Annotated in this window: 52 protein-coding genes and 2 pseudogenes (2 of these 54 running past the window's edge); 28 read left to right on the top strand and 26 right to left on the bottom strand. The window is 62.1% G+C overall.

Annotation, left to right across the window (positions count from 1 at the left end):
• Both JG739_RS12705 and JG739_RS12700 read left to right on the top strand, forming a co-directional pair.
• Positions 1-199 carry the end of a histidine phosphatase family protein gene (locus JG739_RS12705; protein ID WP_244749858.1) on the top strand. The gene continues 257 nt to the left of window position 1, outside the view, so only the last 199 of its 456 coding nucleotides appear in the window; its start codon lies beyond the left edge, outside the window; the stop codon is at positions 197-199.
• An 85-nt stretch (positions 200-284) separates the two neighbouring features.
• Positions 285-677: a VOC family protein gene (locus JG739_RS12700; protein ID WP_202366753.1), complete on the top strand. Its 393-nt coding sequence runs from the start codon at positions 285-287 to the stop codon at positions 675-677.
• A gap of 45 nt (positions 678-722) precedes the next feature.
• Here JG739_RS12700 and JG739_RS12695 read toward each other — a convergent pair whose 3' ends face one another.
• Both JG739_RS12695 and JG739_RS12690 read right to left on the bottom strand, forming a co-directional pair.
• A complete protein-coding gene (locus JG739_RS12695; RefSeq protein ID WP_202366752.1) occupies positions 723-956 on the bottom strand; it encodes a c-type cytochrome in 234 nt (77 codons plus the stop codon).
• A 158-nt stretch (positions 957-1,114) separates the two neighbouring features.
• Positions 1,115-2,340, bottom strand: a pseudogene (locus JG739_RS12690) (PQQ-dependent sugar dehydrogenase).
• Between the two features lie 561 nt (positions 2,341-2,901).
• On the opposite strand from JG739_RS12690, the gene JG739_RS12685 reads away from it, so the two are divergent.
• Complete coding sequence (locus tag JG739_RS12685; protein ID WP_202366751.1) at positions 2,902-3,756, top strand: aldo/keto reductase; 855 nt, start codon at positions 2,902-2,904, stop codon at positions 3,754-3,756.
• Between the two features lie 118 nt (positions 3,757-3,874).
• Here the strand turns inward: JG739_RS12685 and JG739_RS12680 are convergent, their stop codons facing one another.
• The 4 genes from JG739_RS12680 to JG739_RS12665 form a co-directional block, all read right to left on the bottom strand.
• On the bottom strand, positions 3,875-5,818 hold the full coding sequence (locus JG739_RS12680) for an alpha/beta fold hydrolase (RefSeq protein ID WP_244749856.1): 1,944 nt from the start codon (positions 5,816-5,818) through the stop codon (positions 3,875-3,877).
• 831 nt (positions 5,819-6,649) lie between these two features.
• A complete protein-coding gene (locus JG739_RS12675) occupies positions 6,650-6,955 on the bottom strand; it encodes a hypothetical protein (protein ID WP_202366749.1) in 306 nt (101 codons plus the stop codon).
• Positions 6,956-7,110: 155 nt separating this feature from the next.
• On the bottom strand, positions 7,111-7,917 hold the full coding sequence (locus JG739_RS12670; RefSeq protein WP_202366748.1) for a class I SAM-dependent methyltransferase: 807 nt from the start codon (positions 7,915-7,917) through the stop codon (positions 7,111-7,113).
• Between the two features lie 212 nt (positions 7,918-8,129).
• On the bottom strand, positions 8,130-9,182 hold the full coding sequence (locus JG739_RS12665) for an acyltransferase family protein (protein ID WP_202366747.1): 1,053 nt from the start codon (positions 9,180-9,182) through the stop codon (positions 8,130-8,132).
• Between the two features lie 367 nt (positions 9,183-9,549).
• Here JG739_RS12665 and JG739_RS12660 point away from each other — a divergent pair, with 367 nt between their 5' ends.
• Positions 9,550-9,738 carry a hypothetical protein gene (locus JG739_RS12660; protein ID WP_202366746.1) on the top strand — a complete coding sequence of 63 codons (189 nt, stop codon included), beginning with the start codon at positions 9,550-9,552 and terminating at the stop codon, positions 9,736-9,738.
• Entirely contained in the window at positions 9,735-10,136 is a 402-nt protein-coding gene (locus JG739_RS12655) for a DCC1-like thiol-disulfide oxidoreductase family protein (protein WP_202366745.1), read from the top strand. The genes JG739_RS12660 and JG739_RS12655 overlap by 4 nt, the downstream gene beginning before the upstream one ends.
• Before the next feature lie 119 nt (positions 10,137-10,255).
• On the opposite strand, the gene JG739_RS12650 is transcribed toward JG739_RS12655, so the two are convergent.
• Entirely contained in the window at positions 10,256-11,626 is a 1,371-nt protein-coding gene (locus tag JG739_RS12650) for a thiol-disulfide oxidoreductase (protein WP_202366744.1), read from the bottom strand.
• A gap of 424 nt (positions 11,627-12,050) precedes the next feature.
• Between JG739_RS12650 and JG739_RS36190 the strand changes: the two genes are divergently transcribed.
• Positions 12,051-12,443 carry a hypothetical protein gene (locus JG739_RS36190; RefSeq protein ID WP_202366743.1) on the top strand — a complete coding sequence of 131 codons (393 nt, stop codon included), beginning with the start codon at positions 12,051-12,053 and terminating at the stop codon, positions 12,441-12,443.
• Between the two features lie 110 nt (positions 12,444-12,553).
• Here the strand turns inward: JG739_RS36190 and JG739_RS12640 are convergent, their stop codons facing one another.
• The gene (locus JG739_RS12640; protein ID WP_202367443.1) at positions 12,554-13,804 is read right to left on the bottom strand and encodes an NAD(P)/FAD-dependent oxidoreductase; all 1,251 of its coding nucleotides are present in this window, start codon (positions 13,802-13,804) and stop codon (positions 12,554-12,556) included.
• A 65-nt stretch (positions 13,805-13,869) separates the two neighbouring features.
• On the bottom strand, positions 13,870-15,258 hold the full coding sequence (locus JG739_RS12635) for an aminotransferase-like domain-containing protein (protein WP_202366742.1): 1,389 nt from the start codon (positions 15,256-15,258) through the stop codon (positions 13,870-13,872).
• A 314-nt stretch (positions 15,259-15,572) separates the two neighbouring features.
• On the opposite strand from JG739_RS12635, the gene JG739_RS12630 reads away from it, so the two are divergent.
• From JG739_RS12630 to JG739_RS12615, 4 genes are read left to right on the top strand one after another with little or no spacing between them, the layout of a single operon-like run.
• Positions 15,573-16,775 carry an ABC transporter ATP-binding protein gene (locus tag JG739_RS12630; RefSeq protein WP_244749853.1) on the top strand — a complete coding sequence of 401 codons (1,203 nt, stop codon included), beginning with the start codon at positions 15,573-15,575 and terminating at the stop codon, positions 16,773-16,775.
• A 5-nt stretch (positions 16,776-16,780) separates the two neighbouring features.
• On the top strand, positions 16,781-17,830 hold the full coding sequence (locus JG739_RS12625) for an ABC transporter substrate-binding protein (protein WP_202366741.1): 1,050 nt from the start codon (positions 16,781-16,783) through the stop codon (positions 17,828-17,830).
• 5 nt (positions 17,831-17,835) lie between these two features.
• The gene (locus JG739_RS12620) at positions 17,836-19,116 is read left to right on the top strand and encodes an ABC transporter permease (protein ID WP_202366740.1); all 1,281 of its coding nucleotides are present in this window, start codon (positions 17,836-17,838) and stop codon (positions 19,114-19,116) included.
• 2 nt (positions 19,117-19,118) lie between these two features.
• Entirely contained in the window at positions 19,119-19,943 is an 825-nt protein-coding gene (locus tag JG739_RS12615) for an ABC transporter permease (RefSeq protein ID WP_202366739.1), read from the top strand.
• Positions 19,944-20,003: 60 nt separating this feature from the next.
• Here the strand turns inward: JG739_RS12615 and JG739_RS12610 are convergent, their stop codons facing one another.
• A complete protein-coding gene (locus JG739_RS12610; protein ID WP_244749944.1) occupies positions 20,004-20,255 on the bottom strand; it encodes a winged helix-turn-helix transcriptional regulator in 252 nt (83 codons plus the stop codon).
• A gap of 498 nt (positions 20,256-20,753) precedes the next feature.
• Between JG739_RS12610 and ftsH the strand changes: the two genes are divergently transcribed.
• Positions 20,754-22,667 carry an ATP-dependent zinc metalloprotease FtsH gene (gene ftsH, locus JG739_RS12605; RefSeq protein ID WP_202366737.1) on the top strand — a complete coding sequence of 638 codons (1,914 nt, stop codon included), beginning with the start codon at positions 20,754-20,756 and terminating at the stop codon, positions 22,665-22,667.
• Positions 22,668-23,315: 648 nt separating this feature from the next.
• Here ftsH and JG739_RS12600 read toward each other — a convergent pair.
• Entirely contained in the window at positions 23,316-24,596 is a 1,281-nt protein-coding gene (locus JG739_RS12600) for a polysaccharide pyruvyl transferase family protein (RefSeq protein ID WP_202366736.1), read from the bottom strand.
• An 843-nt stretch (positions 24,597-25,439) separates the two neighbouring features.
• On the opposite strand from JG739_RS12600, the gene JG739_RS12595 reads away from it, so the two are divergent.
• The 6 genes from JG739_RS12595 (at position 25,440) to JG739_RS12570 (ending at position 31,317) form a co-directional block, all read left to right on the top strand.
• On the top strand, positions 25,440-26,432 hold the full coding sequence (locus JG739_RS12595; protein ID WP_202366735.1) for a glycosyltransferase family 2 protein: 993 nt from the start codon (positions 25,440-25,442) through the stop codon (positions 26,430-26,432).
• Between the two features lie 14 nt (positions 26,433-26,446).
• Entirely contained in the window at positions 26,447-26,812 is a 366-nt protein-coding gene (locus JG739_RS12590) for a hypothetical protein (RefSeq protein ID WP_244749851.1), read from the top strand.
• A 3-nt stretch (positions 26,813-26,815) separates the two neighbouring features.
• Positions 26,816-28,042 (top strand): glycosyltransferase family 2 protein, encoded by a 1,227-nt coding sequence (locus tag JG739_RS12585; protein ID WP_202366734.1) that lies wholly within the window; start codon positions 26,816-26,818, stop codon positions 28,040-28,042.
• The gene (locus tag JG739_RS12580) at positions 27,961-29,349 is read left to right on the top strand and encodes a glycosyltransferase (RefSeq protein WP_202366733.1); all 1,389 of its coding nucleotides are present in this window, start codon (positions 27,961-27,963) and stop codon (positions 29,347-29,349) included. The genes JG739_RS12585 and JG739_RS12580 overlap by 82 nt, the downstream gene beginning before the upstream one ends.
• The gene (locus JG739_RS12575) at positions 29,346-30,080 is read left to right on the top strand and encodes a class I SAM-dependent methyltransferase (protein ID WP_202366732.1); all 735 of its coding nucleotides are present in this window, start codon (positions 29,346-29,348) and stop codon (positions 30,078-30,080) included. The genes JG739_RS12580 and JG739_RS12575 overlap by 4 nt, the downstream gene beginning before the upstream one ends.
• A 67-nt stretch (positions 30,081-30,147) precedes the next feature.
• Positions 30,148-31,317, top strand: coding sequence for a glycosyltransferase family 4 protein (locus tag JG739_RS12570; protein ID WP_244749849.1), 1,170 nt, complete (start codon positions 30,148-30,150; stop codon positions 31,315-31,317).
• Between the two features lie 22 nt (positions 31,318-31,339).
• Here JG739_RS12570 and galE read toward each other — a convergent pair whose 3' ends face one another.
• The 3 genes from galE to JG739_RS12555 all read right to left on the bottom strand — a co-directional run bounded on the left by galE (position 31,340) and on the right by JG739_RS12555 (position 34,834).
• Positions 31,340-32,314 carry a UDP-glucose 4-epimerase GalE gene (galE, locus tag JG739_RS12565; protein ID WP_202366731.1) on the bottom strand — a complete coding sequence of 325 codons (975 nt, stop codon included), beginning with the start codon at positions 32,312-32,314 and terminating at the stop codon, positions 31,340-31,342.
• Complete coding sequence (locus JG739_RS12560) at positions 32,311-33,285, bottom strand: UDP-glucuronic acid decarboxylase family protein (protein WP_202366730.1); 975 nt, start codon at positions 33,283-33,285, stop codon at positions 32,311-32,313. Before JG739_RS12560 ends, galE begins: the two co-directional genes overlap by 4 nt.
• A 346-nt stretch (positions 33,286-33,631) precedes the next feature.
• Positions 33,632-34,834 (bottom strand): MFS transporter, encoded by a 1,203-nt coding sequence (locus tag JG739_RS12555; protein ID WP_202366729.1) that lies wholly within the window; start codon positions 34,832-34,834, stop codon positions 33,632-33,634.
• 232 nt (positions 34,835-35,066) lie between these two features.
• Here JG739_RS12555 and JG739_RS12550 point away from each other — a divergent pair, with 232 nt between their 5' ends.
• The gene (locus JG739_RS12550; RefSeq protein ID WP_202366728.1) at positions 35,067-35,489 is read left to right on the top strand and encodes a VOC family protein; all 423 of its coding nucleotides are present in this window, start codon (positions 35,067-35,069) and stop codon (positions 35,487-35,489) included.
• 64 nt (positions 35,490-35,553) lie between these two features.
• On the opposite strand, the gene JG739_RS12545 is transcribed toward JG739_RS12550, so the two are convergent.
• Positions 35,554-36,447 (bottom strand): LysR family transcriptional regulator, encoded by an 894-nt coding sequence (locus JG739_RS12545; RefSeq protein WP_202366727.1) that lies wholly within the window; start codon positions 36,445-36,447, stop codon positions 35,554-35,556.
• A gap of 97 nt (positions 36,448-36,544) precedes the next feature.
• On the opposite strand from JG739_RS12545, the gene JG739_RS12540 reads away from it, so the two are divergent.
• The 3 genes from JG739_RS12540 (at position 36,545) to JG739_RS12530 (ending at position 39,405) form a co-directional block, all read left to right on the top strand.
• Positions 36,545-37,294: an SDR family NAD(P)-dependent oxidoreductase gene (locus JG739_RS12540; RefSeq protein WP_202366726.1), complete on the top strand. Its 750-nt coding sequence runs from the start codon at positions 36,545-36,547 to the stop codon at positions 37,292-37,294.
• A gap of 205 nt (positions 37,295-37,499) precedes the next feature.
• Complete coding sequence (locus tag JG739_RS12535) at positions 37,500-37,778, top strand: nuclear transport factor 2 family protein (RefSeq protein WP_202366725.1); 279 nt, start codon at positions 37,500-37,502, stop codon at positions 37,776-37,778.
• A 121-nt stretch (positions 37,779-37,899) separates the two neighbouring features.
• A complete protein-coding gene (locus JG739_RS12530; protein ID WP_202366724.1) occupies positions 37,900-39,405 on the top strand; it encodes a glycosyltransferase family 2 protein in 1,506 nt (501 codons plus the stop codon).
• Positions 39,406-39,449: 44 nt separating this feature from the next.
• On the opposite strand, the gene JG739_RS12525 is transcribed toward JG739_RS12530, so the two are convergent.
• Entirely contained in the window at positions 39,450-40,442 is a 993-nt protein-coding gene (locus JG739_RS12525; protein ID WP_202366723.1) for a polysaccharide deacetylase family protein, read from the bottom strand.
• Positions 40,443-40,446: 4 nt separating this feature from the next.
• Complete coding sequence (locus JG739_RS12520) at positions 40,447-41,211, bottom strand: class I SAM-dependent methyltransferase (protein ID WP_202366722.1); 765 nt, start codon at positions 41,209-41,211, stop codon at positions 40,447-40,449.
• Positions 41,212-41,653: 442 nt separating this feature from the next.
• Here JG739_RS12520 and JG739_RS12515 point away from each other — a divergent pair, with 442 nt between their 5' ends.
• On the top strand, positions 41,654-42,646 hold the full coding sequence (locus JG739_RS12515) for a glycosyltransferase (RefSeq protein WP_202366721.1): 993 nt from the start codon (positions 41,654-41,656) through the stop codon (positions 42,644-42,646).
• Here the strand turns inward: JG739_RS12515 and JG739_RS12510 are convergent.
• The 4 genes from JG739_RS12510 to JG739_RS12495 form a co-directional block, all read right to left on the bottom strand.
• Positions 42,622-43,869, bottom strand: a complete 1,248-nt coding sequence (locus JG739_RS12510) for an ABC transporter ATP-binding protein (RefSeq protein WP_202366720.1) — start codon at positions 43,867-43,869, stop codon at positions 42,622-42,624. The genes JG739_RS12515 and JG739_RS12510 overlap by 25 nt on opposite strands.
• An 11-nt stretch (positions 43,870-43,880) precedes the next feature.
• Positions 43,881-44,714, bottom strand: coding sequence for an ABC transporter permease (locus JG739_RS12505; protein WP_202366719.1), 834 nt, complete (start codon positions 44,712-44,714; stop codon positions 43,881-43,883).
• Positions 44,715-45,125: 411 nt separating this feature from the next.
• Positions 45,126-46,058 (bottom strand): dimethylarginine dimethylaminohydrolase family protein, encoded by a 933-nt coding sequence (locus tag JG739_RS12500; protein WP_202366718.1) that lies wholly within the window; start codon positions 46,056-46,058, stop codon positions 45,126-45,128.
• Between the two features lie 24 nt (positions 46,059-46,082).
• On the bottom strand, positions 46,083-47,678 hold the full coding sequence (locus tag JG739_RS12495) for an amidohydrolase (RefSeq protein WP_202366717.1): 1,596 nt from the start codon (positions 47,676-47,678) through the stop codon (positions 46,083-46,085).
• A gap of 75 nt (positions 47,679-47,753) precedes the next feature.
• On the opposite strand from JG739_RS12495, the gene JG739_RS12490 reads away from it, so the two are divergent.
• The 5 genes from JG739_RS12490 to JG739_RS12470 all read left to right on the top strand — a co-directional run bounded on the left by JG739_RS12490 (position 47,754) and on the right by JG739_RS12470 (position 52,855).
• A complete protein-coding gene (locus JG739_RS12490; protein ID WP_202366716.1) occupies positions 47,754-48,638 on the top strand; it encodes a LysR substrate-binding domain-containing protein in 885 nt (294 codons plus the stop codon).
• Between the two features lie 253 nt (positions 48,639-48,891).
• Complete coding sequence (locus tag JG739_RS12485; RefSeq protein WP_202366715.1) at positions 48,892-49,986, top strand: ABC transporter ATP-binding protein; 1,095 nt, start codon at positions 48,892-48,894, stop codon at positions 49,984-49,986.
• Between the two features lie 92 nt (positions 49,987-50,078).
• A complete protein-coding gene (locus JG739_RS12480) occupies positions 50,079-51,191 on the top strand; it encodes an ABC transporter substrate-binding protein (protein WP_202367441.1) in 1,113 nt (370 codons plus the stop codon).
• A gap of 24 nt (positions 51,192-51,215) precedes the next feature.
• Positions 51,216-52,049, top strand: coding sequence for an ABC transporter permease (locus JG739_RS12475; RefSeq protein ID WP_202366714.1), 834 nt, complete (start codon positions 51,216-51,218; stop codon positions 52,047-52,049).
• Complete coding sequence (locus tag JG739_RS12470; protein ID WP_202366713.1) at positions 52,049-52,855, top strand: ABC transporter permease; 807 nt, start codon at positions 52,049-52,051, stop codon at positions 52,853-52,855. The genes JG739_RS12475 and JG739_RS12470 overlap by 1 nt, the downstream gene beginning before the upstream one ends.
• 62 nt (positions 52,856-52,917) lie before the next feature.
• Here the strand turns inward: JG739_RS12470 and JG739_RS12465 are convergent, their stop codons facing one another.
• The 5 genes and pseudogenes from JG739_RS12465 to JG739_RS12445 form a co-directional block, all read right to left on the bottom strand.
• The gene (locus JG739_RS12465) at positions 52,918-53,226 is read right to left on the bottom strand and encodes a HigA family addiction module antitoxin (protein WP_202366712.1); all 309 of its coding nucleotides are present in this window, start codon (positions 53,224-53,226) and stop codon (positions 52,918-52,920) included.
• Positions 53,227-53,251: 25 nt separating this feature from the next.
• Entirely contained in the window at positions 53,252-53,530 is a 279-nt protein-coding gene (locus JG739_RS12460) for a type II toxin-antitoxin system RelE/ParE family toxin (RefSeq protein WP_202366711.1), read from the bottom strand.
• A 198-nt stretch (positions 53,531-53,728) separates the two neighbouring features.
• Positions 53,729-54,792: pseudogene (locus tag JG739_RS12455) on the bottom strand (glycosyltransferase family 2 protein).
• A gap of 120 nt (positions 54,793-54,912) precedes the next feature.
• Positions 54,913-55,140: a hypothetical protein gene (locus tag JG739_RS12450; protein WP_202366710.1), complete on the bottom strand. Its 228-nt coding sequence runs from the start codon at positions 55,138-55,140 to the stop codon at positions 54,913-54,915.
• Positions 55,141-55,298: 158 nt separating this feature from the next.
• Positions 55,299-56,630, bottom strand: a complete 1,332-nt coding sequence (locus tag JG739_RS12445) for a dicarboxylate/amino acid:cation symporter (RefSeq protein ID WP_244749848.1) — start codon at positions 56,628-56,630, stop codon at positions 55,299-55,301.
• A 225-nt stretch (positions 56,631-56,855) separates the two neighbouring features.
• Here JG739_RS12445 and JG739_RS12440 point away from each other — a divergent pair, with 225 nt between their 5' ends.
• Positions 56,856-57,100: the start of a sensor histidine kinase gene (locus tag JG739_RS12440; RefSeq protein ID WP_244749846.1), read on the top strand. The gene runs 1,630 nt beyond the window's last position; the window shows 245 of its 1,875 coding nt (coding positions 1-245); it begins with the start codon at positions 56,856-56,858; its stop codon lies beyond the right edge, outside the window.

The raw sequence follows: 57,100 nt of genomic DNA, 5'->3' as shown, positions 1-57,100 counted from the left end.
GGCCGCAGAAGTGCGCACCGCTGCCCTTTTGGCCTGGCTTCGCGGGCAGCGTTTTGGCGGACCTACCGTGCTAGTCACGCATCAGGTCAACATCACCGGCTTGACCGGCGAGGTGCCGGACAGCGGCGAAATAATCGTCGTCCGTATTCATGATGCTGACCCCGTGCAGGTCATCGGGCAGGTTGCCACGCCGGCTTGAGCATCGTGGCCTTCAGCCCCATCTCGTCAGCATCGCTTCAGTCGCGGAGCAACGACGTGCGAGGAGAGATCAAAGGAGTGATGGCATGGCTATCGATTTCAACCATACAATACTGCCGGCCCGCGACAGCGAGGCGTCGGCAAAGTTCCTGGCCGAAATGCTTGGCCTTCCCGCGCCCAGGCGCTGGGGGCCTTTCCAGATGGTCACCACCGAAAACGGTGCCAACCTCGACTACATGGATACCGGCGGCGAAATCAGGCCGCAGCACTACGCCTTCCTGGTCAGCGAAGCCGAGTTCGACGAGATCTTTGCCAGGATTCGTGAACGGAACCTCCCGTACTGGGCTGACCCCAGCCGGACGCTGCTGGGCGAGATCAACCACCACGACGGCGGCCGCGGCGTCTATTTCGAGGACCCGAACGGTCATCTTCTCGAGGTCATTACCCGTCAGTACGGCAGCGGCGGATGGAACCCGTGATCGCTCGGTGGCGTAGCCAGGCGGCGGACGCTCTGCGAGCTGGTCTCATGGCGGAACCTGAACGGTGACCCTGATCGACGCATAATAGGCGGCGACATCGGCTATATCCTGATCGCTCAAGCCCTTGATCACGACAGTCATCTGCTCGTTCTTGCGCTCGCCTGCCTTGAAGGCCATCAGCGCCTTGACAAGATAGGCCTCCTTTTGCCCTGCTATATTCGGCGCGTCGGGCAGCTTAGCGATGCCATCCTTGCCGTGGCAGACCTGGCACTTCAGCATGATTTTTTTGCCCCCGCGGCGGCATCACCTCCGGCCTGCGCCAGAGACGAACAGGCAAAGAGCGCAGCTAGACTTACAATCAAACTCCGCACCCCGAACTCCTATATCAAATAAAGTTGAGCCAGGCAGCAGCAGAAGGCCGCCGCCTGGCTAATCGCCTAATCGCCGTAGGAAATCCGCCAGACGGCCCCGGCTAAATCGTCGGACACCAGCAGCGAACCGTCTTTGAGAATCTGAACATCGACAGGACGGCCGAGATACTCGCCATTCTCGTTCAGCCAGCCGTCGGCGAACACTTCAGTTTTGTCCGCCGTGCCGTCCGCCTTGAGCGAGGTGAACATGACCCGAGCGCCCACCGGGTCGACGCGGTTCCAGGAGCCGTGCTGGGTCGAGAAGATGCCGCCGCGATATTTTTCGGGGAACTGCTTGCCGGTATAGAACGACAGCCCGAGATCGGCCGCGTGAGCCTCTTGCTCGACCTCTGGGAAGATAGCGCCCTCGGGGACTGTTGCGTCCTTGTACTCGACCGTACGAACTTTGCCGCCGCCATACCAGGGGAAGCCAAAATTCTGGTCCGGGCCGGTAACACGGTTCATTTCGCCTGGGGGAATGGTGTCACCCATGCCGTCGACCTGATTGTCGTTCACCCAAAGTGTCTTGTCCTTTGGGTTGAAATCCAGGCCGAGGGGATTGCGCATTCCGCGCGCATAAATTTTGCGGTCGGTACCGTCCTGCTTCATGCTTATGATGCCGCCGATGCCGAGTTTCTCGAATTCCGGGAGCACTTCGGGGGCTGGCACGTTGAACGGCTGGCCGATGGTAATATAGATGCGGTTATCGGGCCCGACGCGACAGGTTCGGGCCGTGTGGTTGTAGCTCTCGTTGGATGCGGTATCAGCTCGCCCTGCTTCACGATCGGGAAAGCAGCGACGTCCGGACCTTCATAGAAAAACTCGGCCGCCGGGAACCACAATACGCGGTTCTGTTCGACGACATAGAGGTGGCCATCCCTGGAGAAACAGACGCCGTTCGGGACTGTCATTTTGATTGAGGGCGCAAACACCTTCACATCATCGGCGACGCGGTCCTTGTCGCGGTCGGTCATGGAGTAGACCAGTTCTTTGCGGGTACCGACGAAGGTCACGACGCCCTGCGGTCCTACGGCCATATGACGCGCGTCGGGAACGATGGCATAGAGAGTGACCTTGAAGCCATCCGGGACTTTGACCTTCGCTGCAATGGCTTTGAGGGCTTCGGCGTTTTCTCCGGTTTGCGGGATCGGCTCCATCATCGGTGTGCCGGTCGTCTTGAAGCCGCCAAGTTTCTCGAGATTTTTGTCCTGCGCAAAGGCGGACGTTACGCAAAGGGCGGCAGCGCATGACAAAACGAAAGCCAGTTTCTTGATCACGATATCCTCCCACGTGGCCAGCTTCGCGGCATCTGTGGCAGTCAGATACAACGTTGCGGGCGGTTGCTTTTGTGCGAAATCACCAGCGCCGAGCACAATCTTCCGGTCGCGACTTAGCGACCGAAAGCGTTGCCTAACTCAATCCCCTGACAGTCATCTGGGACCGCAGTTGGTTGCCGCCACAGCATAACATGTCGGCCCGCCGGGTACCAACGATGAACGGCAAGCTGGCCGGGGCTTTCAACCAGCGCTTTTATCGGCTGACCGGGCGGGCACCGATTTGGCGCAACAGACTGATGGTGCCCCAATATGCATGTAGAGTTGCCCCCGGACGTCTGCTGAAAATAGCATCCAGGTGATGGCAGACCGCTAGAGAACGGCCCGCCAGAGGGGTTCTCGCTTGCCATCATCCTTTCACTAGCCGTTGCGATCCTGGCTGCCTGGGCCGGCCTTGCCCCCATCTGTCGACTCGCATTGGCGGACGCCGCGCCTAGATAAGCACTGCGCCGGGGCGGAGCGATGCAGAAGGACCTGAGCATGCCTGAACAAATTACCCTGACTAAAGCTGAGCAGATCACATTGAATGACGGCTCAGCCATTCCCCAGATCGGCCTTGGCGTCTGGCAGGTCGATCCAGCCATTACGGCCCAAGTCGTGAGTTGGGGGATCCGGACCGGCTACAGATTGATCGACACCGCCCAAGGCTACCAGAACGAGGAAGGCGTCGGGCAGGCGATCCGCACGGCTGGCGTGCCAAGGAGCGAGCTGTTCATCACCTCGAAACTGCGCAACGGCGCGCATCAGCGTGACGCCGCCCTGCGGGCTTTCGACGAGACGATGAACAAGCTCGGCATCGAACAGATCGACCTGTTCCTGATCCACTGGCCAGTGCCCAGCCAGGGCAAATATGTCGAGGCGTGGAAGACGCTGATCGAACTCAGGCAATCCGGCCGGATCAAGTCGATCGGCGTTTCAAATTTCAACCGGGACCATCTGGAGCGGATCATCGGCGAGACTGGTGTCACACCCTCAGTCAACCAGATCGAACTCCATCCCCGGTTTCAACAGCGCGGCGTCAGAGAATTTCACGACACGCACGATATCCGCATCGAAAGCTGGAGCCCGCTGGGCAGCGGCCGGCTGTTGAGCGACCCGACCCTGGAAAGGATCGCCGGAAAACACCGCAAATCCGTGGCGCAGGTGATCATCCGTTGGCATCTTCAGGAAGGGCTGATTGTCATTCCAAAGTCGATCCACCAGGACCGGATTGCCGCCAATTTCGACGTCTTCGATTTTGAGCTGGATTCAAAGGACCTGGAGCTCATTCGAGGCATGGATTCATCAGACGGCCGTACGGGCGCGAACCCGGCCACAGCTGCATTCCTGTTCTGAGGCAGCGACGGGACGCGGCCAGATCAGCGAAGGCGGATGACGTGAGGGCAGCGGCCGCTTGGTGACGGCCGGTTGCCCGATGCCGAACCTGTACGCTGCCACTTGTTGTCGGCCAATGTCAGACAGCCGGTTTACTGACGGAAAAAAGCTGCAGGCCACCGGGAACACCTGCAAGTTCCATCTCGCAATGCGCCTCAAACATCAGGCCCGAACCGGCCATGAGATCACGAACGGTCCGGGACGCGATGATCTCACCCGGTCCGGCATGATCAAGCAGACGCGATGTCAGTTGAATTGCAATACCGGTGACATCGTCGCCGCGCCTTTCGCATTCGCCAATATGGATCGCCGCGCGAACCCGAAGGCCGGATTCGCCCAGTCGACGACGGATTGCCAATGCGCATTGGATCGCTCTCGTTGGCCGCTGAAATACCGCTAAAAACCCGTTTCCGGTGCGCTTGATTTCCTCACCGTCCGCATGATGCAATTCCTTGCGTGTCTCGTCGCCGTGTCGCTGCATCAGATCGCGCCACGTTTGGTTGCTGGTGTTGACGAGAGCCGACGGCAACCCGACGACTTCCACGTGCAGCGCCGTGACAAGCACGCGCTCGCCCGGCGCTGACGGCAAGACGCCGGTGACGAAGGTCTGGATCTCGTCGACCAGGCGATCGGAATTCTCCCCCCAAATTACGTGATCACGGCCGGCAAGCTCGATGTATCTGGCGCCCTCGATATGCGTTGCCAGATAGCGCCCCTCTTCCGGTTTCACCCAGCGGTCCCCTGCCGCCTGGACGATCAGTGTCGGGACGTGAATGGCTGGGAGAAGGGCGCGAACATCGATTTCGGTGCCCCAGCGCCACAGCGCGATCGCGTCGGCAGGCGAGGCCGAATTCCTGAGATACGCGGCGAACCATTCCCTCTCGAAACTATCATTCATCAGGCTGGGCGCGGCGTTGCTCATATCTGCCGGCTCCCCCCATTGTCTCTCGACGACGGCCAGATCTTCTTCCACCTGCTCGCTTGTCCTTGCCCCGGGATAATCCTTCGACCATCGGCCGCTGGCATAGGTTCCGTTGAGGACGAGAGCCGCCGTCCTCTCGGGATAGGTCGCCGCGAACAGCATGCACATGGGGCCGCCTTCCGAGCTGCCGAACAGAACCGTGTGCTTCGAGCCGACCGCATCCAGCACCGCCCGCATGTCTTCCATTCGCTCTTCCAGCGTTGGCAAACCGACATTTCGATCGGACAGTCCCGTGCCGCGCTTGTCCATGCGGATCAGGCGCGAGAAGGCGCCGAGGCGATGGAGCACATGCGAAAGCCGCAGCGACGACCAGGCAAGGTCAAGGTTGGAGACCCATCCAGGCACATAGATCAGGTCGACCGGCCCGTCGCCGGTCACCTGATAGGCGATGTTGATCCCGGCCGATTTAACATAATGGGTCGCGGGGCGCATCGGCTCGGCCGGGAACGCCGGCCGCGCGCCAGTTCGGGCTGGCGACGGTGGCGGTGTCTGAGAAGGCGGCGCCGAGGCGGCTATCCGGGAGGCGGCTTGCGACGTCATTCGGCGCGTCCGTAGGTCTTCATAGAGATGTCGGGTTTCCGGCTCAGGCTGCACGTTGAGTTCCCGCTGCAGCGCACTGCGGCAATTTTCATATTGCCTGAGCGCGAGCGTGAGCCGGCCCTGTACCGCATAGGCTCGCATCAGGGCGCGGTGGATATCCTCCCTCAGCGGCTCCATGGCGAGGAGGCGCGTTGCCGAGCGCACGCATGAGGCAGGATCGTTCGTGGTGCAGTAATGCGCGACGAGCTTGTCCAGTGCCGCGACGGCCATCGCCCTCAGGCGCTCGCGCTCGACCCGCAGCCAATCCTCGAACGGCTCCTCCTTCAGGCCGAAGCCGTCGAGCAGGTCGCCGCGATAGACGACGAGCGCCTGTTCGAGTTGCTCCGGTTCGGAGCCGGCGGCCAGCGTCTCGAACCGCACGACATCGAAATCAAGATCGTTGAGATTGAGGGTAATGCTGTCGCCGTCGGTCAGGAACGTGCGGCCATCGGATGCGTCCATCCCTTTCCTGACGGCCGATAGGGCCTGGCGAAGGCTCATCCGGGCCTGGGCCTCAGCGTTGCCGCCCCACAAAAGCGCTGCGAGCTTCTCGCGTGACTGCGAGTGTCCGGATTGCAAGGCGAGATAAGCCACCATAGCGCGGGCCTTGCGGCTGAAAACCGGGACCGCCGCTGCGCCTCCGGCGAAGTCGAAACCGCCTAGCAGACAGAGATGAGGGTGCGCCATCGGATCCGCCACAGCCGCAACTTTCTTTGCGATCCTTTCCTGTCCTTGTCTCTATTTCAACCGTCATTTTGTTTGGTCTGGCGGTTTCACGAATCCTTCACGCTGGCTCCAACGCGTTTCTCACGGCGCCGGGAAAAAGTGCCGGCACGACTACCTCAGGAGGACACTGTGCTACGTCCGAACCCGACCGAATGGCCCACTGGCATGATGATCCCTGGCAGAATGAGCAGCCGCGCGGGCCGTTACGCCACGATATTGCGCTCGCGCGGTATCTTGAGAAACAGCGGGCCTGCCGGGCATCAACGGTCCGCGGATTTGATCTCCGGACCACCGCGATCCGCCTATGGCAGGCTGGTAGTGTATATCGCGCACGGCTTCTTCAGCTCTGGCGTCCCTTCCACCGGAGCGTTTGAGCAACGTTTTGACCAACGAATTGGATTTCCGTCCGCGGTAAGGACCGCCGGTCAAATCGACCAGCCGCGCTAGTGATCAGCTTGCTCGATTTCGGCGCAAGTCGAGGCGGAGACCCCAAGCCGTTCTGGCGTCTGCAGCGGGTTTAGGCTCAATCCCAATGACCTTTCTACGGTGTGAAGGGCCCATTTCACCTCATATCCCCGATCCATCCAGCAGCGGGACATCTTCTTCGTCCCAGGGGCTCGGCAATGAACCCCTGCTCAGATTGGCTGTCGGCAGTGGCATCCAGCATTTCAGCTCGGGTTCGGCGTACTCAACCACGCGTCCGGGCGACGAGTCGGAAGCGCGCCAGCCTTCGCTGCCGAACTGGTCGGCTCGAGACCAGTAAGCCAGGTCGACTTCCGCCGGCCCCTGTTCCGACGGCCGAACCGTGACAAGGATTCGGCTGCCATCCCTTGGCGCGCTCGACATGTGGCGCCACCGATCGGGCTCGTCCATCGTGTTTCCTCCTGATGCCGGCATCTCGGCTGTCCAGACGAATAGTCGCTTCGCGCACAGGGCCGGTCAACCCGAACTTTGCGCCGGACAGCTTATAGCCGGATAGCTTGTCGTTGGCTGGCCTGCCGGTCTGGCGCGACGTGGGCTCGCGGTCATCAGCGAACCTTGGCCTTGACTGCCCAGGCTCTCGTTTTCAGGGGAATGGACCCGCCCTCGCCGCGCGGCAGCCTGTCGCGGAGCCTCTCCATCAATCTCTGGCGAGCTGCGGGGTCGAGACTCATGCAGTAGCCAGGCGCAGGCCCCGCACCCAGGGTGAAGGGGTGCCAGTAGTCTTCAAAGTCCTTGAACACGGCCGGCATTTCAATCCGCGCGGAGTCGATGGAAACCAGGCCGGCCTTCTTCGCGAGATCGGTCAATCCATCTTGTGTGCAAAACGGAAAACGCCTGTCTTCGGTAAGGTCGATGGCACCGGGGTCAAGCGCCGTCGCGGCGGTCCAGAAAGCCCGCATGAATTCCACCCCGCCGCCAGGATAATCCCACACATAGAATCCAATCGTCGCTCCAGGGCGGGCCGCTCGCCGCATCTCGGAGAGCGCCTTTTGCTTGTCGGGGACGAAGTTGAGAACAAGCGCCGACACGACCATGTCCTTGCTGGCCGATTCGACTGCCAAGGCCTGCGCATCGCCTGCGAGAAACGCGACACGCTTGTCCTGCACGCTTGCCCGCGCCTTGGCGAGAAAACCCTCCGACGGATCTATGGACACCAGGCTCGTGGGATTGCAACGGGCCAGGATGGCTGCCGACAGCGCCCCGGTTCCGCAGCCTACCTCCAGCCAGTCCAGACCCTCCGCCGGATCGAGCCAATCCAGGAACGGTGGAGCGATCTGACGGCTCCAGCGCCCCATATAGAGGTCGTAGCTATCCCCGGCCTGCCAGGCGTCGTGGCGCGTTGCCTCAGCCATCGCAATCTCCTCCCCTTGATAATTCGACCCGTCGGACTGCGAGAATACGCCCGCCGCACGCGCGGGAACAGGGGACCAGGAAGGTCTGCCCGGAATCGTGCCCGGATGCCCACACGCCCGCCCGAACTGGCCCGCAAGGCAGACCACCCGCGCGCTGGACATCTCCGACCCGGAAGGAAACCGCTGCTGCCGTCACCCGGAAGCGTTCGAGCTCAGCCTGCCCGAAAGGCGAGGCTCCGCCTCATCAGTTGGATGCTGAGCGCCAGGTCTCCGCTTCCGATGAACCAGGGCGACAGTATCCGGGACGATCTCAGCCCGCAGTAGAGCAGATAGGGAAGTCCGAGCGACAGGGCGATCAGCGCCAACTCGGAAGACATTCCGAAGTCACGCAGCGTGAAATGAACGAACTGATGGACGAACATGATCACCAGGGAGGCCGCGCCGATTTCCGCCAACGGAGCGATGCGCAAGCTCGGCATCGCCATGAAGCGGATGAGGCCGAGGATAAAGGTCGAAATCGCCAATGCAACGAGCAGGCCGAGAAGTGGCGGGCCGAAGATGGCGTTCTTCATGCTGAAGGTAAAGTCGGACCCCATCCGCGCCGCCGCGAGCGCGACCCCGGCAACCGCCACGACAAACACCGCCGACCACAGCGCGCTCATGCCGCGTTCGCGCAGGAAATGTCCGAACCAGAATGCGCCGATGGCGAGCGGCACGTTCGTCAGAGCCAGCGGCGCTTGCAAATCCTGCCAATAGGCCTGGATTGAATAGGCGAGGCCGAGGGATGCGCTGACGAAGATCAGCATGCCGGGATCGGTCGGTCCGCTGGCCCTGATCGCGACCTCGTTGTAGACAAGTTGCGTGGCGACGAGGCAGGTGACGAACCAGAACACGCCGAGTTCGCGCGTCAGGTGCCGTCCGCCCAGCAGGGCGTCGGTGATGAGTTCCCTGATCTGCCAGGGCGCCGGGGTGTCGCCGCGCAAAAAGTCGACAACAAGCACGCTCGCCATGATCGCGCCGAGAAACATCACATAGGGGATGAGCAGGCCCTGGACGCGCTTGCGGAAAAGCGCCTTCCTCTGCGTGACGGCAAAAAGGTAGCCCGATATGATGAAGAAGAACGGCATGAAGAACAGCGATGCCGCAAAGTAAATCGGGTGCGCCCAGCGCCAGGTGCTGTGGTCGAGGACGTGGGCTATGACGACGAGGGTGATCCCCAGGCCCTTGGCGGTGTCCAGCCAGGTCTCACGTATGGGCAGGTTCAACTTCAGCGTTTCCTGGAAACGGCTTATCGGCCGGCCCGGTCCTTCGGTTTCGATGGCGATTGTGCATTGCATCATACTTTGTGGCAAGTGCGAATTGGCTCGGCTTCCCGGATTGCCGATCGACATTGCCGAAGACGCTATGTCACGTAAAGTCAGCGAAATTCAGCATTCCGCTTGATTTTCCGCCGATCTTCACCCATTGTTGCGGTGCACAATAACAGGCTGGTGCCGACTATGGCAGTTCAAGAGCTTGCGATAGGAAACCTTGACCGGCAGGGGCTGCCGTTCTTGCAGACAGCCGGCTGTTGAAATCGATCGCGCTTTGACGTCGGATCGACCAGGTCCGTATCAAGCAGCAAGGACCAAGATGCTTCGCGAGCTGTCCCCCTACAAAAAAATGTTGATGCTCGGCATTGTCGGGCTGGTGCTCGTCGCCATCCTCGACGCCTTCAGCAACCTGCCCGTCGTCTCGGGCTGCGCATTCTACAGCAATTGCGCGATCGATAGCGCCGTAGAAGCACCGATCGGGCACAGCCAGGATCCGACGCTGCAATGAAGCCACTTGGGAAGACGGCGCTTATCGTCTATGACGGCGACTGCATCTTCTGCCAGAGCTATGTCCGCTTTGCCCGGCTGCGCGACGCGGTCGGTCCTGTTGAGCTGCTCGACGCGCGCTCCGGCGACCCGCGCGTTGTCGAGTTTCAGCGCCAGGGCTTCGACCTGAACGAGGGCATGCTCTTCGTTTTCGAGGACCGCGTCTACCACGGCGAGGAAGCCATCAATCTCCTGGCGATCCTCAGTTCCTCTTCGACGCTTTTCGGCTGGCTCAACCGCAGGATTCTGTCAAACCGGACGGCGGCGCGGCTGATCTATCCGGCGCTCAAGCTCGGACGCCGGGCCACCCTGAGGCTTCGAGGCCGCTCGCTGATCCCTGCCGATCTCGAACAGCGCTAGATATTTCCGAAGCGACGATCCCCTTTGGCATCGCGCTGGGCGAAATGCATGGCTTAGCCGACGGCCCGGCGACGCCTGCCAATTGACTCGCGAACATTCGGCCAGTTCTCCGGCGGCGCTCAGTGGGTGCAGGCCTTCGGCCGCGAAAAATCCACCAGCTTGAAGATAAGCAGCTTGCGTTCGATGAGGCTGGGCATTTCCTCCGCGAAGGTCGACGCGTTGGCGCGGGTGATCGTCTCGCCATCCTTCACGTAAGTCACCCAAGCCTCGGGCTTCCGGCGCAGCTGTCTCTTCAGATCGAGGAGGACGTGGTAGTTGCCCGCCTGCGACTGCCGGACGAGATGCGGCTCCGAGGAATCAACGATCTTCACCACCTCGTTCTGATAGTTGAACAAGTACGGTGGCTTGGCAAACAGCAGATGGTTGGTCTGGCCGGCTTCCGTGTGCAGATTGCTGAACATGTTGATGGAACTCTCCGTCTTGAGCCCGACATAGGGTGACAGGCAGGAGAGGAAGAACAGGCCCGGCACCAAATAGACCCAGAACGGCTGGCGCGGCGAGGAAACGGTCCGGCAAGGCAGATTCTGCAGAGCCACATGGGCCAGCACGACCATCGCCGCGCCGCCCACCACCGCCCAAAAGAGCATCCAGACAGAGTGGACCATCATGTCGAAGGAACGGCCGGGAAAAGCATGGCTGAGCAGAACGACGAGGGTGACCGCGAACAGCATCACGGCCGCGCCCGGCAGCAAGATCCCGACCCGGCCGCACGTTTCGCGCAGCGGATCGGCAAACTCCAACGATTTGCGATAGAGCGCCTCGCTGGCGGGCGTGGGGATGCTCAGCACATACAGCGCGAACACCAGGCTGGAAAAGTCCATGTACCAGGAATAGGCCGAGATCGGAATCACGTAATGGAAGACCAGTGCGAGAATGAACCCGACGGCGAAATAGCGCTTCCAATAGAGCGACACGATCGCGATCGCCTCGATGAGGAAGGTGGCGTAGATCGCAAGATACCGGCCAAACAGATTGTCCTCGAGGCCGAACGGACGAGCCAGAGGAGCGTAGAGGCCCACCGCGCAACTCACGCTAGGGTCGAGGAAATCGGTGTTGATCTTGTGGAAGATGCCGTAGAAATACATGATGGCGAGCAGCGACCGGGCGACGATCCGGATCTGCTGATACAGGTCCATCCGGTCCAGCCCAGCGCCGCGGCCGGCGGCCCGCAGATAGAGTGCCGCTGCGCTGAGCAGGATAGCCCCGTTCATCACCGCCGTGATCGTCTTGTTGTTCGAAGCGACCGGCATGCGCAGCGCGTACAGCACCAGCGATACCATCACGAGCCCGATCAAAAACTCGGTTCGCCGCGGGTACAGCAGGAGCAGCAGGCTGAACAGGACGACCGACCAGCTCAGGGCGGCAAAAAGCGGCCCCTTGTAGCCAAGCATGGAATAGATATCACCGGCGATACTGAAGATCGCCGCCATTGCCCAGAAAGGGGTAAATGCGGTCAGCCCGTCAAATGTATCGTCCCGACCGCTGACTTTCGTGATCTTGCCGCGACCAATGTTCCATAATGCTGTCGCGCTTGAGTATTGCGGCTGCCCAATAAACACCAGTTAAGCCCCCTCAAGTTCCCCTACGACTTGCCGCCTTCGGAACCGTTGCTCTATGTTGCACTGCAACATCAACATGGGCGCAGATAAGAGTCAATCCGGCGTCGTCGGTAGCTCCTGCAACCGAGCATCAGCCATTGGGAGAGGGTACGGCAGAGCGAAATGCGATTAAATCGAACTGGCCATCCCGCTCCATTTGTTTCGCACGCGACTGCATGTCGGCCAAGGCATGCCCACGGGCCCGCCCCGAGGGCGCGCAGCGGTTTAAGACAACAACATGTATAGAAACAAGAACTTGAAGCGGCGCATTAATCCTGCGGATGATGCGCCGCGCTTCGGCGTTCGCCGACTATCGCTGTGTTGCCGTTCTGGGAAATTCCACCACGTCCGCGGGCGGACGCTTGTACTGGGCTGCGACAATTGCATCGATCAGTATGTCCAGGGCGGCGCGAGCCGCGCTGCTCGTCTCGTCATCGCCGCGCAGATAATGGCAGGCTCGTTCAAGATGGAGGTGGGCGGCGGCAAAGTCGCTGGTCATGAATTCTCCTTTTTTGCCCGCCGCGCGACAAGCATGGCCCATTTCGATTTACCCAAAGGCGAACATCCACAGCTGGATTTGAATCAAATTGACCAGTTAACCAGATCTTCAGCATCGCGAGGCGACCTTGCGGCTGCGGACATGTGTTGAGTTCCGCCTCAGGCAACAGACCCGCTCCGGAGACCGGGGCGGGTTTTTGCTTGAATGGTGCCGAATCCAATGCTCACGCGCTGTGCTGCCGCGGCGAAGCCGACGTGCCTTCATCCGCCGAAGCGGTTCACCGCAAAGGGCGCGAGGCGGTCAGGATCGCCGCGTCCGGCAATCAGGTCGGCGACCAGGCGGGCGGTGATCGGCGCCAGAGTGAGGCCGAGATGACCATGACCGAAGGCATGGATCACCCTGCGGCTGCCACGTGACCGACCGATGACGGGCCGGGAATCGGGCAGCGACGGCCGGAACCCGAGCCATTCGGATGAGGGCCGGCCGAGTGAGGGGAAGAACTGCCTGACACCGCGATCCAGCAAAGCCAGCCGGCGGGGATTTGCCGGCGCTGCAAGCCCGCCGAGTTCGACGGTTCCGGCGACACGCAGCCGGCCGGTCACCGGCGTCATGTAGAAGCCGAGATCGACAGGACAGACCGGACGATTAAGCAAAGGCGCTTCGGTCGGGAATTCGAGATGATAACCGCGCTCGGTCTCGAGCGGGACGCTGTCGCCGGCCTGCAGGGCCAACGCCCGCGACTGCGCACCCGCGGCGATCACCACCGTGTTCGCCTTGACCCGCAGGCCGCAACCGCTGAGCCTGACACCGTCCGCCTCGACCTGCAGCCCGGTTGCAGCAGCCTGCGCCACCGACACGCCACGGGCGGTCGCGGCATCGAGCAGCCGCCGCATCAGCGTCTTTGGATCGGTGACGTTCATCGAATCCGGAAAGTACAGGCCACGGGCCCCGATCGGGGGCAGGCTCGGCTCCAGCGCGGCCACCTCTGCCGGAGTCAGAACCTCCTGATGCACGCCGAACCCGGCACGCAGCGCCCTGCCCCCAGCAGCCTTGGCGAAATCGCTCTCGCGACGATACAAATAGAGACAGCCGTTGCGGCGCAGCAGGTCGGCCATATCGGCCTCTTTCGCCATCTCCTCCCAGGCCGGCAGGGCCTCAGCCAGAAGCCCGGCCAGCGCCAGCGCATTGGCACGGGTGGCCGCCGGAAGCGACTGCCGCAGGAAGCGGACCAGCCAGGGCGCCAGCTGGAAAAACGCCGGCCAGCGCAAGGCGAATGGACTGGCGGGGTCGAGGAGCAGTCTTGGCAATTGGCGCAGCAGGGCCGGATTGCCGACCGGCATGCAGGCATACTCGGCCAGCGTTCCGGCGTTGCCGAACGAGGCGCCGGAGCCAGGCTCGTTGGGATCGATGAGCAGCACCTCGCGCCCGTCGGCCGCAAGCCGAAGTGCCGTGGCCAATCCGACAATGCCGGCGCCAACGATGGCGATTTCGACGGTTTCCGATGCTGCCATGACCGTATCTTCTTGTTTGACCATGATCTTTCCGAAAACCGATCCCCACTTTTCGAGATCGTGGTCTAGACGAAGCCGGGCAGTTGCAGATGCCCGGCCGCGAGCAGTTCAGCCATGGTGTTCAGCGCCGTGCGCAGATCGTCGAGCGAGCGCGCGGCGCCGACATTGATGCGTACCCCGTGCTGTACCGGCTCGCGCCCGACCGCGAAGGCATCGCCGGGAAGAACGGCAACGCCACGTTCGAGGCAGGTGCGAGCGAAACCCGCGCCGCGCCACGGCTCCGGCAGGCGCAGCCAGGCATGCGTCGAGGTGGCGTGGCTCTGTACATCGTAGCGGCCGAGGATTTCGGTGAGGATGGCCTGGCGCTGGCGAAGCTCCTGCTTCTGGGCTTCGATGATACGCGCCGCCGAACCCTCTTCTATCAGCCGTGCGCCGATCAGCGCGGTCATAGGGCTGATGCTCCAGCAGTTTATGCGCAAAGCCGCGGCGACCTGCCCGGCTATGGCGCGCGGCGCGATCACAAAACCGAGGCGCAGTCCCGGCGCAAGGCATTTCGACAAGGCGCCGATGTGAACCGTCAATTCGGGCTCGAGGCTGGCAAGTGACGGCGGCGGATTGTCCGCCAGCGGCCGGTAGACGTCATCCTCGATGATGAGGACGTTGTGGCGACGGGCGACAGTCACCAATTCGTGCCGGCGCTCCTCGCCCAGCGTAATGGTGGTCGGGTTGTGCAGGGTCGGTACCAGGAAGACCGCGCGCGGGCGCAGCTGCGCGCAGGCCGCCTCGAACGCGTCGGCCCGCATACCGCCACGGTCCATGGCGATGCCTCTGAGATCGAGCCCATGCACCCGGCACAGCGCATTGATGCCCTGATAGGTCACTTCGTCGGCGAGCACGACCTCGCCCTGCCTGGTCATCGCGCCAAGCACGCAATCCAGCCCATGCTGAGCGCCTGCCGCCAGCACCACCCGGCCGGGATCGCCGTCGCCGGCGACCGCCTGCATCCACTCGGCGATCGCCGCCCTCGCCCACAGCGGCCCCTCAGGCGGGTGATAGTCCTGAAGCGTGGCGTAGTGCCGGTCCTTGGCCAGGCGCGGCAAAAGCAGCGCCAGCGCGTCGAGATAGGCCGAGGTCGCAGGCCGGTTGACGGAAAGGTCGATGACGCCGCTGTCGTCGCTTGGCGCCGACACGAAACCGGGTCCTTCGCCGCCATTGCGGGCGGCAACCGTTGTGCCGCGTCCGGGCCGCGCTTCGAGCAGGCCGCGCTGCTGCAGCGTCGACAGCGCCCGCGTTACCGTGGTGACGTTGATGCCAAGCGCGCGGGCAATCTCGCGCTGCGGCGGCAGCCGGTCTCCAACCGCAAGCGTGCCGGCTGTAATCCGTTCGGCAATTGCGTCAGCAAGGCGCCGGTAGACCGGGCCTTCCTCCGAGGCGAGTTGCAGGTCCTGAAGCATGCGGATTGGCGGTTTCGGTGTGTTGAGGCTCTGGCTACCAGCGCATCTAGCATAAGACAATACATCGGACAATAGCGCTTGTCCGGTGCTCGACTGCAAAATACGGGCAGAAAAATCTCACACAACACCGAAGAAAGCCGCTTGACGGGCAAAGTTGTCTGCATCTATGGTTCTTTGGCGATTGATTGTGTGAGCATACAAGTTTGGTTTTGCCGCCCTTGTGCGGCCAGCGTCAAGCGAGACCGGCACATGGACGGCAAGCACCACCTCGTTTCGACATGCGGCCATTGCCGGCGCTCGACGGAATTCCGTCCGTGATCGCCGAAGCGACAGGCCTGTCACGCGACAGCGCCGGTCCGGCACCGGGGGCCAATGCCAGCGGCCGCCCCAAAGCCGACGACCCCTTTGCCGAAGACCGGGGATTTGTCGAGTTCGTCGATGTCGAGAAATCCTATGACGGCCGCACTTTCGCAGTGACACGGCTGAACCTCAGCGTGGCGCGCGGCGAGTTCTTCACCCTTCTCGGCCCCTCAGGTTCGGGCAAGACGACGACGCTCAACATGCTTGCCGGCTTCGAACGGCCGACCAGCGGCGTCATCACGCTTGAAGGCCGGTCGGTCGACAGGCTGCCGCCCTACGAACGCAACATCGGCATGGTATTCCAGAACTACGCGCTGTTTCCGCACATGAGCGTCGAGGAGAACGTCGCCTTCCCGCTCTCGGTCCGCAAGATCAGCAAGGCCGACGTGGCATCCCGCGTCGGACGCGCGCTCGACATGGTGCGGCTGCGGCAGTTCGGCGACCGGCGGCCGGCACAGCTTTCCGGCGGCCAGCAGCAGCGTGTCGCGCTCGCCCGCGCGCTGGTCTTCGAGCCAAGCCTGGTGCTGATGGACGAGCCGCTCGGCGCGCTCGACAAGAAGCTGCGCGAGCATATGCAGATCGAGATCAAGCAGCTGCACACCATGCTCGGCGTCACCATCGTCTATGTGACGCACGACCAGAGCGAGGCGCTGACCATGTCGGACCGCGTTGCCGTGTTCAACAATGGCGGGATTGCGCAGCTCGGTCCGCCCGACGATCTCTACAACACGCCGCAGAGCTCGTTCGTCGCCAGCTTCATCGGCGAGAACAACACGCTGGAAGGCAAGGTCGATCGCGTCTCCGGCAAGGAGTGCCGCGTCGCGCTGCACGGCGGCGGTGCGGTCACAGCGCTAGCCATCGGCGTCGCCGAAGGCGCGGCCTGCCATGTCGCCATCCGCCCGGAACGGTTGAAGCTTGCGCCCGCTTCGAACGGAGCAAATGCGCTAGCCGCCACGGTCGACGGCCGCATCTATCTCGGCGACCACCAGCGTCTTCTGGCCAGGCTGGAAAGCGGCCAGCTGCTGACCGTCAAGGTTGGCCCCGAAGCGACCCTGGGCAACGGGGAACCGGTCACGGTTTCCTGCGCGCCCAACGACTGCCGTGCCTTTCCGGCCGATGCCGGAACGGGCGGTTCCATCTCGAAAACAGGGGAATAAGAACAATGAAAATCGCAAACGCCAGGCTGTTCGCTTTCGCGGCAGCCACAGCATTCATCACCATGGGACATGCCGCCCTCGCCGACGAACTTTCGATCATGGCCAGCGGCGGCGCCTGGCAGGATGCCCAGCGCAAGGCATGGTTCGAGCCGTTCAGCAAGGACACCGGGATCAAGATCGTCGAGCAGGAATATCTTGGCGATCTCGGCAAGGTCAAGGCGATGGTCGATACCGGCAACGTGCCGATCGATCTGGTGACGGTCGAGACCGCGACCGTGCTGCAGGGTTGCGACGCCGGCATTCTCGAGCGGCTCGACTATTCCAGGATCGCCCCGCGTGAAAAGTTCATCGAAGGTTCGGCGCTCGACTGCGGCGTCGGTCTCGACGCCTATGGCGATGTCCTTGCCTATGACCCCAACGTGCTGAAGCAGGCGCCAACCTCGGTCCTCGACATCTTCGACACGACGAAGTTTCCGGGCAAGCGCGCGATGCGCAAGTTTCCAGCACAGAACCTCGAATGGGCACTGATGGCCGACGGTGTCGCTGCGGCCGATGTCTACGCGGTGCTGGCGACCCCCGAAGGCGTCAACCGCGCTTTCAAGAAGCTCGACACCATCAAGCAGGACATCGTCTGGTGGGATGCCGGCGCACAGCCGCCGCAGCTCCTCGCATCCAAGGAAGTGGTGATGACCACCGCCTGGAACGGCCGTATCCAGAACGCCATCGACAAGGACGGGGCGCCGTTCAAGATCGTTTGGAACAACCAGATCCTCGAATATGACATGATCGCCATTCCGAAGGGCGCCAAGAACCCGGATCTGGCCTACAAATACCTTGCCTATATCAGCCAGCCGGAAATCAACGCCAAGCTCGCCAGCTACATCACCTACGGGCCGGTGCGCATCGATGCGGCCTCCTTCGTCGCGCCGGACGCCCTGCCGAAATTGCCGAACGCGCCTGACCACATGACCGCTTACCTGGTCGCCGATACCGAGTTCTGGGGCGACTATGGCGAGGATCTGGTCAAGCGCTTCAACGCCTGGCTCGCGCAGTAGGGAAAATGTCGGCGTTTGAGCCCACGAAACTGGACCGGCCGCGGGCAACCCGCGACTGGTCGGCCGCCAATGCCGGCACCGCAAAGTCGGTCGCGGCGGCGCTTCGCCGCGCCGATCTGGGCGACCGGCTGCGGTCGCTGGCGCTGGCGGCACCTTTGCTTCTGCTCCTGGCGCTGAGCTTCGGCATCCCGATCGTCCTGCTTCTGTCGCGCGCCGTCTATGATCCGACGATTGCCGACGCCCTGCCGCAGACCAGCCAGGCATTGGTCGGCTGGAACGGCACGGGACTGCCCGACGACGCTGCCTTCCTGGCCCTTGCCGCCGACCTCCGGAGCAACCAGGCCAAGGGCACCGCCTACGAACTCGCCAAGAGCCTCAACGCCCGCCTGCCGGGTGCACGCAGCCAAGTGCTCAAGACGATGCGCCAACTGGAGGCCGCCGACAGGCCGCCGCTGGAGGTGATGAAAGCCGTGCCATTCTGGTCGGCGCCAGGCACATGGCCGGTCATCGAGAGCGGTACCCATAGCGTGACGTCGTTCTATCTGCTGAGCGCGCTTGATCTGCGCTGGAATTCCGATGGCGGCATCGAAAGAGTGCCACCCGAACAGGCGATCTTCCTGCAGGTGTTCATGCGCACATTCTTGGTCGCCGCAGCGGTGACGCTGGCAACGCTGATACTGGGCTTCCCCCTCGCCTATCTCATCGCCTCCGTGCCCAAGGGCCTCGCCGCAATCCTCATCGTTGCGGTGCTGCTGCCGTTCTGGACGTCGATCCTGGTGCGAACCGCGGCCTGGACGGTGCTCCTGCAGAAATTCGGCCTGGTCAACGACTTGCTGCTGTGGCTCGGGGTCGCCAACGATCGGCTCGACCTGATGTACAGCCGCATCGGACTGATCATCGCCATGACCCACATCCAGCTGCCGTTCACGCTGCTGCCGATCTACAGCGTCATGCGCACCATCCAGCCCTCGCAGATGAAGGCTGCCTACTCGCTCGGCGCAAAACCGTTCACCGCCTTTCGCCGCGTCTACCTTCCACAAGTGTTTCCGGGCGTCATGGCCGGCTGCCTGCTCACCTTCATCCTTTGTCTCGGCTACTACATAACGCCGGCGCTGATCGGCGGCGCAAGCGACCAGCTGATCAGCAATTTCATCGCCAGCTATGTCAATGTCGAACTGAACTGGGAGATGGCGGCGGCGCTCAGCTTCATCCTGCTCGTCTTCACCCTGGCGCTGTTCGGCATCTTCGCCCGCATCCTCGGCCTCGACCGTCTCAAGCTGGTATAGCCATGTTGCTGTCTCCCTATCCGACGACAGGCGAAAGAATTCGCATCACCCTGCTCTGGCTGTGGTGCGGCATGGTGATCCTGTTCCTCCTCGTGCCGATCCTCGTTCCCGTTCCCTTGTCGTTCAACAGCGGCGCCTTTTTCATCTTTCCGCTGGAGGGAATTTCGACGCGGTGGTACGAGGTCGTGCTCGGAACCCAGCGCTGGCAGGCAGCCATCGGCAACAGCCTGATCGTTGCGTTCGGGACGACGCTGATCGCGACGATACTCGGCACATTGACGGCGATCGCACTTTCCGACGAAAAATTTCCCGGCCGCCGCATCGTCATGCCGCTGCTGCTTTCGCCGCTGATCGTGCCGGTGGTGATCACCGCCGTCGGCTCGTATCTGTTCTATGCGCGCATCGGCCTCGCCAGCACCTATGCCGGCATCATCCTTGCGCATACCGCGCTCGCCAGTCCGTTCGTCGTCGTCACGGTGGGGGCGAGCCTCACCGGCTTGGACCGCAATCTGATGCGCGCCGCCGCCATCTCCGGAGCAAGGCCCATCACCTCATTCTTCAGGGTGATGCTGCCGCTGATCCTGCCCGGGGTGCTGTCAGGGGCGGCCTTTGCGTTCGTCACCTCGTTCGACGAGGTCGTCGTGGCGCAGTTCCTGGCCAGCGCCAATCAGCGCACCATGCCGCTCGAAATGTTCATCGGCCTGCGCGAGAAGCTGAGCCCGGCAATCACCGCCGCCGCGACGCTGATGATGGCACTGTCGATCGTGCTGCTCGTCGTCGCCACTGTTCTGGCCCGCCGTGGCAAGCAGCGACCGCGCATCGACTAATGCATGTCGCGCAAAAGTGTGCAGCGGTTTTGCGATAGCGGCATGCATGAAAACAACAACCTAAAGCGCGTCGCATGCGGCCGGTCGAACGCGACGCGCTTTAGGAATCGTGCGGCGGTCGGCCAGAGCCGCTATAGGTCTGCCTGCATCAGGCCGCCTTACGCTGCGATTTCCATGTCGCGTGGTGCTTGCCCTGGCCGACATGACTGTCACCGCATCGTTCAAGCTAAAGCCGAGCGGCGTGATCGAGTATTCCACGCGAGGCGGCACCTCGTCATAGGCGCACCGGCTGATCAGCCCGTCGGCTTCCATCTGCCGCAATTGTTGCGTGAGCGGCTCGGTCGTCTTCATGCGAGCAGAAGGGCTGAAAGATGCGCTGTCGGTATCGGTCGGCTGCCTGGAGGACCCGGAATTCCCACCCCCGACAATGCTCCAATGGCCTCACAGAAAGCATGGATGGCTTTGCTTGGAGGGCGTGCCCGAAGCAGCCGCCTCTTGAGGGCGGATCACCAGGCGCGATGCCTGGCTTGCAGCAGGCCGGCATCGTCAGTCCGGCAACATCTCCTTCGGCAATCGATCTCCGTTCAAGAAGGTCGCGGGCGACGGCGAATCCCAAGGCTCCCGCGCAGCACTCCTTGCAACACTTTGCGCTCCCCGACGTTCTTCCAAGGCACGCTCCGAAGCCGATTGTCGCGGCTCCAATGGCAAAATTCAATTGCTGGAGCGAGGGAGTCACAACGGCTTCGCCGGCTGGCCACGGCGCCTTGGCGGTTCGGCGACCTACATCGATATGACGCTGGAGGACACGCCATGGACATGAGCAACAGGAAGACGCAGTTCAATATCTGGTACTGGATCGCCGCCTTCGCGGTGCTGATGATCTTTCAATATGTCTACACCGCCACGCAGCACGTCGCGCAGATTCCCTACAGCCAGTTTGAAACCATGTTGCGCGACGGCAAGATCGCCGACGTGCAGGTTTCCGATCGCTTCATCCAGGGCCGCTTCAAGGAGCCGCAGGATGGCAAGCCGCTGTTCATTACCACGCGCGTCGAGCCTGGCCTCGCGCGGCAGCTGCAGGAACATGGCGTCACCGTCACTGGCCAGATCGAAAGCACCTTCCTGAGCGACCTGCTCTCCTGGATCGTCCCGATCCTCGTCTTCTTTGGCTTGTGGATGCTGCTGATGAGACGAATGGGTGGTGGCATGGGCGGTTTGATGCAAATCGGCAGGAGCAAGGCCAGGGTCTATGTCGAGGCCAATACCGGCGTCAGGTTCGAGGACGTGGCGGGTGTCGATGAGGCCAAGGCCGAGTTGCAGGAGATCGTGGATTTCCTGAAAAGCCCGCAGGAATACGGCCGTCTTGGCGGGCGCATGCCCAAGGGCGTGCTGTTGGTCGGACCGCCTGGCACCGGCAAGACACTGCTGGCGAAAGCCGTTGCAGGCGAGGCAAAAGTCCCGTTCTTCTCGATCTCGGGCTCAGAATTCGTCGAGATGTTCGTCGGCGTCGGCGCCGCCCGTGTGCGCGACCTGTTCGAGCAGGCACGCGCCAAGGCCCCGGCGATCATCTTCATCGACGAGCTCGACGCGCTGGGCCGCGCCCGCGGTGCGGGCCCGATGATGGGCGGACACGACGAAAAGGAGCAGACGCTCAATCAACTCCTGGTCGAGCTCGATGGTTTCGATCCGAAGATCGGCGTCGTGCTGCTCGCCGCGACGAACCGCCCGGAAATCCTTGACCCGGCATTGCTTCGCGCCGGCCGTTTCGATCGGCAGGTGCTGGTCGATCGCCCGGACAAGCAAGGTCGCGTCCAGATACTCCAGGTCCACATGAAGAAGGCTAAGCTGGCGGCGGATGTCGATGCCGAAAAAGTTGCCGCGCTGACGCCGGGTTTTACCGGCGCCGACCTAGCCAATTTGGTCAATGAGGCAACCCTGCTCGCCACGCGCCGGAGGGCCGATGTCGTCACGATGGACGATTTCAACAATGCGGTCGAGCGCATCGTGGCCGGGCTCGAGAAGCGCAACCGGCTGTTGAACCCGAGGGAACGCGAGGTCGTCGCCTTTCACGAAATGGGCCATGCGTTGGTAGCCATGGCGCTGCCGGGAGTGGACCCCGTGCACAAAGTGTCGATCATCCCGCGCGGCGTCGGCGCGTTGGGCTACACGATCCAGCGGCCGACCGAGGACCGATTCCTGATGACGCGAGAGGAACTGGAGAACAAGATGGCGGTGCTGCTCGGCGGCAGGGCGGCCGAGCAGATCGTGTTCGGACATCTGTCGACGGGGGCCGCCGACGACCTGGCCAAAGTCACCGATATAGCCCGCGCCATGGTGACGCGCTATGGTATGTCGGAAAAGCTCGGCCACGTGGCGCTGGAAAAGGACCAGCGCTCATTCCTCAGCCCCAACCCGCTCGCCGGCGGTCCGCGCGAGCACGATTACGGCGAGGCCACCGCCGAGGCTATCGACGCGGAAGTTCGTAGCATCGTCGACACAGCTTTTTCGCGAACCGTCGGGCTCCTCACCGAGCGGCGGGACCTGCTGGAAAAGACGGCGCGCAACCTGCTCGAGATCGAGACGCTCAGCGAGACCGAGCTCGCATCGCTCGTCGGAAACGTATCGGCACCGGATCACGCGGAGGCATCCGAACCGCAATCGGGGAAGCGACCGATACGACGGGGCAAGGCCGCGGCGACAAGTTTTTCGCGCCCGGCCGAGTGATGACCTTTCTCGTCCCAACGTGGTCAGGATCGATTGCGAAAGCCGCAGCGCCCACATCAGAGCTACGCTCGGTCATAATCGTCATCGTTCGTGGTGATTGTCCGGCCGAAGGTCGGTCTCGACCGTAACGATCGCTCTGTCATTCGTCGCGCAAGTCACGAAAATGGGTATGTCCTTCGTGCTGTTCAGCCTGATCCTGCTGCCCGAGCGGATCATCGCGGGCGCGCGACCCGCTCGGCATCAAGCCGCTCTACAGGGCGCGGCTCGGAGAGGGCCCTCGCGCCTCCGAGTTGAAGGCCTTCGACGGGATCGGGGTCAAGGCCGTCGAGGCAATCCCCCCGGCGGCCTGCTCGACAGTCTTCACGAACCGCGGCGCTGGTTCGCACGCCCCACGGCGCTGCCGAGGGGACGGGGTGTATTGGCAGCTTGGGTCGAGATGACGTTGAAGCTTGCCCATTCCCACGCCAAACTCGATCACCCTCGCCCCAGGTGGCACTAACCCGGGCAATGATTTTCGTCCTTTCCTCCCAGTCCTCGAATTCCGATGCATCGGTCCACCGCCCAAAGTCGGTCTTTCCGAACAGCTTGCATCTGAGCGCTTTAAGTCTTGTCGACCAACTGTTGTATTCCAGCATGGCCGCCCCTGATTCAGCCTTGGTCCCCGATCGCGTCGCGAATGCGACGGTAAGCGGTATGGCCGGCAGCGATTTGAGCTTCGGCCCTGGCCAATATCGCCGGGCGAATAGCGGGCGCCTCTTCCCACAGGCGCCGGAGCGCCGATCGAAGCTTCTCGGCAGAGTTCGGATGATCGAGTGCCACCATCTCGCAGCCCGTGCCGAACATATCGGCGAGGCCAAGGAACTTGTCGACATAGTAGTCGGATCTGGCTAGCCCGATCGTCGGGATACCGTTGGCCAACGCGAAAACGCCGGCGTGGTAGCTGCCAGTGACTACGACCCGACAGCGCTGGATTTGCCGAATGAGGTCGATCGGTGTGCGGATCGCGAGTGCCCGGTTCAGCTCGGTCTCATCGGTGGGCATCAGTCCACGAATTGAGTCGATGTCCGCTTCGCGAGGCACCCATGAGACTGGAACGCCGATCAAGGGTGCCTCGAGCGAATCCGATGTGGCGTCTAAGACATGTCGCAGCCCTTCGAGAATATCCGCTGATACTCCTGAATAGGAGGAAAGACGCAGATTGACGCCAATGCCGGTGCCAAGCTCATCCACTCGCATCTCATGCGCCATTTCGATGGCGTCATCGCCGGTTGCGCAGATCCTGTCCTTGGAAACACCCAGCTCCGCGAGCAGAGGAAGTCCGGCTCGCGTTTCGCGAAGCGCGATCAAGTGAAGCCTTGGCAATATGGCCGATGCACGCGCTCTCAGCTCGGCATTGGCAAGCGGGCCCATCCCCTGGCCGACCATGACCACCGGCCGTCCTTTCCTTGCAAGCGCGAGATTCAGAGTTTCGAGTACCGACAGGGCATATTCTGGGAAAGCGTCCGTGATTCCGCCCATTCCACTTACAAGCACAAGGTCTGCCCTGTCGACAGCATCGGTGAAGCGAAGAAGTGCCGCGCGCGCATCCGGCATGTGCCTTAACTTAAGGCGCCAGAACAGAGAAACGAGCCTCGGCGCGTGTCGGCGAATGCGATCAGGCCAGTGCTTGGGCACGAACCGCTTCAACTTGGCCGGCCTGAAATCAGGCTTGAGCCATAGGGCGCGTCCTTCGGCCGACAGGGGGGTGGCAAAGGGACAGAAGCGGCGAAGCGCGTCCGGATCGTCAGTCAGAACGTTGATCGTCGAATTGTCGCACAGCCGCGTAAGCCGCTCCGTGGCAGCATAGAGCATTGCCATGTCGCCGATATTACGCAGCACATAGTCGCTCGGCTCCACGAGTATCTGGATTGGGCGATGATTAAAGCGCATCCTTTCCCCCAGATCCGAGTGGGGGACCGAAGCTTAGCACAACGTCTGAGGCAATTGAGCCCATTTGCGCGACGCCGGAGTTTACTGACACGTCTGCTTGGATCAGATCACGATGATGCTTGCGCCGACCTGAAGGTCCGCTCTTGAATATTCGAGGCCAGAAGCGGCGAGTCTGCTTACCCCAGAGCTGTAGCTCGGGCATTGTTCGTTTTTCCATCGGCCTCCAGCAGAATGATTGCCGGGAAGGCGAGGCCAAGGCAGGCCAGGCGGCGAGTGTGGCATCTGGTGAGGCAGGCTGATGGCCCACCCCAGCCATCTGCCCGATGCTTTTCATCGCCGTCAGGTAGGCGCGCTGGCAGGCTAGGGGCAAGGTTGCACGCCGGCTCAGCCGGTTGACCCAGGTCCGCAGATTGAACACGTCGACTGAACAGCATCAGCCGAACACCCCGACTACGAACGAAGGTGATCGTGGATCCGCGGAGAAGGTTGGATTTCAGGTCCTCTCCCTCCGCCAACTCGTCACATTTCGCATTCCATCGACACCGGGTCGCCGGAAAACCGCGCGTATCGGGAGCGAAGCGATCAAGACGGCGTTGGTTGACGCGCCTGTTCAGGGGGAACTAATATTGCATCGGGGCGCGGCGGGTCCGCGCCCTGTTCCGGATCCAAATTCGATTTCCGGATTCAAGATTTGATTTGCTACGATCGAAGCCCGTTGCGGCCAAGCTGGCAGGAGAACAATCGGTCTGACTTGCCCCGAATTCGCCCCGGTTGCTGGCAAGCAATGCATATCCAATAGAATACTCAAATAAGCCATTCCCCAACTGCGGAAACGAAGGCCTGATGATTGATGACAATGCTACGGTAGGCGTCGTGGTGCCGATGTTCAATGCCGAGGGCACCATTCGCGCCACCTTGACCAGCATCTGCCAGCAGGCCCATCAGGCGCTGGACATTGTCGTGGTGGATGACGGGTCGACGGACAAGTCCGCCTCGATCGTCGCCTCCTGTGCTGAGAAAGACCGGCGTATACGCCTGATGAGGCAGCCGAACGCCGGTGTTGCGCACGCCCGCAATAGCGGTGCGGCCTCTACCGATGCCGAGTTTCTGGCGTTTGTCGACGCCGATGATCTCTGGGCACCTTCCAAGATCGCACTGCAACTGCGCGCCCTGCAGGAAGGCGGTTCCTCCGCGGGCCTGGCATATTGCTGGTTTGCGCAAATCGACGAGAACGGCCGGGTATTCTCACTATACCGACCCGATGCCGCTGGCCGCGTTCTGCAACGGATGTGCAGAATGAATTTTGTCGGCAACGGAAGTTCGATGCTGCTGCGTCGCTCCGCATTCGAGCGGGCGGGACAATTCGATCCTTCCCTGAGGGCCAGGAATGCACAAGGCTGCGAGGACCTTCTCATGTGCCTCAGAATAGCGGAAAGTTACGAATTCCGCGTCGTTCCCCAGCACCTCGTGGGTTACCGGATGACGAACGTCAACATGTCGAGCGATGTCATGCAGATGCTTCGTTCGTGTGAGATTGTTCTGGGCGAGTTTCGTGAAAAATATCCGCAGTTCGGCAACGATCTCGACGCCCACCTGGTCGACATGATTCATTGGCTTGCAGTAAGGGCTTTGATCGGCGGGCAGCTTTACTCGGCCTGCAAACTATCGAAGAAACTCTTCATCATGGATCCACGCACGGCGATTTCTCGCCTGCCCAACATGGTGGACGTTTACTGCAGGGCCAGGTTGGTTCCTCGCTGGATCAAGGTTGGAGTGAAACGGATGCGCAACAAGAACGCCGAGTTCCGTCCGCTTTATGAAGAGACCAGCTGGTGAATGTGAGCCCATCAATGTTCGAGCGCTTGCGGCGCCTCATCCGCTTGGCGGCAGCGCCTGCATGGGCCGGGCCGACGATCGTCGGACTTGGTCTGGCTGCAGCGGTTCTCGAAGGTGCCGGCCTCTACGAGGCTACGAACGCGCTCGACGTTGAGACGGAGCAGGCGTTTCAGCTCGCGCTCGAGCAGTATTCGCACAATCGTACCATGGTCGTCATCGCCCCCCGGCTTTCGACAGTCCAGGCGGCCAACCAGATCATCGTAATGGCCAAGGGACGTGTGATCGAAGTTGGCTCACCGGACCAACTGCTGAAGCGGCAGGGTCATTTTTCAAGGCTCCATGAATTTCAGCACGGACGTACCGCCATGAGGGCGACCTAGCCGATGGGATACAGACTTGTTGAAATCGAACTGTCAAAGCCCCTGGCCCCGATCGAGCTCGCTCCACAGCATGACGGCGTCGGGCTCATCGCCCGCTGGCAGGACCGGCTCATCGGGTTCGAGATGATCGCGCTGCCGGCCTCTTCCGTCTTGTCGGCGGAGAGGCTGAAGGCGGTTGCCGACGAACGCTTCGCTGACCGCATTCTCGTTGCAAAGGTGGACGTGGAATTATCGGCGCGGCGACGGTTTGCGGCGGAAACGGCACTGCCAAACCTATCCATTGCGATCTGCACCAAGGATCGCGCAAAGCGCCTTTCCCGGCTGCTGTCCTCGCTCGACCCCATCCGTTGGAAATCCGCGTTTCAATCCGTCGAAATTGTCGTAGTCGACAATGCTTCGGTCGATGCCACTACGCGCGAAGCGGTCGAGTGCTTCAAGGATGTCCGCTACGTTTTCGAACCGAAGGCGGGGCTCGACTTTGCCCGCAACGCGGCTCTTCGCGCGGCTACGGGAGATCTGGTCGCATATCTGGACGACGATGTGGTCGTCGATCGCAACTGGCTGGCAGGCCTTGCCAAGGCGTGCCGGTACAATCCCGGCGCCGGCGGCTTTACGGGCCTGGTGCTGCCGTTTCGCCTCGACACGGAAGCCCAGATCTTTTTTGAGCAAAACGGCGGATTTGGCCGCGGCTTTGTCCGCAAGGAATTCCACAACACCCGGTTTGACAATCCGCTGCACCCGGTAGGATCCGGTAGTCTCGGCGCCGGCTGCAACATGGCTTTCGACCGCGCGCTGCTCGTCGAACTCGGCGGTTTCGATGAGGCACTTGACACCGGATCTCCGCTGCCCGGTGGTGGCGATCTCGACATTTTCTATCGCGTGCTGCGTTCGCGCCGGCCCATGATCTATGAGCCGGAATATGCCGTTTACCACGAGCATCGCGAGACGATTGAGCAGTTGAGGCGGCAATATTGGACGTGGGGCCTCGGCATGATGGCTTTCCTTGTCAAAAGCCGTCGGACCGATGAAGAACTCAGCGCACGACACCGTGCCATGGTTCGCTGGTGGTTCTTCGATCGGCTGAAGGCGGTGGCGCGTGCGGCGCGCAGGTTTCGAGGTCGCGATTTCCGTTTCGGCATCGCGGAATTATGGGGCGGAATCTATGGTCTCGCGGGCGAGTACGATCGCTCGCGTGCCCGCGTGCAGACGATCCGGGAGCAGAACCAGTGAACGGCGATGCCTTCCGTGTCAGGCACATCGATCTCGAGACTACCGATATAGACGGCGACGCGGGCGACACTGCTTCGCTATCGATCTTCTGGTGGAAGGACTTACCGCTGGGGATGCGAGCGTCCCTGCCTGACGAACTGCCATATTCAAGGGCACATTTGCGGCAGTTCGCCGCGGAATTTTCGGCGGCACAGCTGGCCGCACGCAGCACCTCCCTGGGCGCTCCCCTGCGGGCGACCTACTGGGGGTGCCCAAAGTCCGCGCTTTCGCTGGCTGCTGCACTCGATGCCAGGGACCTGATCGACAGCCTTGATCAGCTTGCGACGGCTTCTTCGGCATCCGCGCAAGACATCTCGGTTGTGATTTGCACCCGGGACCGCGGCCCAGCGCTGGCCAGGTGCCTTAGCAGCATTGCAAAACAACGCAGCGCTCCGGGCGAAGTGGTCGTCGTTGACAATTCCCGCGACGGCAACGCGCGGTCCGTGTGCATGCAGTTTCCGGAGGTCCGTTACATTCATGAGACGCGCCCTGGACTGAGTGTAGCCCGAACGGCCGGCGTTCGCGCAAGCCGGCATGGCATCATCGCCTTCACCGATGACGATGTCGAAGTGCATGCCGGCTGGACTGCCGAAATTGCGCGCGTCTTTGCAGAGCGGGACGTCGAGGCGCTGACAGGCCTGGTGCTGCCGGCGCGGCTCGATACCCTGGCACAACGCCGCTTCCAGTTCGACATGGGCGGCTTCGGCACCACCTTCGTGCCCCTCGTCTTCGACCAGCGCTTCTTCGAAGAGACGCGGCCAAATGGAGCGCATGTCTGGAAAATTGGCGCCGGGGCCAACATGGCCTTTCGGCGATCTGCCTTCGATCGGGTTGGCTTGTTCGACGAGCGCCTCGGCGCCGGTGCTGCCGGATGTTCTGAAGATTCGGAACTCTGGTACCGGCTGCTGGCAACCGGTGGCGCCTGCCTCTATGAACCCCGGGCCGTTGTCTTCCACCATCATCGCAGCGACTGGCCGGGACTAAGACGGCAGATGAGGGCCTACATGAAGGGCCATGTCGCGGCCCTTGTCGTGCAATATGATAATTTCGGCGACCGCGGAAACATCATTCGGATCTGGATAAAGTTGCCGGCTTACTTCTTGAGGACATTCCTAAGGACGCTTTTCGATGGCCCGCCCGGCAGGATCGGAATTCTGGCGGCAGAGGTGGAAGGATGGCTGGCCGGTCTTCAATTTCTGCTGCGTTTCGGCTGGCGAAAACGGCGAGCCTTGCCCCGGCAGAATTTGGTTGAGGAAAGAGCCCGATGATCCGCAAGGCGCCGCTCGGCCAGTTTCTTTCCGGCAACCCTTTTCCCAACGGCCTGACCGACGGCCTGTTTTACCGTGAGAAGATGCGAGCCATTCACCGTGTTGCTCCGGCGGCAATCGAGGGGCCTACATTGGAGATTGGCGGTGGCCGCAGTGGATTGGCGAGTATCCTCTACCCGAACGCGGATATCGTCACCCTCGATCTCGATCCCGAACTGGGCAGGCTCCAGCCGCCATGGGCGAGGTCAACCTTCGTTTGCGGCGATGCCTGTGTCCTGCCCTTCGCAGACGACAGTTTCGATGTCGCGACGCTGTTTGACGTGCTTGAACATATCGAGGACGACCGCCGCGCTGCGCAGGAGGCGCTGAGGGTAGTGCGACCCGGCGGATATGTGCTTGTCTCCACGCCTGAGGCCGGTTGGCACTACCCGTATTTCCGTATCATGAAGCCATATTGCCCGCACGAAAGCGAACTGATGCGGGAATGGGGCCACGTTCGGCGTGGCTATCGCGATCCCGAGCTCGCCGCGCTCTTCGACAAGCCGCCGGAGCTTCGGGCAACATTCATCAACCCGGTGACGGCGTTCTTTCACGACGTCGCATTTTCTCGCCTTGGAAGGCGCCGACGCAAGGTCCTCTACGCGTTGGCTGCTCCCATTACGGCGGTTGGCTATGCGCTGCACGGGCCCTCGACACGCGGTACGGAAACGGCCTTTTCCTGGCGCAAATGACCTCGTCGCGCAAATGATTGGCCGCCAACCCCCTCTCGTCGTTGCCCTCTTTCCATGGGGCGACGTCATGGAGGAGTTTCTCGATCCGATAGGGTTGCGGCTCGAGGAATTCGTCGGGCAAATGACCGGCGGCTGGCTGTTCGGCTACGCGGCCGCCCTGCAGCTGGCCGGGCACAGGCCGATCATTGTCTGCGCATCCGAACATGCCTCTGAGATAGAGTGCCACCATCATGGGGGAACAGGCACGCCGATCTGGGTCGTTCCCGGGAAACGAACGCGCCAAGGCCACTCCGCCGCTGCTCACAGTCTGCGGCGCTGGGCCACGACGCCGCTGTCCGCCTTCCGAAAGGTCCTCGCCCAATCGCAATGCGACGTGATCCTCGCTCAAGAATATGAATACACCCGGTTCGATGCGCTCGCCTGGCTGGCGCGCCGTATGCGCATTCCCCTCTATGCGACCTTCCAGGGCGGAGACCGACCGCTCTCCTGGATCGAGGCGATCGCCCGGCAGGCTTCGCTTCGCGCCTGCAGGGGCCTCATCGTCGCATCGGGTGCCGAGCGCGAGCGCCTCGCCAAAGCCTACCCGCGCATCGCGCTCGACATCGCCAATATCGCCAATCCGATCGACACCAAGGAATGGAAGGCGATCGAGCACTGGGAAGCGCGGGAAAGCCTCGATTTGCCGCGCGAGGCTTTTGTCATCGTCAACCATGGACGCATCGACATCCGCCGGAAGGGGCTCGACGTGCTGTTGAAAGCCTGGTCCTTGTTTTCCGCAGACGCATCATCGCAACTCGTGATCATCGGCTCGGGGCAGGATCGAGACGAATTTGCCAGGCTCCTGCGCGAGGCCAGACTGGCGAATGTGAGATGGCTTTCCAGCTATACCACGGACCGGACGCTGATCCGGCGCTGGCTTTCGGCGGCGGATGCCTACGTCGCCGCATCGCGTATCGAAGGCATGCCGGTCGCACCGCTGGAGGCCATGGCCTGCGGCCTTCCCATCGTCGCTACCGATGCACAGGGGCTCCCCGACATTCTGGCAAACGGCGAAGCGTCAGGTGGGCTGATGGTGCGAAAGGACCAGCCGGGTGAAATCGCGCGCGCCCTCCAAAGACTGAAGGACAATCCGGGCTTGCGGGAACGCCTCGGTCGGGCTTCGCGACAACGAATAGAGGAAAATTTCTCGCTTGCAGCAGTCGCCGCAGCCCTCGATTGTTTGCTGACCAAGCGGTAGGGCTCTTCCTAAAAAAGAGTGGTCACAACTGGCGGCGGTACCAGGCCAGCGCCGTTTCGACGATCCGGTCGATTGCGGATTGCTCAGGCATCCAGCCGAGCTCCCGGGCCGCCTTGCCGGCCGCCGCTACAAGTGCAGGCGGGTCACCTGCCCGGCGCGGTCCGTAGGCCACAGGAAGGCGCGTTCCCGAAGCCCGGCTCACCGCATTGACCAACTCGTTCACCGTCGTTCCGGTTCCGGTGCCGAGATTGTAGACGTGAACTCCCCGATCGCGCAGAAGCTTCTCCCCTGCCAGAACATGAGCACGGGCGAGATCGGTGACGTGGACATAGTCCCGCACCGCAGTTCCGTCCCTTGTGTCGAAGTCGGTGCCATTAATGGTAAAAACCCGGCCCGACCTGATCGCCGCCTCGATAGCGAGCGGAATCACATGCGTTTCCGGTTCGTGCCGCTCACCGATCTCGCCATCGGGATCACATCCGGCAGCGTTGAAATACCGCAGCACGACCGCGTTCAGGCCATGGGCCGACGAGAGATCGTCCACCATGCGTTCTATGATTAATTTCGACCACCCATAGGGATTGATGGGCGACTGCGGATGCGTTTCGTCGATCGGAGAACGAACGGGAACGCCGTAAGACGCGCAGGTGCTCGAAAAGATCAGCTTGTCGACGCCGGCCTTCAGCATTTCCTCGAGCAGGACCAGCGTCCCAAAACTATTGTTTCGGTAGTAGAGTTCCGGGCGCTCGACGGACTCGCCGACATAGGCGTAAGCGGCGAAATGCGCCACCACATCCGGCCGATACTGGTGCAGCGCTGCTGCAACCGCTGCGCCGTCGCAAACATCGCCCTCGACATGCGGTCCCCATTTGACCGCGTCGCGCCAGCCGCGCGAGAAATTGTCATAGGCAATGACCGACCAACCGGCGCCGGCGAATGCCTTGCAACAGTGTGAGCCGATATAGCCCGCCCCGCCAGTGACCAGGACTGTTTTCATCCGGCTGCAGCGGTCCGAGCATTTCTCGATGAGACCAAGTCTTCGAAATAGGCAATGGTCGTGGCGAGACCGTCGCGCAATGCGATTCTTGGCTTCCAATTGAGCTCGCGCAAGGCACACCCGATGTCAGGCTGCCGCTTCCTTGGATCATCGACGGGCAAAGGTAAAAACCTGATCTCGGATCGGCTTCCGGTAAGTTCGATCACGAGATTGGCAAGTTCGAGCATCGTGAATTCGACCGGGTTGCCGAGATTCATTGGACCGGTAACATCGTCGACCGTGTGCATCAGGCGAACCAGACCGTCGATGAGATCATTGACGTAGCAAAATGAGCGTGTCTGCTCGCCGGTGCCGTACACGGTTATCGGCTTGTTTTGCAGTGCCTGCATGATGAAATTGGAAATGACGCGGCCGTCGTCCGGACGCATCCTCGGGCCGTAAGTGTTGAAGATGCGCGCTACCTTGATCCGCAGCCTGTGCTGCCGCCAATAGTCGAAAAACAGGGTTTCGGCACAGCGCTTGCCTTCGTCGTAACAGGAACGGGGCCCTATCGGGTTTACCCTGCCCCAATAGTCCTCGGTCTGCGGGTGAACCTCGGGATCGCCGTAGACTTCAGACGTGGACGCCTGAAGGATCTTTGCGCGAACTCGCTTGGCGAGCCCCAGCATATTGATCGCCCCATGGACGCTGGTCTTTGTCGTCTGGACCGGATCGAACTGGTAGTGAACCGGGCTTGCCGGGCAAGCAAGGTTGTAGATTTCATCAACTTCTACGTAGAGCGGAAATGTCACGTCGTGGCGAATGATCTCAAAGGATCTGTTGTCGAGCAAATGCGAGACGTTTCTCCGACTTCCTGTGAAGAAATTGTCGACGCATACAACCTCGTGGCCTTCAGCAAGCAACCGCTCGCATAAGAACGATCCCAGAAAACCTGCGCCCCCCGTCACCAAGATTCGCTTTGCCTGCTGCATTTTTGGGATCCTCACGCCAGTTCTTCACGCAATCGAATGCGCAAAGCCCTGGGGCGAGGATAGGAAAAAAATGCTGCGCCGAAAACACAAAATGTTAACGGACCTGAAATAGCCGCGTGAGTGCGCGGCGCACGATCCATGGAAAAGCCCGTTTTGCCATTCTTTGACGGATTTCGTCCGAACCACGTGAATGCGCTGCGTTGCATCATGATCGTAACAAAGGGAGATGCGTCCTACACAGTCTTGGCCCGGCTCCTATCGCTGCCTATGAACACCTCGCGACTGGGGGTCAAAAGCTGCCATAGCCGATGTCCACTTTCGACCCCTGCCTCCTCTCTCCGCGGTGCTACGCCGGTTGCAACTCCCTACGCGGCAGCCGCGGGAAGGCGATCGCCACCGCCACCGCGCCGAGCCCGACCAGGGCCGAGCCTATGAACAGCCAGGAATAGCTGGCATAGGCATCGAACACCATGCCGCCGGCGAGCGGGCCGAAGGCCATGCCGATGCTGGACAGCATGGTTACAGCACCAAACACGGTGCCGAGGATGCGCTGGCCGAAATATTCGCGCGCCAGCACCGCATAGAGCGGCATCACGCCGCCGTAGGTGGCGCCGAAGATGACGGCGAGTGTGTAGAATTGACCAAGCTCGCTGACCGCAAGATAGGCTGCGATGACCACCGACTGTATCGCCAGACCGGTAATCAGCACCGGCTTGACCCCCAGCCGGTCGGAAAGCACGCCGTATAAAAGCCTGCCGCCCAGCCCCGCCAGGCCCTCGATGCTGTAAATGCTGACCGCCGCCATCGGCGCTATGCCGCACAGCATCGCATAGCTCACCATGTGGAAGATTGGCCCGGAATGCGCCGCGCAGCAGGCAAAGAAGGTCAGTGCCAGAACAATGAATTGCGGCGAGCGCAGCGCCTGTAGAACCGACATGCCGGTAACGTCGGCGGCAAGATCGGAGGCGGCGTCGTCAGCGGCAGGCTTGGGCGGCTGGCGCACCAGCAATGCGGCCGGCACCAGCAGCGCCCACGCCGCGATGCCGATGACCAGCATGGCGGTGCGCCAGTCATAGGCCGAGATCAGCCAGCGCGCGAAGGGCGAGATCGTCATTGGTGCCACGCCCATGCCGGCCGAAACCAGCGAAACCGCAAGGCTGCGGTTCTTGTCGAACCACGCCGTGGTCAGCGCGATCATCGGGGCGAAGAAGGCGCTTGCCGCGAGGCCGACGAGCACACCATAGGTGATCTGGAAGACAAGCAGCGAGCCGGTGCGGCTGGCCAGCACCAGCGCCAGCCCGAGCAGCACCGCGCCTGTCATCACAACGATGCGAGCGCCGTAGCGATCGTAAATGGCGCCCCAGGCGAAACCGCCGAGGCCCATCACCAGGAAGTTCAGCGTCATCGCGCTCGATATGCCGGCGCGCGACCAATCCGTGTCGAGCGCCATCGGTTCGAGGAAGATCGCCAGCGAGAACATCGCCCCGAGGGCGACACAGGTCATCAGGGCGCCAGCCGCGACGATGACCCAACGATAGGAAAGGCTCATGCTTTTTCTCCGAGATCGTTTGGGCACGGCGCGACTTCTTTCGAGCTTCGTCACACCGCTTGCGTCCGAAGGACGATGCCGACATTTCCAATCCTACAATCCGGTTGCGTTTTTTATCCAGTCGCGAAATCGCGCCACCCCATTGCTCCCTTGCCCACTCGATTGGTCCATTGCATTGACCGTGCGCCGTCCTGGGCTAGATTTCCAACCTGGCGATCAGGAGCTATCAGGCATGGAACTTCATCGCGGCCGTCTCATCGACCACGTCCAGCTGGTGGTCAGCGATCTCAAGGCCAGCCGGCGCTTCTATGAGGCGATTTTCAAAGTGCTCGAGGTTCCCATCGGCGGCAGCGCCGAGGATCATTTCTGGGCCGACGAGCTGTTCGTCTCCAGCATCGACAGCCCGGCAGCCAGCGGACAACTGACGGGCCGCCACCACCTTGCCTTCCAGGCAAGGGATCGCGCGATGGTCGACGCCTTCTATAAGGCCGGGCTCGAGGCCGGCGGCACCGACAATGGTGCACCGGGCGAGCGGCAGCACTACCATCCCGGTTACTACGCCGCCTTCCTGCTCGATCCCGACGGCAACAACATCGAGGCCGTCTTTCACGGGCCAGCCAAGCGCAGCGCCGCTTCGGTGAAGATTGCGTTCTGATGACCGGGTAACCCGGGCAAGACCTTGCTTGCGACGGCATCGGATCGTGTGCCATCCGCCCGCCCTATCGCGTCAGCACCGCCATCTGGCTCGCCAGGAAGTCGACGAACAGCCGGGCGCGGACCGGTAGCTGTCGCCCATACGCATGGATGATGTGCACCGGCATGGTCGGCATCGCCACCTTGGGCAAGATGCGGACCAGGCGACCGGCGTCGAGATCGTCCTGCACGGCAAACTGCATCAGATGCGCGATGCCGGCTCCGGCAAGCGCCGCTTGCCGGATGGCGCCGCCGTCATCGGTATCGAGCCGCCCGTTCGGCACGACTACCGTGCCGTCGGCCAAGGTGATCGGATAGGGCCGGCCGGCCATCTGATAGCGGATGAAGTCGTGGCTCTGCAACGCCTCGATCGTGGCCGGCCGGCCACGCTGTTCGACATAGGCCGGCGAGGCCACCAGCACGATCGGCAGATTGGCGATCTTGCGCACGATGAGCCCGGTGTCCGACAGCGCCCCCATGCGCACCGCGACGTCATAGCCTTCGCGGATCAGGTCGGCGTGGCGGTCGGTAACGTTGAGTTCCAGTTTCACCTCGCTGTGCTGAGCCAGGAACGCTTGCGCCCAGGAGGCGATCAGGCCGCGCCCGAGTTCCACGGGCGCCGTGACGCGCAGCAGGCCGCGCGCTGTATCGGCCATCTGGACGATGTCCTGGGCGTCATCGAGCGCTCTGAGCAAAGGCGCGATCCGCTCGTAATAGGCGAGGCCCTCGCTGGTCAGGCCAAGCCGGCGCGTCGAGCGCTGGATCAGCCTGACGCCCAGCCGGCGCTCGAGCCGCGCCACGCTCTTCGACACCGCCGACGGGCTGGAGCCGACCAGCCGGCTGGCGGCATGGAACGAGCCCGCATCGACAGTGCGCACGAAGGCGACGAGACCGGCGGTCTTTTCGAGGATGGTTGTCATTCAAGAATTCCAGGCACGAAAGAAGCTATCGAGGCGATCCTAATACGCTATCCGATCACTATTAAATATCGCCCATCATCAACAAAGGAGAAATTTGATGAGCAAGCTGAACGGTAAGGTCGCCATCGTCACCGGCGCCTCCAAGGGTATCGGCGCCGGCATCGCCAAGGGCCTTGCAGCGGCCGGTGCCGCCGTCGTCGTCAACTATGCCTCGTCGCGGGAAGGCGCCGACCGCGTCGTGGCCGAAATCAAGGACGGAGGTGGCCGAGCCGTCGCCGTCCACGGTGATGTGTCGCAAGCGGCTGACGTGCGCCGCCTGTTCGAGGCGGCCAAATTGTCGTTCGGCGCGGTCGACATATTGGTCAACAATGCCGGCGTGTTCGCGTTCGAACCGCTGGAAGCCGTGACCGAGGCCGAGTTTCACCGGGAGTTCGACACCAATGTACTGGGCACAATCCTGGCCATCCGGGAAGCGGTGAACCATTTTGGCACCAGAGGCGGCAGCGTGATCAACATTAGCTCGGTCGCCAGCCTCAACCCGCAGCCGAACTCGCTGGTCTACGCCGCCACCAAGGGCGCGGTGGATTCGATCACGCTGTCCATGTCGCGGGAGCTCGGCGCCCGCAACATCCGCGTCAACGCCATCGCCCCGGGCGGCGTCGACACCGAAGGCCTGAAGCGGATAGGCATCGTCGGCAGCGAATTCGAGAAGCAGGTCATCGCCATGACCCCGCTCGGCCGCTTCGGACGGCCCGACGACATCGCCCGCATCGCAGTGTTCCTCGCCTCCGACGAGGCATCGTGGCTGACCGGCGAGCGCATCACCGCCTCGGGCGGTTGGCGGTAGGGATAGAGGGCGCAGACCACCGTTTCACGGACCATGCCCAACGCAACGCAACATCGATAAAACACTGCAATCGATGACGGGAGCGATTAAAGACCAATGTTGCGTCGAGGGAGGAGCGCCGTGCGGTATCGATGACAGCGAGAATCCAGGGAGATAACGGATGACGGATGACCAAAGAGCAATCCGAAAGCTGGTCGAGACATGGATGGATGCGAGCAAGCGTGGAGACACCGCGACCGTTCTCAGCTTGATGACGGACGATGCGATCTTCATGGTTCCCGGCCGGGAGCCCTTCGACAAGGAGATCTTCGTGGCGGCCGCGCAGGAGATGACCGGCGTTCATGTCGACGGCGCGAACGAGATCGTTGAACTACAGCTTCTCGGCGACTGGGCCTTCATGCGCGGTCGTATCGATATGACCGCGACGCCGCCGAACGGGAAGCCGGTGCACCATCGGCCGCTGAGCTGCCTTTTGCCACCTTGAACCGCTCCCAGAAAAAGTTAACCTTTTACGGACTAGTTGCCGCCGCGAAGGCGCGCTCACCATCCTGTTCGCGATATCCTCAAAAGGTCACGAGCGTTCGGATGCCTTGGACAGGACCATCATGCCGCAGGTTTCCATAGTCATCCCTGTCCACAATCAGCCCATGCTAATCCTCGAAGCGGTGGCTTCACTTAAGGCGCAATCCGTCGCCGACTGGGAAGCCATCCTCGTTGACGATGGGTCAACCGATGAAACACCCGCCGTGCTTGAGAATCTCGCGTCCCAAGACGCCAGAATTTCGCTCTGGTTGCAAACACAGCAAGGTGCTGCTGCGGCCAGAAACACGGGAGCGGCAAAAGCAAAGGCAGATTGGTTGCTCTTTCTCGACAGCGACGACTGGCTCGCTCCTAATGCCCTTGGCTCTCTATTGCGCGTTGCCGGCCAGGATGTGCACCTTGTGCACGCCTTAGGCCTTCGCGTGTGCGGGAGCCGCAGCCAGGATCGATCGCAGGTACACCTTCCCAGGGGCGACTTGTTCCATCGCCTTGCATCAACGGCGACGTTTATGGTCCATGCATGCATTTTGAAAAACTCGACCTTTCACGAGCTTGGCGGTTTTGATGAAACATTGATGGGCTGCGCAGACTGGGATCTCTGGCAACGTGTCATCCGGTCTGGCGCCCGCTGCAGGGGCGTCGATGAGATCGTCGCCTTCTACCGGCAAAACGAAGCGTCGCTCAGTACCAATTATGAGCAAGAGCTTCGAGACGGTCTCATCGTCATCGCCCGCGGACACGGTCCCGATCCCCGAGTTCCCAGACCTCACCCCGGCTATGCCGAAGGCATCTCACTCGCAGAGTTCCCCGCGGCAGCCTATCGATTTGTAAGTTGGTTGGCGGGTGTTGCAATCGCACGTGAGCACTCCGTTGAGGGTATCTTGAGAGGGATGCAAGCTCTTCCTGCCAAGCCCTTGGCAGCTTCTGATATCGGAGCGGCCTTGTTCGACGCCATTCCCATCGGATTAGGCGACTTCAGGCCCAATTGGGGAAGATGCTGGCCTGCACTGAGACCTCACCTTCAAGAGTTCCTGGAGGAAGTTGGCACGATTGCTCACTGCGGGCCGTCTTTCACGAGCGACGTCCTGCACCACACGGAACGTCTCGCCGCTACCGCAAATGCGTCCGATACCATCGGCGTTGTTGGAGGTGTGGCCTCGCGGATCGTCAGAATTCCAGGAGCCATTCCGCATCTTAATCTTGCTCCTGATATTACGTCTTTCATCGCCGTCGTTCGCACCGATCGAGCTGAGGTCGGACCGATGGAAGTTCTCGTTGACGGGAGTTTCTCTGATGGACGCGTTCGGGAGATGCTTGTCGAGCGATACTTACGAGAAGTATTCTCAACTTACTTGAGACGGTTCCCGTTTTCTATACTTTTTGGAACGATGAAATATACCGCCGGTCAGAAGAAACTTTTTTTATCGTTGGCAAGTCTTGTAAAAGATCGCTCGGCGGGCCCTTTACTCAGGAAGCACATCTGCCAAGCCTTGCTGGCGCAGAATTTCGTCCTTCCCACCATCGAGACTGGCGTGATCAAGTCCCGACTTGAAGGCCAGATCACGAGTTGAGCAAGAAGCTGCGGCCGCACTGGCCGGAAGATCCGGCTTGTGCGTCAATTTGCCCCCAGATGTCCCACAATGCTCTCGTTTCTCATCATGATCCGCGGCAGCGCCAGCGGGAGGTCGCTCTTCACCAATGGTCTGGGGTGGGCGGACACAGCGCAGGCCAGCCCGGACTCTGTTGCGCACTCGATGGTCAGGTCGGAGTAGTCTCCGTAGGGATAAGCGAATGTGGTGCATGGGCGGCACGACAGGTCCTCGCATATCCGGCGGCTTTGTTGGATTTCCTTCAGCTGGATGCTCCGATCCCATAACGGGAGGGAAACGTGGGTTTCCGTGTGGCCTGAAATGTCCAAGCGCGACCTTCGCGAGAGCGTCCGGGCTTCTTCGATCGTCATGGGCCGGTGGCTGGTCCGCGGTGCCAAGTCGCTGCCGACCTGGCGGGCGAGCGATTCGATTGCACGGTACTGCACATCAAATGACGCCGGCTTTAGGATCTCCCAGATCTTGAGATAAGCGTGCTCGCGCGCGGTTCGAGGCGGGTCCTGCATTGCTCGCCATCCTCGGCCCCATTGGTAGTCGTAGCGCTGCTCACCCAGATCAACGAGGACCTCGCGACCGGCGACGACAATGGAGGCCGGTCCTGCTGCATGGGGATCGAAGACAACCCGTTCGAGAGCATCGTTCCAGAACTCCTCGGCTTTCCCAAGCATGGACGTTGCCAGAAAGAACGTAGCGGGAAGACCGAGGGCTTCCAGCAGCGGCGCCGCGATCAAAGCATTGCACGCGTAGCCGTCGTCGAAAGTAATGGCTGCAGCGTCGGGCGGAAGGCTTCCTTCAATGTGGCGAGATGCAAGCTCGCGCAGCGGCAGCACACGTCTCGTCTTTGCGAGGTCTTGCATCTGCTTCTCGAAATTGGTCGGCGAGACCGCGAGCTCCCACGGGTCCAGGTCCGTTGCGACGATGCGGTGATACATCAGGATCACCGGCTTGAAGCCCCGGCGACGCGAGGCGCGGCGCAACATTGTCCCGAGCGTCCAGGCCATTTCGTCAGTCCTTGGTGGCGCAGATCCCGATCGTAACCGGAAAGTGACGATCCCGCGCGTCCAGCATCTCCGGCTTCAGCTCTTCCGCCGCCAGACCTTCGAGAAAGCACACGGCAGAGCAGACGTTTCCGTAGACAGCAATATGCGTCGAGTCCGCCCCAAAGACATCCGAAAACAATCGGCAAGCTGAAGCTTCCGTCAGCGACCAATACCACGTTTCATATTCCTGGTGATGATCAATGGGCGTCAGCCCTGGCACTGTCACGAGCACAGTTCCGCCGCTCTTGAGGAGTCGGAAGAGCGCAGAAACTGCCCCATGCAGATCAAAGATGAGATGCAGAGTCTGGGTCAATACGATCGCATCGAACGTGTCGTTCCATTCTGCACCCAGGTTCGTGAGGTCGCCGACGATCGTCGCGCGGATGTTTTCGGGACGCATGTCGACGATATCGCGCTGTGTCGTTCTCTGTCCTCCGAAGCGAGCCGTGTAATCGTCATTGACGACTTCAAGCGTCCTGCCGCGGATCTGTGATGCATGTTCCCCCAGAAATCGCTCGATGTAGGTGCGATCGATTGGTGTCCCGCGATCATATCCGTAATCGCGACTGATCGGATCCGTCCGGCCGAAGTCGCCGAAGCGCACCCCTCCGACGCCGGGTCGGCCATATCCCATCAGCCGCCTCAGTGGCTTCTTGACGATTTCCGGCAAGAGGCGACGGGCAAACGCCCTGTATTTTGCTTGACCAACTCCGCGAGCGCTCTCACTCATCTCATAATCCTCTCGAGGCCCTGCAAAACGGTTCTTTCAAACCTTGGCTTCCCGCTGCCGGCTGCTGCTCCGTTGAGCTCCGAGCGGCGCAGCTGGATCATCGCACTTTTCCCGGAGGCCGACCTCGTCTCGACGTGATTGGGAACTCATGTTGAGGGTATCAGTCGTGGCAGGCAAGACCGTCGTCGCCTGGCGAGCGACCGCCCGCTTTTTTGCGAACGTCATGCGCGCCCTGGTAGGCCATGGAACCGTCCAGAATGTCCGGCTATGCCATTGAGGCGCTGGCCAGTTTGCACTGGCTTGACCAGAATGCAGCCGACGAGCGCGCGAAGCGATGCTAAACCGTTCAACACCGATGTCGCCCCCAAGGACTAGGGCAAGCTTCGTAAGCAGCCCATCGACAAGCCACTTGAACGAGGGGATCAACTAAAAGGACCTAACCATGGGCGATAAAGTCAAAATTAGCATCGTTGTTTGTACGTACAACAATTCGTCAGTTCTCGATCGAACTCTGGACCGTTTGGCGCGCCAATACTGCCCCGAAGGATCCTGGGAAGTCCTCGTTGTTGACAACAATTGCGTCGATGAGACGCAGCTTGTCGTCGAGCGCCATAAGAACGCCGAGCGGATAGGGCGGCTGAGAGTCGTGCGTGAGCGCCAGCAGGGGCTGACGCCGGCGCGCCAGCGTGGCGTTAGGGAAACGGCTGGTGAGTGGCTGGCCTTCGTCGACGATGACTGTCTGCTTGATGAAAGCTGGCTGGCGAACGCGATACGTTTCGCTGACGCACATCCGCGGTGCGGCGCCTTTGGAGGGCTCGTTAGGCCCTACTGGGAGAGCGGTGCCGAGCCACTTCCTGGTACGGTGGGCTGGACACTGGCGTGCCAGGACCATGGCACCGACGCATGCCGGATTTGGGGGCTGGTCGGAGCCGGGATAGTCGTGCGGCGGGCCGCCCTGGAGCAGACGGGTTGGATCCAAACGCCCTTTCTCGCTGATCGCATCGGGAGAAGGCTTGTGTCGGGGGGCGACACGGAGATCAGCCTGCGGATTTCGGCGGGCGGATGGGAGTTATGGTACACGCCCGATTGCGTGATTGATCACGTCATCCCCGCACTTCGGACCACGCCAGCTTACCTGAAGCGGCTGGCGTTCGGTCTTGGCATCTCGCAGGTACTGGTGGACGCTCTGGTCTGGGAGAGAAGTTTTGCATCCTGCGTTGGGCAATGCGCCCGCTCCGCATTGCGTCAGACGCTTCATGCCGCACAGGCCGTGATCCGCGACCGGGTCCGCGGTCGCGACCGCCGCCCGTCCTCCATCAATCTGCATTTCGCCCTAGGAAATTGGGCCGGCATCGGGCGCCTCGCCTTCAAGCGATCCCTGGTCGGTGCAGTGAGTCGTTCTTCTCCTCCTCAGGTTTCGACCTCGAAGTCGTAAACGCAGGGGATTAGGCCTTCCGTCGGAAGCACGCTTCCATCATGTCCGGCGGGCCTAAGGACCTCGACCCGGCAGGCGTGGTGGACATGATCGAGGATGTCACCTGCAAGGTAGTCACCTGATCTCTGTCCCATCCAGAGCTCGAGGCCGTAGGTCCCCGGCAGCAAGTGCAACTGATCTATCGTGACACTCACCCGGTTCCGGCCGGCGCGCAGCCGGCAGACAGTCCCCAGCAGTGCCGTGTCTGCGTTCACGAGCTTCAGGCCCGAAAGGCTATTGATAACCACGGCAAGACTATCGACGTCGATGTCGTTTTCAGCCTCGATGTCTAGCATGCAACGGGCCGGCCCATCGGTGCAGATCTGGCCCGATGAAGAGCGATCACCACTATCGATGGAGACTCCGAGGAATCGCGCTTTACCATTGCCGGTCCGAGGTGCCGCCGTAACATCAATTCGATTGCTCGAACCCGCGAAATCACCCGCCGAAGTCAGATAAGATGCCACGACCTCCCGCGTTCCGCCGAGGGCCTTCACTGATCCGGATTCAAGCCAAAGGCAGCGGGAGCACAGCCGATTGACCGTATCCATGTTATGACTCACGAGGAGCACCGTTCTCCCCCCCTTCGTAACGAGGCTTTCGATCTTGGACAGGGACTTGCGTTGGAAGCGCGAGTCCCCGACCGACAAGACCTCGTCGAGAATGAGAATATCCGGATCGAGGTGGACGGCCACCGCGAAGGCCAAGCGAACGAACATACCACTCGAATAGCGTTTTACAGGTACATCGAGAAAGCGCTCTATCTCAGCGAAGGCGACAATCTCCTCAAAGCGCCTGTCCAATTCTGCCTTCGACATGCCGAGAATGGCGCCGCTCAGATAGATATTGTCCCGTCCGGTAAGGTCCCCGTGGAAGCCGGCACCAACCTCGAGCAGGGCGCCTACGCGGCCGCGGATGCGGATTTCTCCTGCCGATGGATCTGTAATGCGCGAGAGAATCTTGAGGAGAGTTGACTTGCCCGCCCCGTTCAGGCCGATGACGCCGACGACTTCGCCCGCCTCGATCGTCAGCGACACGTCGCGAAGTGCCCAGTATTGCGTGCCCTGCGCCCCGGACGCTTCGCCCCGGCCAAGCCACGCGCCGATATTCTCACGCAGCGATGTCGGTCGAGGGTGCAAATCGTATCGCTTGGACAGGTTTTTGATCTCGATCGCCGGATTCATGGATGTTCCGATTAGGCCAAATCGACTGCAGTCCGGGACGCTCTCTCGAAGGCGAGAAGCCCTAGCAGGAACAGGCCTACGCTGATCGCTACTGACACGACCGACTGAATTGCCGTTACCCCTGAGGTATTAAGTGCGAGCGACCTCATGCTCTCGATGATCACCGCAAGGGGATTGAACCAGGGGAGCCAGCGAAGGTGAGTCGGGAGGTTAGACAACGGCACGAATACCAATGAGGCGAACATGGCGATCAGGAGCACGTATTGCATGGCGTGGACGAGATCACGATAGCGTGCCGCAAGCGAGGCCACGCAAAGACCTGCCCCCAGCGTGAAAACGACGAGTTCGATGAATAGGACAGGAATGAGGACGATCCGCCAGGAGGGCGATGTCCACACCCCGCTGACGTGGTAAGCGACTAGAACAATTAAGAAAAGGCTCGTCTGAATGGCCAGTGCGACCAGATTCGACAGACCCACGGCCAAGGGAACTGAGCTGCGAGGAAAATAGACCTTTTGGAACAGGTTGGCGTTGTTGACGAAGGTGGCCCCGACCGAGGCGAAGGTCTGAGAGAAATAAAACCAAGGCGCGAGGCTGCAGAGATTGAAGAGAAACGGCGGGACGCCTTCTGTCGTGACACCGGCACCGCTGTTTATGGCGACCGACAGGACGATTGCCATCACAATCGGCTGGATGACGAACCAAAGCGGCCCTAGCATCGTCTGAGCGTATTTGGTGACGAGGTCGCGGCGTACGAGCAGCATGACAAGATCGCGTGATTGCCACAGTTCGCGCCAGTCGATCCACTCCCATCCTGCATGGACTCGAATGCGCGTTTCTCTCACGCCTAGGCCGCCTTACAGCGTGGCATCCGGTCACGCTCGGCGCGACGAGCCTGGTACGCTGACAGAACAGACTGTCCGGCCAGCTCGAGCACGTCGGCTGTCGCAGTCAAAGCAGAATCGCAATTTTTTCCATCAATGTCGGACACGATGCCCGCGCCACCCGGGGTTGCAGCATTCACTGGTGGTCGTCTTAGCCTAACCGCAAGCGACAATGGCCTTCTCACCTGAATGCCTCGTTCATAACCGACCGCTAGTTGCCCGGCATTTCATCTGCTCGGCGCAGCCATGGATTCCGCGTAACGTCTCCCGGCAAGGATCCGGCCGGGGCGACGGAGCACTGATTTACATCTTGTACCTCACGAACTCTTGGAAATCTACGGTTTCGGCGCAGGCGAACGGGTTGCCGGCCCCTCAGCCCGGCACACGCTTCAGCGCCTGCGCCATGCAGTGGATGCCGCCGCCAGTCTTCGAGATCTCGCTCATGTCGACCGCCGCCACCTCGAAGCCGCGCGCCTTGAGCTGGCCGATCAGCGTCTGGCTGGATGTCGGCGCGATCACCCTGTCCTTGCCCAGCGACATGAAGTTGCAGCCGAGCGCCATCGTGTCCTGGAACGGCACGTCGATGATCTCGTGGCCCTTGCCCTTCAGCCAGTCGACGATGCCCGGCTCGGTGCAGGCGAGGCAGACAGCGGTCAGTTTCTCGGCGATCGGCACCACCATCAGATCGATATGGACATAATATTCGTCGATGAAGGCGATGCGGGTTTCCCAGCCCTCCTTGTCGAACCAGGCCTGGACCTGGCGCGCGCCCTCCTCCTGGGTGCGGGCGCCGCCACAGCCGATCAGCACCACGCCGTCCTCGATGACGTTGAAGTCGCCGCCCTCGAAAGTGCCCGCGGTGACCATGTCGTAGATCGGAATGCCGAGCGTCTCATAGGTGCGGATAGCCGCATAGTTCTCGCCGCGCCGCCACCACTGGGACATCGCGGTGATGATGGCGCCATACGGCGTCATGACGCTGGAATCGCGCGAATAGACCTGCATCGGCAGCTCCGGCGTCGGCTCGTGCCAGTGGATGTTGACGCCGAAATGCTCATAAGCGGCGACCAGGTCCTTGTGCTGCGCCTGCGCGATCTGGACGTTGCACGGCGCCTCGCGCAGATGCTTGCGCGACAGCGAGCTGGTCGAGAGATGGCGCAGGAAATTCGGCGAACCGAGCAGCACGTCGGTCAGGACGTCGGTCTCGTTGGCAAAGCCCCAGGCGGTCAATGGCCTGGTGCCGCCGGCCGGGTTGCGGCGCTGCAATGAAAACGGTTCTGCTACGATGCGGTCATGGACGGTCATGGGATTTCTCCTGGCTTCGAGTGATCACGCGGCTTGCGGGTTGCTTGGTATCCACCAGTCCCGTCCGCGCGGGGTGATGACATATTCCGGCCAGCGGAAATGGATCGGCGGTTCGTAGTCGCAGAGCGGCGCCAGCCAATTGCTGCCACCAATGCCGCCGCCGGTGCGGGCGACGAATTCGTCCATCGCCACGTCGCGGGCCGCCTTGTCTTCCAGCAGGTGAAGGGCTGCCAACGCAATCGTCTTCGACGCGCAGGCAACCATCGGATCGATGGTGGCGGAAATGCCGCCCAGCGCGTTCATCGCCCAGGACGGGTAGGCGTGGCCACTCTCGCAACGCAGCGCCGGCCGGGCGACGTAGAACCGCGCCGTCGGCGCGTGCCAAGACATGTCGGTGTAATCGTCGGAGGTCGAATTCAGCTGCGACGGCGGCAAGTCGCGGCGCAGCAACGCCTCCGCCTCCTCAGGCGCAATCAGCTGCTCCATCTCGGCGATGAACGGCTCGTCGGTCGCCGCGCCGCCGGCATTGACCTGGACTTCGCGGGCGATCGCCTTGGCCGTCTCGTCCCAGCGCGGCGGCCCAACCGTCGACAGCGCCTCGTAGGCAATGTCAGCCATGGCATGATTGGCGAGCCCCGGCCGCGACTTCGACACCCAGTGCCGCTCATGGCGGCAGCCGCTCATTTTGGCGGCGGCTTCGGCATTGCGGTCGAGCAAGGCGGTGACCTGCTCGGCCATGGCAATCGTCGGCACGCGGATCATGTACTGGATCTCGGCCAGACCCGCTGCCAGATTGTCGGCGGTCGCCTGCCCTGCGGTCAGGATCGCCTCGCTGATCGACCAGCCGCCCTGATGCGGCAGCATGGAATCGCGCAGCGCCTTGGACGCCATGTACATCATGACAAGTGCGTCGTTGGCGCCGGGCGCCCTGACCGCCGAATGCGCCTGCGGGATCGGCGCGCCATGGTTTGCGCGAACCCAATTTTCGGGTTCGTCGCAGACAAAGCGATAAATCATCGCATAGGCTGCGCCGCAATGCGTATCCCAGCGCGCCGTGTTGCAGAGCGGCAGCATGTAAAAGGGATGGAAGGAGATCATGCCAGCAAGGCCATCGTAGTAGCCTTTTGCGGCATGGATCGGCTTCGACCCCCGCACCTTCTCCGCCGGCTCGCCGGTAAAGCGCAGCGTCCCCGGTAGGCCGTGGCGCTGCATCGCCGCCTTGGTCGCCAAAAGCCCGCCGAGGCTGGCAATGCCGAGCCCGGAATGCGGATCGGTGTGGCCGCCGGCCTCAGCACCTAGACCCGGACGCGGTCGTTTGACGGTCGCCGCGTCCTGGCAATTGCCGGGTACCGCGTCATACTCTGCATACATGCCGATCGTCGGCCCGGCGCCGTTGGTCCAGTGGGCGCAAAAGGCGGTCGGCATCCCGCCGGAGCCTTCCTCGACCGAAAAACCCTCATGCTTCAGACGCTCGACATACCAGGCGGCCGACTGGTATTCGCGCCAGGCGGTCTCGCCGAAATCGAAGATCGTCCGCGTCCATGCCGACAGCGACAGCTGGATGTCGTCCAGACAGGCAAGCGCGGTCGCTTGAGCCGAGTTCGTCACAGGATCCTCCATCGGTCAAAGAAAGCAGTGAAGCGCTTCGCCAAAAAGTGATATGTTTTCCCGGCTCATGCAAATTCGGTTCACCTCTTGAGAATTCCCTCGACGCAGGCGCTGCGCGCCCTCGACAGTTTCGCCCGCCACGGCAGCGTCTGGCGCGCCGCCGACGAACTGCATCTGACCCGCAGCGCGGTCAGCCACCAGCTTCGCCTGCTCGAGCGCGATCTCGGCTTCGACCTGCTCGAGCGCATCGGCAAGGGCGTGGCGCTGACGCCGCGCGGCCAGCGCTATGCCAGCGACGTGCGCAAAGCGCTGACGGTGCTCGGCGATGCGGTAACGCGCCATGCCGGCACCGGCGTCGGCGGCTCGTTCAGCGTCAGCTGCACGCCGGGCTTCGCGTCACTGTTCCTGTGCACGCACATCGGCGAATTCCGGCAGATGTACCCCGATGTCGCCCTGCGCATCCTGACGCCGCGGCGGCTGGACGACGTCAGCAATGCCGACGCCGACGCCTTCATCGCCTTCGGCGTCGGCAACTGGCCGAACCGGGCGGTCGAGCTGTTGTGCGAGATCTCCTTCACGCCGCTGTGCAGTCCGACGCTGCTCAACAAGATCGGCGGCTTTTCCAGGCCGGCCGACGTGCTGCGCGCCAATCTCCTGCATCTCGGCGACACCGAGGACTGGGCGCGCTGGCTGGCGCTGTCGAAGGTCGAGAATCCCGACACCGAGGGCGGCATCTTCTTTTCCGACATGAACCTGGTTTTTTCGGCCGCCATCGCCGGCCAGGGCATCGCCATGGGCGACGAGCTGACCAGCCGCCGGGCGCTGAGCGAAGGCCGGCTGGTGCGCCCCTTCGACATCGCAATCAGTTCGCCACGCTCGTACTTTCTGGTGTCAGAGCATGCCAAGGCGAACCACCCGGTGCTGGAGGCGTTCGGGGGGTGGTTAAGGTCGAAGCTGTCAGAGATTAGCTAATCTCCCCCTTGAGGGGGAGATGTCGCCGAAGGCGACAGAGGGGGTCGCCGCGCGTAAAGCGCCAACCTCCATCTCAGCAGCAAGCCGAACCCAGTCGGACCGACCCCCTCTGGCCGCTTTGCGGCCATCTCCCCCTCAAGGGGGGAGATTGGCGCCATAGATGAATCAAATTTGCCGGTCAGGCGAAAACTATTCGGTTGCGGTGAGCCGCCGCCCTGCCTACGATTTCAATCAGCATTGAGGACAAGGCAGGATGCAGCAACCCGGCCGTGCCGCAGAGATCAAGGCAATCGGGATCGGCAAGAGCTTCGGCTCGTTCCGTGCGCTGGACGATCTGACGCTCGATATCGGCCGCGGCGAGTTCCTGACCCTGCTCGGGCCGTCGGGTTCGGGCAAGACCACCTTCCTGATGATCCTTGCCGGTTTCGTGCAGCCGACCGACGGCCGCCTTTACAGCGACGGCGTCGATATCACCGAGCGGCCGGCCGAGCAGCGCGCCGCCGGCATGGTGTTCCAGGGCTATGCCCTGTTCCCGCATATGAGCGTCGAGGCCAACATCGCCTTCCCGCTCAAGGTGCGCAAGAAGTCGGCGGCCGAGATCAAGCGTCGCGTCAGCGAGATGGTCGAGCGCGTCGGGCTGAAGGGCCACGAGAAGAAACTGCCGTCGCAATTGTCCGGCGGCCAGCAGCAGCGCGTGGCGCTGGCCCGTGCACTGGTGTTCGAGCCGGGCGTGCTTTTGCTCGACGAGCCGTTCTCGGCGCTTGACAAGGGCTTGCGCGGCCAGATGCAGGCCGAGATGAAGCGGCTGCACCAGGAAACCGGCACGACCTTCGTCTTCGTCACCCATGATCAGAGCGAGGCGCTGGCGTTGTCGTCGCGCGTCGCCATCTTCAACCACGGCAAGTTGCTGCAGGTCGGCGCGCCTGACGAGGTCTACGATCGTCCGGCCAACCGCTTCGTCGCCGAGTTCCTCGGCGAGATCAACATGCTGCCGCTGAAGGGCGTGCGCAACGCCGACAACGGCGCCACCGGCCTGTGTGAAGACCGCACCATCACCCTGCGCGGCAATGCAAGCGCCGTCGGCGGCAACGCCATCCTGGCGATCCGGCCCGAATACATGTCGATCGCCCCCGAAGCGACAGCCGGCGAGAACGGCATCGCCGCGACTGCGGTCGCCTCGACCTATCTCGGCGCTGCGACGCGGCTCGATCTCACCACGCGCCAAGGTGCCAAGCTGACGGTTTCGGTGCCGAACGAGGTCGCCGCTTTGGCACTCAGCAAGGGCAATTCCGTATGGCTGACATGGCCGGCGGAAAAAGGTTTCCTCCTTCCGGAGGGAGGACAATGACGATCGGGGTGGCGAAGCTGAAATTCGCCAGTCTGGCCTTCGTGAAATATCAACGACACAAAAGGGGAACTGACATGACAAACAATTCAGAGATGAGCGAAACCAGGAAACACTCCATCGAGACGCTGTCCGCCAGGGCGGTGCGCGGCGAGATCTCGCGTCGGCAGTTTACGCAGCTGGCTGCGCTCGTGCTGGCCGGGACGCCGATGCTGCTGCGCTCGACCGGCGCCTCCGCGCAAGCCAAGGAACTGGTGCTGGTCAACTGGGGCGGCGACGCCATCACCGCCTATGACGCGGCCTATGGCCAGGCCTTCACCAAGGAGACCGGCATCACCGTCAAGATGGACGGCTCCGGTCCGACCGAGGGCGCGATCGCCGCGCAGTTCAAGAGCGGCGCTCCGACCTGGGACCTGGTCGACGTCGACCCGTTCTCGGCGATCACGCTCGGTGCCCAAGGCATGCTCGAGCCGATCGACTATTCGATCGTCGACAAGAACAAGATGCGGCCTGGCTTCGGCTGGGAACACGCCGCCTCGACCTACTTCTTCTCCTATATCATCGCCTATGATTCCGAGAAATTCGGCAGCCAGGCACCGACCGGCATGGCCGACTTCTTCGACGTGACGAAATTCCCCGGCAAGCGCTCGCTCTACAAATGGGGCGTGTCGAGCTGGGAAGCGGCACTGCTCGCCGACGGCATTGCGCCGGCCTCGCTCTACCCGCTCGACCTCAAGCGCGCGCATGACAAGATCGCCGCCTTTAAGGAGAATGTCGTTGCCTATTGGGGCGGCGGCGCCGAAAGCCAGAGCGTGCTGCTCGACGGCGAGGCTTCGATGGCCATCGTCTGGTCGACGCGCGCCTCGCTGATCGAGCAGGATTCCGGCGGCAAGATCAAGTTCATCTGGGACCAGGGCCTGATCTCGCCCGGCGCGCTCGCCGTGCTCAAGGGCAATCCCGGCGGCAAGGACGCGGCGATGAAGTTCATCGCCAGCGCCCAGGATCCGCAAAAACAGCTGATCATGTTCGACAAGCTCGGCCAGGGCCCGGCCAATCCGGCCACCGACGCGCTGATCCCCGCCGACAAGAAGCGCATCAACCCGGTCGACCCCGAAAACATGAAGAAGCAGATCCCGCTCGACATGGAGTGGTACGCCAAGAACTACGGGGCCGCACTCGACGAATACACGAAGATCATCTCCGCCTGACAGACCGGGATAACCGGAGCCGAGATGAAAGCATATCTCTCCGACAGGATGGGTGCGGCGCTGTTGATGGCGCCGCTGCTGCTGTTCCTTGGCGCCGCCTATGCCTGGCCATTCTTCGGCGTCGTCAACTGGAGCTTCACCCTGCCCGAGCCGGGGCTCGGGCAATATGGCACGCTGCTCAGCGACCCACTGGTGCAGTCGGTGTTTGTCCGCACGCTGCGCATCGCTGCGATCGTCACAATTGTTTCGGTTGCCGCCGCCTACGCCATCACTGTGGTGTGGGTGCGCGGCACGCCGGCGCAGCGCGTGATCGCCGAGTTCTGCATCCTGGTGCCGTTCTGGATCTCGGTGCTGACGCGCGCCTTCGGCTGGGTGGCGCTGCTTTCCAATCGCGGCCTGTTCAACACCTGGCTGCAGGCGATCGGCTTCATCTCGGAACCGCTGACGCTGGTGCGCAACGAATTCGGCGTCATCGTCGGCATGACGCATTTCCTCATTCCTTTCGCCGTGTTTCCACTGGCGACTTCGATGCGCAGCCTCGACGACCGCGTGCTGCTGGCGGCGCGCGGGCTCGGCTCCACCCGCATGCGCACCTTCTGGTCGGTGTTCGTGCCGATGACCCGCTCCGGCATCATCGGCTCGGCGCTCATCGTCTTCGTGTTTTCGCTCGGCTTCTTCGTGACGCCGGCGATCCTCGGCGGCGGCCGCAGCGTGATGGTCGCCGAGCTGATCTATCTGCGCATCTTCCAGAGCCCGGATTGGGGGCTGGGGGCGGCGATCAGCGTCGTGCTGGTGCTGTTCGTCGGCGCGCTGATGGCGCTGCTGTTCCGCTATGTCAGACCGAAGCAGCTGATCTGATGCCGACCTACCGCCCCGGCCCCGTCTCGCTGATTCTCGCCACACTGGTGGCGCTGTTCCTGCTGCTGCCGCTGCTCGCCGTCATCCCGGTGTCGCTGACGCCGACCCGCATGCTGGCGATGCCGTCAGGCGAATTGTCGCTGCGCCATTACCGGGCGCTGATCGAGGATCCGCGCTGGATCAATTCGATCCTGCTCTCGATCAGGATCGGCGTCGTCAGCAGCGCCTTTTCCACCGTGCTGGCATTGTGCTTCAGCCTCGGCGTGTGGATGTTCCAGCCGCGCTTCACCGCCGCGCTGGTCGGCTTCGTGCTGCTGCCGATGGTGGTGCCGCCGGTGGTCTCGGCGATCACGCTCTACTTCCTGCTGACCTCGATCTCCGGCGTCTCTTCGTTCTTCGGCTACGACACCTGGCTCGGCGTCGCCATGGCGCATGCGGTGATGACGGTGCCCTTCGCAACGGTGCTGATCCTGGTGTCGCTCAGCCAGCTCGACCGGCGCATCGACCTTGCCGCGCGCGGTCTCGGCGCCACGGTGTGGGAGCGCGCCACCCGCATCATCATGCCCAACATCAAATTCGGCATCGTCACTGCCGCCCTGCTGTCCTTCGTGCTGTCCTGGGAAGAGATCGGCGTCACTTTGTTCATCACCTCGGTCAACGCCATCACGCTGCCCAGACTGATGTGGATGGGCCTGCGCGACAATATCGACCCGGCGATCGCCGCCCTCTCGGTGATCCTGATCATCATCACGGTGCTGGTGCTGGCGGCGCGCAGTGCCGTGGTCAGGCTGCGCGGGGCACGCTAGAGGCAGGCCGGCCGGAACTGCCTTCAAGGCATCATTGCGTGAGCGGCAGGCCTTGTTGCGTTTCAGGCAGCGTGCAGCCTTGGTATGGCGCTGACATCCACTTCGCGCTCGGCATGCCAGGCATCATAAGCAGCCTGCGTCCTGAGCCAGATCGCAGCGCCGTCGCCGAACATCTTTCCCAGGCGAGCGGCGACCGCCGGCGACACCGGCTTCTTCTCGCGGATGATGTCGTAAAGCTGCTGGCGCGAGATTCCGAGCAGGTTGGCGATTTCCACCTTGGTCTTTCCGGTTGCCGGGATAAGCTCGTCAAGCAGCGCTCCAGGGTGGGATGGGCAGCGCTCCATCGGACGCATCGGCTCAAAAACGCTCATATCCGATTTCTCCAATCTGGCCGCCTTAGTGGTACTGTTCGAAGTCGACGCGGGCGGCATCATTGTTGTCGAATTCGAATGTGATGCACCACGGCCCGTTGACATGCACCGTGTAGCGGGTCGGGGTGAAACCCCTCAAAGGATGGAAGTCGAATCCGGGCAAGTCCATGTCTTCAGGTCTTTCCGAGACTTCCAAACGGTCAAGCCGGACAAGGATGCGCTTATGCATCTTGGCGTCGATTTTTCCGGTCTTTCCCGTTTGAAAGAGGTCGGCCAGCGCCTTGTGCTTGAACGATCTGATCATGCAACATGTAAGCATGTTGCTGACATACGTCAACAAGATGTAAGCAAATAAATTACAGTGCGGTGGGCCTGTCTGAGACGATGTTCGCGATCCGGAAAGGACATGAGGTAGCGGCACGGGTCGAACGCGCCGGTACCATGACTCCGGCGCCCGGCCGGATCGGGCGAATACCTGACCGAACCACGTCAACGCACCAAACTACCCCATGGCGTGACGGATGGTCTTGGACAGACGGCTCAAAAATGCCGGTCTCGACGAGGCGTCGAGCTTCCACGACAGCACTGCCGTCGCCATTTTCCGCGGCAACACCCGACCGACAGGAACCAGGCGGCAAGGACGGCGCGCCGGCGGAGCGACGCGGTCATTTCGAGGCTGGCGACGGCGCCGGCCACCCCGAGCGCCAGCCGGGAATCATTGGCCACCGGGTGCTGGCGTCTGTCCGCGCACAAGGACGCCAGCCGCTCTTCGAGGTGGAGCGGATCGTGGCGGACCGCCTCCGACGGCACGATGGTCAGGCCGATCCCGGAGGCTTGGTCCGACAGCGCCTGCATGCGGCGGAAATCGTGGGTTATCCGCCAGCGTGCCCGCTCGGCGAGCTTTTCACCGAACACCGAATGGTTGGCGCCGTGGATCCGGTAGGCGCCGACGCATTCGTCAATGGACTGGACGTGTCCGTACATGGGCGCCAGCGTTGCAAGGTAGCCGTCGGCGCCCTGGCGGAACTCCGGCTCCGGTATAGGCATGATCGATTCCAGGGTTGTGCGATCAAAGGCCAGCCCGCTGGTCACAGTCGTCTGATAGCGGCCCTTGTGCAGGAGTTTCGGCATGACATCGCCGCTGTCGAAGGGCAGTTCGGGCGGCGGAAAGACGTCCTTGATGCGTTGTCGTTCGTCGACGATATGCAGCCTGGACTGCACCTGGGCCGTTGCCGCATCCCAGGTGTCGACGATCCTGGAAACGGCGGTCGGATAAAGAAAATCGTCGGCGTCGAGGAACAGGACGATCCTGCCCGAGCTTGCCGCAAAGCCGGTGTTGAACGCGGCGGCATGCCCGCCATTTTGCGCACGCGGGCAGGCGAGGATCCTGTCCCCATATGAATTCATGATTGTCGTGGAATTGTCCTGCGAGGCATCGTCGACGACGACGACTTCGACATCCGGGTAATCCTGCTCGAGGGCGCTGTCGATGCTGCGTTTGAGGAAGCGCGCGTAATTGTAGTTCGGAATGATGATGGACACCGGAATCCCTGGGACAGGCTGCATCGCATTTGACCTCGCATCTTGCTTTGGTTTCGGCAAAACCCGCTCACGGGCCTGCCCCCGCTTCAAGTGCCCGACGAGTCTCCTGAGCAAAAGCCAGCGGCTTTCCATCAGGAGACGGGGTCACGTCTCGCTATGCGACTTCATACTGAGGCCGCCATCGCCTTCGAGAGCTGCCGCCTTGGTCAAAGTTGTGGTCAGCGGCAGCAAAAGCTCCGACAGTCTCGACCCAAACTGAACCGAGCCCGACGAAAAAAATGTCTCGCCTTCGGGCGCGATCAGGTCGCGATCGAAGCGGACGGGCACCTTGAAAGCATGGCGGATACTGGCCTTCAAATGCGGCTGGAACAAGCCCCGCGCCCCGAAACAAGGCTCACAAGCCCGTTACATCTGAGGCAGCGCGCAGCGGCATGGCCTGCGGATATCAGCGGATGTTGGAGATTGGCGGCTTCTATCCCGAAGCCAGCGGCAAGCCGGCTTCGGGATATGACCGTGCAGACCTGAACGGTTCAGGCGGCCTGCAGCCCCGGCAGCGACAGATCGGCTTCCTCCGGCAAGTCGCCGGCCATCGCGGCAGCGAACCTGGTCTGGTCGAGTTCCCCTTCCCAGCGCGCCACGACCACGGTCGCCACCGCATTGCCGATGAAGTTGGTCAGCGCCCGGCATTCCGACATGAAGCGGTCGACGCCGAGGATCAGCGCCATGCCGGCGACCGGCACTGCGGGCACGACCGAGAGCGTCGCCGCCAGCGTGATGAAGCCGGCGCCGGTGATGCCGGCGGCGCCCTTGGAGCTCAGCATGGCGACGGCGAGCAGCAGGATCTGGTCGCCGAAGCTGAGCGGCGTGTCGGTCGCCTGGGCGATGAACAGCGCGGCCAGCGTCATGTAGATATTGGTGCCGTCGAGGTTGAAGGAATAGCCGGTTGGAACGACCAGCCCGACCACCGAGCGGTTGCAGCCGGCGCGCTCCATCTTGGCCATCAGGCCCGGCAGTGCCGCTTCCGAGGACGAGGTGCCGAGCACCAGCAGCAACTCTTCCTTGACGTAGCGGATCAGCGCCAGGATCGAGAAGCCATTATAGCGGGCGACCGCGCCCAGCACCACCAGCACGAACAGCAGCGAGGTCAGGTAGAAGGTGCCGATCAGCATGGCGAGGTTGGCGATCGAGCCGATGCCGTATTTGCCGATGGTGAAGGCCATGGCGCCGAAAGCGCCGATCGGCGCGGCCTTCATCAGGATGGCGACGAGGCGGAAGATCGGCGTGGTCAGTGCCTGCAGGAAATCGACGACCGGGCGGCCGCGATCGCCGACCGCGGCAAGAGCCAGCCCGAACAGCACCGAAAAGAACAGCACCTGCAGGATGTCGCCCTTTGCGAAAGCGCCGGTGATCGTGTCGGGGATGATGTTCATCAGGAAACCGACGATGCTGGTGTCGTGCGCTTTTTCGGTGTAGGTCGCCACTTTTGTGGCATCGAGCGTGGCTGGATCGATATGCATGCCGGCGCCCGGCTGGACGACGTTCGAGACGACGAGGCCGACGACAAGCGCCAGCGTCGAGAATGCCAGGAAGTAGATCATCGCCTTGCCGGCGACGCGGCCCACCTTCTGCAGGTCGGAAACGCCGGCGATGCCGGTCGCCACCGTCAGGAAGATCACCGGCGCGATCACCATCTTCACCAGCTTGATGAAGGCATCGCCGAACGGCTTCATCGCCTCGCCGGTTTCGGGATAGAAGTGGCCGAGCAGCACGCCGGCGGCGATCGCCGCCAACACCTGCACATAGAGATGCCGGTAGAACGGAAGTTTGCCGCGCGGCTCGGCGGCAGCGAATGCTGTCTGCATGACGTCCTCCATTGTGCTCCGATCGAAAGCTCGACCTCCCGGAGCGTTTGCATTTGACCCCCAGCAGCCTCGCGACCGCTGAAGTCGTGTTTGCAACTGCCGTGCCAGACTGCGCTTAAGAGGCTATCGATTTGATTTCGTTGAGTATCCTCGTACTCAAGCTTTTGGCTTTGCACATACAAAGTGCGGATGTTCGCATAGCCGAATTGTGCTTTGTGCGAAATCATGCACAAATGGGCGATGCTGCAACGCCCCGCCGCTGCCTTGCCGTCCTCGCCCGAGCAACTCGGCAGGCGAGCGCGCCGTGCCTGGCTGCTGTTTGCGGCCATCGCCCTTGCGACGGCCACGGCCGCACTTTATGGCGCCGGTCTCTATGGCCGCACCACCGAGCTCGGGACACTGGCGGCGCAGGGCCGCACCGACGCCAATCTGAAGGTCGCGCTATTGCGCGCCGTTCTGGAAAGCCCGCG

It is taken from the genome of Mesorhizobium sp. L-2-11, assembly GCF_016756595.1.
Taxonomy (GTDB): domain Bacteria; phylum Pseudomonadota; class Alphaproteobacteria; order Rhizobiales; family Rhizobiaceae; genus Mesorhizobium.
Note: the sequence above shows the minus strand (reverse complement) of the source record. Positions and strands in the feature narration are given on the sequence as shown.

Bases quoted from the DNA above. Each gene is read 5' to 3' on its own strand.
- JG739_RS12595 (WP_202366735.1), top strand. From the start codon at position 25,440: ATGATTGATGACAATGCTACGGTAGGCGTCGTGGTGCCGATGTTCAAT.
- JG739_RS12625 (WP_202366741.1), top strand. From the start codon at position 16,781: ATGAAAATCGCAAACGCCAGGCTGTTCGCTTTCGCGGCAGCCACAGCA.
- JG739_RS12610 (WP_244749944.1), bottom strand. From the start codon at position 20,255: ATGGAAGCCGACGGGCTGATCAGCCGGTGCGCCTATGACGAGGTGCCG.
- JG739_RS12520 (WP_202366722.1), bottom strand. From the start codon at position 41,211: ATGAGTGAGAGCGCTCGCGGAGTTGGTCAAGCAAAATACAGGGCGTTT.
- JG739_RS12635 (WP_202366742.1), bottom strand. From the start codon at position 15,258: ATGCTTCAGGACCTGCAACTCGCCTCGGAGGAAGGCCCGGTCTACCGG.
- JG739_RS12475 (WP_202366714.1), top strand. From the start codon at position 51,216: ATGAAAGCATATCTCTCCGACAGGATGGGTGCGGCGCTGTTGATGGCG.
- JG739_RS12685 (WP_202366751.1), top strand. From the start codon at position 2,902: ATGCCTGAACAAATTACCCTGACTAAAGCTGAGCAGATCACATTGAAT.
- JG739_RS12590 (WP_244749851.1), top strand. From the start codon at position 26,447: ATGTTCGAGCGCTTGCGGCGCCTCATCCGCTTGGCGGCAGCGCCTGCA.
- JG739_RS12570 (WP_244749849.1), top strand. From the start codon at position 30,148: ATGGAGGAGTTTCTCGATCCGATAGGGTTGCGGCTCGAGGAATTCGTC.
- JG739_RS12460 (WP_202366711.1), bottom strand. From the start codon at position 53,530: ATGATCAGATCGTTCAAGCACAAGGCGCTGGCCGACCTCTTTCAAACG.
- JG739_RS12445 (WP_244749848.1), bottom strand. From the start codon at position 56,630: ATGCAGACAGCATTCGCTGCCGCCGAGCCGCGCGGCAAACTTCCGTTC.
- JG739_RS12485 (WP_202366715.1), top strand. From the start codon at position 48,892: ATGCAGCAACCCGGCCGTGCCGCAGAGATCAAGGCAATCGGGATCGGC.
- JG739_RS12540 (WP_202366726.1), top strand. From the start codon at position 36,545: ATGAGCAAGCTGAACGGTAAGGTCGCCATCGTCACCGGCGCCTCCAAG.
- JG739_RS12510 (WP_202366720.1), bottom strand. From the start codon at position 43,869: ATGAATCCGGCGATCGAGATCAAAAACCTGTCCAAGCGATACGATTTG.
- JG739_RS12545 (WP_202366727.1), bottom strand. From the start codon at position 36,447: ATGACAACCATCCTCGAAAAGACCGCCGGTCTCGTCGCCTTCGTGCGC.
- JG739_RS12580 (WP_202366733.1), top strand. From the start codon at position 27,961: ATGGGGCGGAATCTATGGTCTCGCGGGCGAGTACGATCGCTCGCGTGC.
- JG739_RS12655 (WP_202366745.1), top strand. From the start codon at position 9,735: ATGAAGCCACTTGGGAAGACGGCGCTTATCGTCTATGACGGCGACTGC.
- JG739_RS12640 (WP_202367443.1), bottom strand. From the start codon at position 13,804: ATGGCAGCATCGGAAACCGTCGAAATCGCCATCGTTGGCGCCGGCATT.
- JG739_RS12465 (WP_202366712.1), bottom strand. From the start codon at position 53,226: ATGAGCGTTTTTGAGCCGATGCGTCCGATGGAGCGCTGCCCATCCCAC.
- JG739_RS12675 (WP_202366749.1), bottom strand. From the start codon at position 6,955: ATGGACGAGCCCGATCGGTGGCGCCACATGTCGAGCGCGCCAAGGGAT.
- JG739_RS12560 (WP_202366730.1), bottom strand. From the start codon at position 33,285: ATGCAGCAGGCAAAGCGAATCTTGGTGACGGGGGGCGCAGGTTTTCTG.
- JG739_RS12695 (WP_202366752.1), bottom strand. From the start codon at position 956: ATGCTGAAGTGCCAGGTCTGCCACGGCAAGGATGGCATCGCTAAGCTG.
- JG739_RS12530 (WP_202366724.1), top strand. From the start codon at position 37,900: ATGCCGCAGGTTTCCATAGTCATCCCTGTCCACAATCAGCCCATGCTA.
- JG739_RS12670 (WP_202366748.1), bottom strand. From the start codon at position 7,917: ATGGCTGAGGCAACGCGCCACGACGCCTGGCAGGCCGGGGATAGCTAC.
- JG739_RS12525 (WP_202366723.1), bottom strand. From the start codon at position 40,442: ATGGCCTGGACGCTCGGGACAATGTTGCGCCGCGCCTCGCGTCGCCGG.
- JG739_RS12550 (WP_202366728.1), top strand. From the start codon at position 35,067: ATGGAACTTCATCGCGGCCGTCTCATCGACCACGTCCAGCTGGTGGTC.
- JG739_RS12555 (WP_202366729.1), bottom strand. From the start codon at position 34,834: ATGAGCCTTTCCTATCGTTGGGTCATCGTCGCGGCTGGCGCCCTGATG.
- galE (WP_202366731.1), bottom strand. From the start codon at position 32,314: ATGAAAACAGTCCTGGTCACTGGCGGGGCGGGCTATATCGGCTCACAC.
- JG739_RS12500 (WP_202366718.1), bottom strand. From the start codon at position 46,058: ATGACCGTCCATGACCGCATCGTAGCAGAACCGTTTTCATTGCAGCGC.
- JG739_RS12650 (WP_202366744.1), bottom strand. From the start codon at position 11,626: ATGGCGGCGATCTTCAGTATCGCCGGTGATATCTATTCCATGCTTGGC.
- JG739_RS12600 (WP_202366736.1), bottom strand. From the start codon at position 24,596: ATGCGCTTTAATCATCGCCCAATCCAGATACTCGTGGAGCCGAGCGAC.
- JG739_RS12700 (WP_202366753.1), top strand. From the start codon at position 285: ATGGCTATCGATTTCAACCATACAATACTGCCGGCCCGCGACAGCGAG.
- JG739_RS12585 (WP_202366734.1), top strand. From the start codon at position 26,816: ATGGGATACAGACTTGTTGAAATCGAACTGTCAAAGCCCCTGGCCCCG.
- JG739_RS12495 (WP_202366717.1), bottom strand. From the start codon at position 47,678: ATGGAGGATCCTGTGACGAACTCGGCTCAAGCGACCGCGCTTGCCTGT.
- JG739_RS12620 (WP_202366740.1), top strand. From the start codon at position 17,836: ATGTCGGCGTTTGAGCCCACGAAACTGGACCGGCCGCGGGCAACCCGC.
- JG739_RS12615 (WP_202366739.1), top strand. From the start codon at position 19,119: ATGTTGCTGTCTCCCTATCCGACGACAGGCGAAAGAATTCGCATCACC.
- JG739_RS12470 (WP_202366713.1), top strand. From the start codon at position 52,049: ATGCCGACCTACCGCCCCGGCCCCGTCTCGCTGATTCTCGCCACACTG.
- JG739_RS12575 (WP_202366732.1), top strand. From the start codon at position 29,346: ATGATCCGCAAGGCGCCGCTCGGCCAGTTTCTTTCCGGCAACCCTTTT.
- JG739_RS12660 (WP_202366746.1), top strand. From the start codon at position 9,550: ATGCTTCGCGAGCTGTCCCCCTACAAAAAAATGTTGATGCTCGGCATT.
- JG739_RS12535 (WP_202366725.1), top strand. From the start codon at position 37,500: ATGGATGCGAGCAAGCGTGGAGACACCGCGACCGTTCTCAGCTTGATG.
- JG739_RS12680 (WP_244749856.1), bottom strand. From the start codon at position 5,818: ATGGACGCATCCGATGGCCGCACGTTCCTGACCGACGGCGACAGCATT.
- JG739_RS12515 (WP_202366721.1), top strand. From the start codon at position 41,654: ATGGGCGATAAAGTCAAAATTAGCATCGTTGTTTGTACGTACAACAAT.
- ftsH (WP_202366737.1), top strand. From the start codon at position 20,754: ATGGACATGAGCAACAGGAAGACGCAGTTCAATATCTGGTACTGGATC.
- JG739_RS12480 (WP_202367441.1), top strand. From the start codon at position 50,079: ATGAGCGAAACCAGGAAACACTCCATCGAGACGCTGTCCGCCAGGGCG.